Raw genomic sequence first — 56,213 nt, 5'->3', positions numbered from 1 at the left:
GCAGTTGCCGCTGGCGCGATCCGCCGAAGCGATTGCACAGCTGGCGCCGGGCGTGGTCAACAACAGCGGCGGCTACACCGGTCGCACCGGACAGTCGCTGGTCAGTTTCGGTGGCAGCGCGGCGAGCGAGAACGCGTATTACATCAACGGATTCAACACCACCGATCCGCAGCGCGGGCTGGGTGGCATCACGCTTCCGTATGGCGCCATCGATCAGCAGGAAATTTACACCGGCGGCTACAGCGCGCAGTACGGTCGCTCCGACGGTGGCGTGATCAACATGGTCGGCAAGCGTGGCGACAACGAATGGCATTTCGGCGCGCAGGCGCTGTGGGAGCCTGCGTTCGCGCGCTCCAACGGCACCGACACGTATTACACCAACGGCCTGCCAGCCATCCTCACGGCCGGCAGTCTTTACGATCCGAAAAGCAGAAATCGCGGATGGACCACCACCTACGATGCCTACGTCGGCGGCCCGCTGATCAAGGATCGGCTCTTCATTTTCCTCGCTGCGGAAGCGTCCAAAAGCGTCGGCAACACGGTCAACAACGTGACCAGCGCGACGCCGTACCAGACCTATGACGACAATCTGCCGAAGTGGTACGGCAAGATCGACTGGAACATCACCGACAGCAATATCCTCGAACTCACCGGCGCGTCGAGCAAGGACGAAACGTCGGGCAAGATTTACAGCTACGACTACAACACGCTGCAGCGTGGCGGCTTCATCAACAACGCCGACGACATCAAGACCGGCGGCGATCTCTACACCGCCAAGTTCACCAGCTACATCACCGACACGCTGACCCTCACCGCGACCTACGGCAAGATGACCAACGTCAACTACGACGTGCCGGACGGCTACGACAGCAGCCTCACTTTCCTCGCCGATACGCAGTCCCAAAACCCGGCATTGAACGGCGGCAGGGCCATCACCAATAACCAGATCACCTCATCGCTGTTTGATCCGAACCGGCACGACACCAGCAACAACCTGCGCATCGACCTGAGTTACCAACTCGGACAACACACGATTTCGGCAGGCGTGGACAACCAGAACTCGCGCGCGATCTCGCAGGGCAGCCAGGCTTCAGGGCCGGGTTATACGTGGCAATACGCCAACACCAACACGCCCGATGTGCCGTTGATTCCGAATCTTGGTGTGGGCGCACCCGGCGATTATCCGAACGGGCAATCGGGTTATTACGCGATCCAGAACGTCAATAATTCGGTCGCCAGCGTGCGCTCGGCGCAGCGCGCGCAATATGTCGAGGACAAGTGGCAAGTCAGCGATCGCTGGCTGCTGTCGCTGGGATTGCGCAACGACCAGTTCACCAACTTCAACGCCGATGCGCAGCCGTATATCCGGCAGCGCCAACCGCAATGGGCGCCGAGGCTTGGTTTCAGCTGGGACGTCAACGGCGACTCCAGTTTCAAGGTGTATGGCAACGCGGGCCGCTATTACCTTGGCCTGCCGTTGAACCCGTCGTTGAATGCCGCGGGCGCCTATGTGTCGACCCAGCAATACTTCACGTACAGCGGCATCGCCGCGGACGGCACGCCTACCGGGCTCACGCCATTCTCCAACGCCGTGTCGCCCAACAACACTTACGGCGTGCTGCCGGATCCGAAAACGGTGACGGCGCAGAATCTTCGATCCGAATTCCAGGACGAGTTCATCCTCGGCTTCGTCAAGTCGATCGGCAACGAATGGACGTATGGCGCCAAGCTGACCCGGCGCATCCTGCGCAGTGACATCGACGACTACTGCGATGTGCCGGCGATCGAGAACAAGGCCGCCACGCTCGGCTACGACGTCAGCGCCACCAACAGCTGCTATCTGATCAACCCCGGTCGTGCGAACACGTTCACCGTGCTGGATACGGGCGGCGCCTATCGTAGCGTCACGCTGAGCAATGACGAGATGGGTTTCCCCCAGTTGAAGCGGAAATACTACGGACTCGAAACATTCCTCGAGCATCCGTTCGACGGCAGCTGGTACGGCAAGATCGACTACGTTTTCTCGCGCAGCTACGGCGACACCGAAGGGCAGTTGCGTTCGGACATCCAGCAGACTGCCGCGTCGACAAGCATCGACTGGGATTTTCCGGCCTTGATGTCCGCCAGCAACGGCGCGCAAAGCAATGACCACACGCATCAGATCAAGTTGTTCGGCTACTACCAGATCACGCCGCAATGGCAAGTGTCCGGCAACGTGCAGCTGGTCTCGGGCAACCCGCGCAACTGCCTCGGCTACTACGGGCCATTGCCCGTGTCCGATCCGGACGGCTATGGCAGTTATTACCACTGGTGCGGCGGCCAGCCTTCACCGCCGGGAACGCATCGGTTGCCATGGAACCGGCAGGTCGATATCGGCGCAACCTATCGGCCGTCGATCGCCACCGGCAAGCTGGCGTTTTCGCTCAACGTCTTCAACGTGTTCAACTCGCAAACCATCCTCAACGCCTATCCGTATTTCGAGGCATCCCGTGGCACGCCCGATCCGTTGTACGGCTCGGCCGTGGTGCGCCAGCAGCCACGATACGTACGGGTAAGCGCGACCTACGACTATTGAAATGGAGATGGGCGACGAGCGATCAGGCGGCGTTGCGCAATGCGGTGGCTTGTCGTTCGCGCCAATGCGGAATGGCGAGCCAGTCGATGCTCGATCCATCCGCGGCAAGTGCATGCACGACATCGTTGCGATCGAGGTGTGGCGCAAACAGGTTGATGAATTCCAGCGCGTAATCACGCAACACGCTTTCCTGGCGCAACACGATCCAGGTCGTGCACGGCGCAAACAGATGATCCGCCGGCAACACCTGCAGGTCGGTATCGCCCGGCAGTATCGCCATCTCCGCCAGTACGCCGACGCCGAGGCCGGCGCGCACGTATGTCTTGATCAGGTCGGCATCGCCGGCCGTCATCGCGATCTGCGGTCGCAAGCCGGCCCTATCGAACGCGCGACGCAGCGAGGACTCCGGCAGCATCGAGGATTCGTAGCTGATCAACGGCAGGGTGGCGAGTTGTTCCAGCGTCAGCGGCTTTCTGCGCGACGCGAGTGGATGGTTGCGCGGAACGAGGATGACGCGTTGCCATCGATAAGCCGGCAGCGCCACGCCAAACGCGGGTGGCGCGCCCGTGCTGCTGACCACGGCGAGATCCGCGCGGCCGGTTTCCAGTTCTTCCAGTACATCGGCGTCGCGCCCCGGTTGCAGATGCACGCTGACTTCGGGATAGCGCCGCGACAACGCGCCGATCGCCTGCGGCAAGGCGAAGCGCGCCTGCGTATGCGTGGTGGCAATGCGCAATTCGCCGCAGGCGTCGTTGCGCAGATTGGCAGCGATCGAGCGAATGTTCGCGGCCTCGGCGAGTATCGTGCGTGCGCGCTCAAGCACATGCTGGCCGGCGTGCGTGACCGCGTCGAGGCTCTTGCCCTTGCGGAGAAACAGCTGGAAGCCAAGTTCCTCTTCCAGTTGCCGAAGCTGCTTGCTCAGCCCGGACTGTGTAGCATGCACGCGTTCGGCAGCCAGCGTGATGTTAAGGCCCGAATCGGCGATGGCGATGAGGTAGCGCAGTTGCGTAAGCGTCATGACGGAAGACTCGTGAACGATCGTGGTCGTGGGTTCGAAGCGCGAATGAAACCCTGCGACATCGCGTGGAACGACTCGTCCTGAGGCACGACGACGTGGCACGCAAAAGCCGCAAGCGGTTGCGGATACGTCGTTCGTGATGGCATGTGCTCGTCATGTTTGGACGTTTATACGGCCGATTCATTTCTTTATCAAGCATCCACGGCTTCCTTCACGCCAAGTCCGCGCGTTCATTCTCCATATGGAGCAACCGGCCGGGCATGAGTGAATCGAGGCTGGCGATGCCGTAGAAATGCAAGCGCGGCCATCGACATACAACGTCCGGCTGGTTGCGGTCCATCATGCGTGACCGGATCATGGATGCAGGCTGCTAGTCGCCGCCGCACCCATTCCTCCTCCTTCGCGGACTACGACATGATCTACGAAAGCATTCTCGACACCATCGGCAACACGCCCATCGTCAAGCTGCACCGGCTGGCGCCGAAGCACGTCGACATCTACGTCAAGGTGGAGGCATTCAATCCTGCCGGTTCGGTCAAGGATCGACTCGCGCTGGCAATCATTCTGGATGCGGAACAACGCGGCACGCTCAAGCCCGGGCAGACGGTGGTCGAGGCGACTTCCGGCAACACCGGCGTGGCGCTAGCAGCGGTGTGCGCTGCGCGCGGTTATCCGTTCGTGGCGGTGATGGCCGAGACGTTCTCGATCGAGCGGCGCAAGTTGATCCGTGCGTATGGCGGCAGGGTGCTGCTGACGCCGGCCGCTGCGCGCGGAACCGGCATGGTGATCAAGGCGAAGGAGCTGGCGCAGAAGCACGGATGGTTCCTGGCCAATCAGTTCGACAACCCCGCCAACCCGGCGTACCACCGCAACACCACGGCACCGGAAATCCTGCGCGACTTTGCTGGTCGCCGGCTCGATTATTTCGTCAGCGGCTGGGGTACCGGCGGCACGATCACCGGCGTGGGCGAAGTGCTGAAGGTGGCGCGACCCGAAGTGAAGATCGTTGCGGCCGAGCCGGCCGGCGCTGCGCTGCTGTCGGGCAAGGAATGGCAGCCACACAAGATCCAGGGCTGGACGCCGGACTTCGTGCCGACGGTGCTCAAGCGCGACGTCGTTGACACGATCCTGCATATCGACGATGTGCTCGCTCGCGATACCTCACGCGAGCTGGCGCGGCAGGAGGGAATCTTCACTGGCATATCTTCAGGTGCGACGCTGGCTGCGGCTCTGCAGCTCGCATCGAACGCGCCCGAAGGCACGGTGCTGCTGGCGATGCTGCCGGACACGGGTGAGCGTTATCTGTCGACGTTCCTGTTCGAGGGCGTCAACGAAGGCTCCGACGAGGTCGAATGAGCCTCGCGAATGGCCGCATGAAAAGGCGCCCTCAGGCGCCTTTTTCGTTTGCCGATTGCCGTTGCATCAGCGTTTCTTGATCTCGAAGTTCTGTTCGCTCACGGACTTGCCGTCCAGCGAGATTTCCACCTTGTACTTGCCTTCGGGCCACAGGTCCGGGTTCTGCACCTTGAAGGTGGTGACGGCCGGGCCTTCGGTAGCAATCGCCTGGCTGACGCTGCTGATCATCTGGCCATTGCCCTCGAGGTAGCTCCACTTGGCATTCAGCGTGGCGCCGGCGCTGCGGCCTTCGGTGGCGACGCTGGCGTAGATGGTTTTCTCGTTGGTCGGGAAACTCGTGCCGGCGCGTGTGACCTGATGATCGGCATTGACCACATCGCCCACGGTCACTTTCGCCACCGTCAGCGCGTTGTCGGCAGGCGCTGCCGCCGCAGCGGTCGCCGGTGTTGCTGGCGCTATCGCGGAAGCCGTCGTGCCTGCGGCCGCCGGGGTCGGCTTGATCGCCGCAGTGGTTGCTGGAGCAGGAGCCGGGGCCGTGGTGGCAGCCGGCGTGGGAGCCGGAGCCGGTGTCGTGGCTGCCGTGCCGGCTACGGCCGGCGGATTAGCCGCGGGTTCCTTCTTGCCGCAGGCGCCAAGCAGCAAGGCAGCAGCAACCGTGGCGCTGCAAAGGATGGCGGAGCGAGGAGAGATTTTCATGGTGACTCCCTGAGCGGTGGCAACGGCTTGCGCCGAACATGATGGCTTGGCGACATCATCCGTGATGCGCTGGGCCGAACCCGAAGGCTAACGCGCCGGATATGAAGCGCCGATTACCGGCATGCACGGTCGTGCCTTGGCTTTTACCGAGTGGGGGCAAGCACATCGTTTTGCTCGGGACAGGTTGCCGCACCCATCTACTGTCGAACCGTGCGCGGATTGCCCGGCGTGGCAGGCACGCTGCTGCGGAACGGGTTGATGTCCAGTCCGCCGCGGCGCGTGTAACGACCGTACACGCTGAGCTGTTGGGGCGCGCACTGGCGCATCAGGTCCACAAAGATGCGCTCCACGCACTGCTCGTGAAATTCGTTGTGCGTGCGGAACGAAACCAGATAACGCAGCAGGCCGGCATGGTCGATCGGCGCGCCGCGATAGGCGATCTGCACGCTGCCCCAATCGGGCTGTCCGGTCACCGGGCAGTTCGAACGCAGCAGATGCGATACCAGCGTTTCCTCGATGGGCGTGGTGCCCATGTCGGCACTCAGGAAAGCTGCGTCGGGCGGCCCGTAGTGATCGACGTCGATGTCGAGTGCATCGATCAAATGGCCGTCCATATCGACAACGGGCAACGAGCTGCTGCGGCATTCGCTCAGTTCCACACTCACGACTGCACCGGCCACTGCGGAAAGGTCGTGCATCAGCGTGGTGCTCAACGTGGAAGCGTCGGCGATGCGTTCCTGCGCGAAGCTGTTGAGATACAACTTGAACGATTTGGATTCGATGATGTTCGGCGACGACACCGGCACGCGGAATTCGGCGAGGCCGACGACGGGCTTGCCGCGCGGATCCAGCCACGACAATTCGTACGCGTTCCATATATCCGCGCCATGGAACGGCAGGTCTTCGGCCACACCGATTTCCGCGCGCTTTTCGGCACGCGGAATCGGAAAAAGAAGGGAAGGGTTGTAGCGATCGGCGTAGACGACGTCCTTGCCGAGCGGAGATTGTTCGGGCGTGTTCATGCCGCGCAGTCTAGCCGCACCGCATCGGTTCTCTGCTGAAAAGCCGATGCGGCGATAGATCAGAGATTGACGCCCTGCATGCCGGCTTCGGCATAGCGCGGGCCGGCCGCCGCATCGGGTGGGAACAGTGCGTCGATCGCCTTCAGATCAGCTGCGCTCAGCTTGACGTCGAGCGCGCCGATGTTTTCGTCCAGCCGCGAACGCTTGCGGGTGCCGGGAATGGCCAGCACGTCTTCGCCCTGCGCGAGCACCCACGCCAGCGCGAGCTGCGCGGGTGAGCAGCTCTTGTCGGCGGCGATTTTCTTCACCTGTTCGACCAGCTGGAGATTGCGCGTGAAGTTGTCGCCCTGGAAACGTGGATTGCCGCGACGGAAATCATCGGCATCGAAGTCGTCAGGCGAACGGATCGCGCCCGTGAGAAAACCACGTCCGAGCGGCGAGTAGGCGACCAGGCTCACGCCGTTCTTGCGGCACGCGGCGAGCATGCCGTTCTCTTCCGGATCGCGCGTCCACAGCGAAAATTCCGTCTGCAATGCGGCGATCGGATGCACCTTGCACGCGCGTTCGATGGTGGTGCCTGCCGCTTCGGAGAGGCCCAGAAAACGTACTTTGCCTGCGCGCACCAGTTCGGCCATCGCGCCGACGGTTTCTTCGATCGGCACGTTCGGATCGACGCGGTGCTGGTAGTAAAGGTCGATGGTGTCCACGCCGAGGCGCTTGAGGCTGCCCTCGCACGACGCGCGAACGTACTCCGGCCGGCCGTTCACGCCGCGCGCCTTCGGATCGTTCGGGTCGCGCACGATGCCGAACTTCGTGGCGATGAAGGCATCCTTGCGACGGCCCTTGATCGCTTTGCCGACCAGCTCTTCGTTGAGATGCGGGCCGTACATGTCGGCGGTGTCGAGAAAATCGAAACCGCGGTCGAGCGCATGCTGGATGGTGGCGATCGATTCGACGTCGTCGCGCGCGCCGTAGAAATCGCTCATGCCCATGCAGCCGAGGCCAAGGGCTGAAACCGCCGGGCCGTTTTTGCCGAGAGTGCGTGTCTGCATCGTGGTTCTCTCAATCGGGGTTGAAGGGACGGACATCGTGCGCCGATGCGCAGGCCGGATAAACAGTCAATAATGACGATCACCATTCCACGAGAGACAACAATCGCCATGGACCGTCTGCTTGCCATGCGGCTGTTCACGCGCATCGTCGAACTGGGCAGCTTTACCGCCGCCGCCGATGATCTGAGTCTGCCGCGCGCCACCGTGACGCATGCGATCAAGCGGCTCGAATCGCGGCTCGGCACGCAGTTGCTGCAACGGACCACGCGCCGCGTGAGCACCACGCGCGATGGCGAAACCTACTACGGCCATTGCGTGCGATTGCTGGCCGACATGGACGAGGTCGAAACGGATTTCCGCGAGGCCGCGGTGCAGCCGAAAGGTCGACTGCGCATCCACGTTTCCGCGTCGCTCGCGCGCTTGCTGGTGATCCCTTCGCTGCCTGCGTTCTATGCGCGTTTTCCGCAAATCGAACTGGACATCGGTACCGGTGACCGCTTCGTCGATCTGGTGCGCGAAGGCGTGGATTGCGTGGTGCGTGTAGGCGAGCTTGGTGATACGGGAATGGTGGGCCGGCGGCTCGCGGTGCTGCAACAGGCGACCGTGGCGAGCGCCGATTACTTGCGCCGGCACGGCCGTCCGCAGTCCATCGCGGATCTGCACAACGGACATTTCGCGGTGAACTGGGCATCGCCCACCACACGCCGCGCCGAACCCATGGAGTTCATGGTGGGTCGTCGGCGGCGCGAGGTGAGCTTGCCTGGAAAGGTGACCGTGAGCGGGGCAGATGCGTACCTTGCCTCCTGCGCGGCCGGGCTGGGATTGGCGCAGTTCTCCCGCTATCGCGTGGCGGAGGAACTCGCGAGCGGCGCGATGTGCGAGGTGCTCTCAAGCACACCGCCGCCATCCTTGCCGATGACCGTGCTGTATCCGCCGCAACGGCAGATGCCTGCGCGGCTACGCGTTTTCATCGACTGGCTGGTGGAGCTCACAGCGGACCAGCGCTGAGCCGATGCTCGCCGGGTCGATGGCGGCGAGATTCGGGAGTTGTCGGTCGGCGAGCGCGGCGAGGAAACGCCGAATCGACCGCGTTTCGACGCTTGCAAGCCAAATCCCTCATCAGATGTAGGCATCGGCCTATCGTTTTCGGCTCACCGGTCAATCTAGCATCGGCTTGGTTTTGCCTGGCCCGCATGGGCGACAGGCGAAATCGCTTTGATGCCAGGGGGAAAGTTCGGTGACAGCTACGCGGGCCGCGTGTCCGGCACGCGCGGCGCTGATGCTTTGCCGTGGCGTCATACCGCTCGTCATTCAAACAGGAGAAACCATCAGTGAAGATCAAAGCGATCGCCCTCGTTGCCACACTCGCCGTGTTCGCCGGCCACGCCCAACCGGCCTTCAGCACGGGAAGCGACCCTGCAAGCAGCGCTTCCGTGGTCGGTACGCCGGCTGCAGGCAGCAAGTTTTCGAAGATCAGGGTCGGCATGTATTCCAAGGAGGTCATGGACCTCATCGGGCCGCCAACCGACCAGAAGTCGTACGCGACCGGCAAGGCGTGGATCCCGTTCCACTTCGGCGGCGACAACTACCGCATGGAGTTTCTCTACAAGGGTGAAGGTTCGTTGACCTTCTCCGGCGGCGGCATCGGCAGCAGTGCGTCCAAGCTGATCCGTATCACCGTCAACACGCAGGAAAGCGGTTACATCCACTGATCCTGCGCGGGCCCGCTGACCGGATCGATGAATCCGTCAGCGGCCCCGACCGGCGTTGCTGGTGGACGGCCGCAGCGCGCGGTCCGAGCTCAGTCCACCGATCCCGGCATCGCCGGCACATGGGTCGGCGATCCGTTGGAATCCAGCGCGATCATCACGAAGCGGCCGGTGGTGCAGACACGTCGATCGCCGCTGAGCGGATCCTCGGCGGTCATCTCCACTTCGACCTGCATTGAACTGCGCCCCACGCTCACCACGCGAGCCACCAGTTCCACCAGCTGGCCCGTACGCACGGGCACGCGAAAATTCACTTCCTCCGACCGCGCGGTGACTACCGTGCGGCGCGCATAGCGCGAGGCCACGATGAATGCGGCCTTGTCCATCCACGCCAGCGCCTGCCCGCCGAACAGCGTGCCGAGGTGGTTGGTGTGATCGGGGAAAACCATTTCCATCAGGCGGGCTTCGCTCGGGGCAGTCGGCATAAGGTCTCTGGGCTCGGAAGCGTGGCCGGCGAATTGCCGACGTTGCACGCGGTCGTGCAGTGTATTCGCTGCCGACAAATGGGTCGTGGTCCGGGCCAGACCTTTGGCACAGGAGTGGCGGTGTCGATCGCGATAGGATCGGGCGGTTAGGCACCTGCGTGGTCAGCCGGCCACGCCATCCGTTCACGGGGAGAAACACCATGCATTCGATAATCGGCAAATCGCGTCTGGTTGGCGCGATCATGTTGGGGCTGTTGTCGGCCGGCGTCGCCGCGCAGGGACGCGTGCTGACCAACGACGATTACGCGCGCGCGGAACGCCTGGACATCTTCCATACGATGCCGCTGGTCGATCACGCGGTGTCGAAGGTGGACTGGCTCGACAACCAGCACTTCTGGTTCCGCGACCACGACGCGAGCGGCGATCATTTCACGCAGATGGATGCGTCGAGCGGCAAGGCCTCGCCGCTGTTCGATCAGGTGGCGCTTGCCGCCGCGCTGCACGAGGCGACCGGGAAGCCGGTGGATGCGACGAAGCCCGGCATCGTCGATTACGAAGCACTGCCCGACGATCGCATCGATGTCATGCTGCGCGACGCGCGTTTCCGCTGCGACATGAAAGGCAAGGTTAGCTGCGTCGATGCAGAGAAATCCGCATCGAAAAAATCCGGCAGCGAGCCGGGCGTGCTGTCGCCAGACAAGAAATCCGAAGCGTTCATCCGTCACTGGAACCTGTGGCTGCGCGATGTGGCCAGCGGCAGCGAAACCCAGCTCACCACCGATGGCGTGGAGAACTTCGGTTACGCCACTGACAACGCCGGGTGGAAGCACACCGACAACGCGATCCTGGTGTGGTCGCCGGATTCCAAACAGATCGCCACGTTCCAGCAGGATCAGCGCAAGACCGGCGACATGTACATGATCAGCACCAACGTCGGCCATCCGAAACTGGAGGCGTGGAAATATCCGCTGGTCGGCGACAAGGACGTGACGATGATCGAGCGCGTCATCATCGACGTGCCGAATCGTTCGGTGTTGCGGCTGAAAATGCCGCCGGATCAGCATCGTTCCACCTTGTGCGACGACGTGAGCTGCGGCCCCGATGGCGGCTGGGATGATGTGAAGTGGGCGCCGGACGGAAAGACGCTGGCGTTCGTCTCCACCTCGCGGGATCACAAGCGCGAATGGTTCCGCATCGCCGATGCGAAAACCGGCGCGATCCGCACGGTGTTCGACGAAAGCGTCAAGACCTATTACGAAAGCGGCAACGACCAGGTCAATTGGTTCTACCTGCCTGAAACGCATGAAGCGGTATGGTTCTCCGAACGCAACAACTGGGGCAACCTGTACCTGTACGACCTCGACAGCGGCAAGCTCAAGCACGCGATCACCACCGGCGAAGGCAACGTCACGCAGGTGCTGAAGGTGGATGCGAAGACACGCACGCTGTGGTTCCGCGGCGTCGGCCGCGAGTCGGGCGTGAATCCGTATTACCAGCAGTTCTACAAGGTCGGCCTCGATGGCGGAAAGCCGGCATTGCTGACGCCGGAAGCTTCGGACCACACCGTGGAGCTCTCGCCGGATGGACGTCTATTCGTCGACGCCTATTCCACGACCACCGTTCCACCAGTCACCGTGGTTCGCAGCGCAGATGACGGCCACACCGTGTCGCAAGTCGCCAAGGCCGATATCCGCCGGTTGGTAGCTGCCGGCTGGGTACCGCCAACGCCGATCACAGTGAAGGCACGCGACGGCAAGACGGATCTCTATGGGCTGCTGTTCAAGCCGACGCATTTCGATACGTCGAAAAAATATCCGATTGTCGACTACATCTATCCGGGCCCGCAGACCGGCTCGGTACGCGGGCGCAGTTTTTTCCCGGCGCATGGCGACAACCAATCGTTGGCGGAACTCGGCTTCATCGTCGTTGCCATCGACGGCATGGGAACGCCGTGGCGCTCGAAGGCATTCCATGACGCGTATTTCCAGAACATCGGCGACAACACGTTGCCCGATCAGGTCGCGGCGCTGAAGGAACTCGGCAAGCGCTATGCGTGGGTCGATCTCGATCGCGTTGGCATCTGGGGACATTCCGGCGGCGGCAATGCCACGGCCGATGCCCTGTTCCGCTATCCGGATTTCTTCAAGGTCGGCTGGTCGGAAAGCGGCAACCATGAAAACCGCAACTATGAAGACGACTGGGCCGAGAAATGGCAGGGCCTGCTGGTCACCAACAAGGACGGCACCACCAACTACGACGACCAGGCCAACGAGAGCATGGCGAAGAATCTCAAGGGACACCTGATGCTCACGCACGGCACCATGGACGACAACGTGCCGACATCGAACACGCTGCTGGTGGTCGATGCATTGATCAAGGCGAACCGTGATTTCGACATGATCCTGATTCCGAACGCGCATCACGGTTATGGCATGGCGTCGTCGTATATCGCGCGCCGTCGCTGGGATTACTTCGTGCGAAATCTTGCCGGCGATACGCCGCCGAAGGATTACCCGATGTCGCCGCCGAAGATGTAGTGCCTGTCATGCGACCCACGAAAATCGGTGGGTCGCATCATGCAATCGTCGGATAAAAAGATGGCCCGGTCCGGCGTCACGCGCCGGCCGGGCCATTCGTCGGTCAACGGGAATGGATGGTTTGCGCGGCACCTTTTGCCAGCGCTTCGTCGATCAGTTTTCCGATCTGCTGGTTGGCCTGGGTGGAGGCCTCTTCCTGGCGTTTGCCGAGCGCATCCTGTTTCGCGCCCAGCGCGTCCTGCTGCTTGCCCAGGACATCCTGTTCACGACCCAGTTCGTCCTGTTTCCGTGCAAGCTCGTTTTCGCGCTCGGTGATTTTCGCCTGCTGTGCGTCGATTTTCGCTTGGCGTCCTTCGTTCGGCTGAGTTGTCGACGCGGCCTGCACGCTGGCGAGCCGTGCCTGCTCGGAAGCCAGTTGACCTTGCAGCGAGCCGAGTTCGCTTTGGCGTGCGCCCAGGCCGCTCTGCAAGCCGCCCAGGTGACCCTGTTCGCCACCGAGCTGACCTTGCTGCGTGGCCAGTTCGCTCACTGGCGCATAGATCGCCTTCGCCCGCTGGATGTAACCGCTGTCGCGGACCACGTATGACTGGCTGCCGCGGCGGAACCACAGGATCGGCTCGTTGCCCTTGCGCAACTGCTTCACGGAATCGACGTCGGCGTCGGAGCCATTGATGGTGACCGAGTCACCATCCATCAGTGCGAAACCATCTTCCGTGCGCGACGACGTCGTATCGATGTGGACGTGACGTGCGGTGAACCCACCCTTCGGCGGCGGAGGCGGTGGTGGCGGAGGAGGAGGAGGTAACGGCGCATGCGGCGGTGGCGGCGGTGGTGGTTGCGGCGCGACCGGTGGTGCAGGCGGTGCAACGTCCTGCGCAATGGCTGCGTGATCGAGACCGGTCGACGCCACAGTGGCGTCATTGGTGCTGCTCGCCGTGACGCGATACGGCAGAACGCCTGCCACCGCGACCAGCGCGATCAGCAGCCAGCCGCGCATGCGCTGCCGGGGTGGGTTGTCGGTTTGCTGCAACATGGTCAGTCGCCTCTTCAGATTCTGGAACGACGGGGAAGCTCCGGCGAGGCCGGAGTACATGGGGTGCGCCACGCCAAGGCGCAGCAGCAGACGACCGTAGGCTTGCGGCACGGCGCCGGTCTGCTGCAGCACCTGCGCATCGCAGGCCGCCTCGCGGCTGAGTGCGTACTCGCGTACGGCCCACGCCACCAGCGGATGGAAGAAAAACAGTCGCTGCGCGATGGCCGGAACCCAGCTCAGCCAGAGATCGCCGCGGCGAAGATGGGTCAACTCGTGCGCGAGCGCGAGCGACGATTCCTGCGCGCTGAGTTCGTGATTGGCAGGAAGCAGAATGGTCGCGTGCCACAACCCTGTGACCTGTGGCGAGACGATCGCATGCGACACGCGCAATGCCGGCGTGCGACGAAGTTTCAGCGCGCGTACCTGTTCCGCGCATAGCGCCTGCAATGTCGGATCATCCAGCGGCTGGGCAACACGCAACACCGCGCGCGCCTTGCGCCAGTCGCGTGTGATCAACACGAGTTGCATCAGCACGCCAGCGAGCCACAGGCACATCAGTGCAAGCGGACCCTGCGTGCGCGCGAACCGCATTGATGTCGCGACAACGTCCGGCGCGCGCGACGTCGATGAACTCGTCGAGACCACGCGATGCGACACGATGTTCGGCGTGATCCGCAACACCTCAGCGTGGGCAGCAACGACCGCGACCTGCGGCGGTGCCGACAGCAGCGGCAGCTTCACCGGCGATGCCATGGTGAGGCCAAGGATCAACTGCACGCCGATCAGCCACCACAACATGCTGCGCGCGGCGGCCGGAAGTTGCGGGAGCAGGCGACCGACAAGCCACAGCACGCCGATCAGCACGATCGCCTGCGCGGACGTCCAGGCCAAACGGGAAAGCAATGCGTCAGCGAACGAATGGAGAGCGTCCATCTCACGACTCCTTGCGGCGGGATTGCAGCCGGTTCACCAGCGCCTTGAGCTCGGCGAGTTCGTCGTCGCTGACTTCGCCGCGTTCGGACATCCACGCCACGAACGGCGATACCGATCCGCTGAGCGTCTTCTCCACGAAGCTGCCCACCGCCGTGCGCATCGCTTCGGCCGGACCGGTGGCCGTGCTGTAGCGAAACATGCCCTGCGACTGCTTGCGGCGAACGAAACCCTTGCTGCGCAGCCGCTCCATCATCGTGAGCACGGTGGATCGGGCCAACCCGCGCGGCTCGCCGAAACCGGCGGCGACTTCGCCGACCGATGCGCTCCTGTTGTCGTCGAGATAGTGCAGGAGCGCGAGCTCCTGATCACCGATGGAAGGTTTGGCCATGTCCGGTCACCGCTTGACTACAGGTGTAGTCAAGCTACGCCATGGCGACACGTGTAGTCAAGTGCTGCAAGCGTGCCCGCTAAATCATCCGCGCAGATACTGTCCAAGATGATCGCTGCGATATTTGCAAACATTGAAATTCTTCTGGACGAGTGTGCGGCCGCCGACGAACACCGTGCGCAGGTCGTGCAGGCATTCATTGGCCTGTTGGCGGATCGCGACGGTCGTGGAATCGCCGCCACCATGAAGTGTGCCGACTGGAATCGCGTGGAAGTCGTTGCTGCCGGCCGACGCCACCGCAAACGAGGCGACGCTGTCCGGCGATGTGTTGATCACATCGACGTAATGCACGTTGCCTGCGCATGCCGTGCCGGACATGCCAATGAATCCTGCGAAAACGAGATGTTTGAACATGTCGAAGCTCCTTGTGGTGGCTGGCGTTTACCGTCGCGTCGAAGGTCGGATGCGCGCAGCGGTTGAATCGACACTGCGCTGCGCACGTTCGCAGCGATAGCGAATCGGGACGAATCGTCGACACGACGGGACCAGTCGTAGCCGTTGCCGAACGAGCTATCCGAAGCTGCTGAAGGGTGCGTAGGATGAAGCTCTGGTTTTTTGACGAGCTGTCTTCTTATGAAGTCCAACCGCATAAACACGCAGGACTTCGCACTCATCTGTGCGGGGTACGTTCTCGCCTGGATGGGCGTGTGCGTTTTGTTCGCCGGACTCTGGTTCGGGTTCGACGCCGTGCGCGGGCACGTGTGGCGTATCGAGGATTACGCGCGCTGGGCGTTGGTCGAGTGGTCGACGATTTTCATCATCGGTCCGTTCGCATTCTGGGCCGCGGCCCGCAAGCCGATCGATTCGCCGCATCGCGTCGCGCACTTTTTTCTGCATCTGCTGGCGAGCATCGGTTTTGCCGTGTTCGCGGTAATCGTCGGCACGGTGCTGTCGATCTTCGTCGAGCCCGGCAGCCCGAACATGGGCGAGCAGCTCGAGCAGTTCGCGACCAAGCATGGCGAAGCAGGATTTCTCTCCTACTGGTTGCTGGTGATGGTTCGACAAACGGCTTATCTGCAACGCGAGAAAACCCGCCGCGAACTGGAAGCCAATCGCCTGCAGGCGCAGCTTGCACACTCGCGGTTGCAGGTGCTGAAGATGCAACTGCACCCACATTTTCTGTTCAACACCTTGCACGCCGCGGCGACACTCGCACGCGAGGACGCCAGCGCCACCGAAGACATGCTCCTGCGCCTGGCCGAACTGCTGCGCGCTTATCTCGACGACGACCGGCAGGAGATCCTGCTGTCGCAGGAGTTGCAGCTGATCGATCTCTATCTCGGCATCCAGCGCGTGCGCTTCAAGGATCGTCTGACCTCGCGCGTGGACATCCATGCCGACGTGCTCGGATGCGAAGTGCCCAGCCTGATCCTGCAGCCGCTGGTGGAGAACGCGATCGGACACGGTATCGGCAAGCATGTCGGCGAGGACTGCATCGAGATCGAAGGCTATCGCGAAGGCGACCAACTTTGCCTCGACGTGAGCAATCGCAACAGCACGCTCGATATGGCGGCGGGCACGCTGGGCGCGCGCGGCATCGGCTTGTCCAATACGCGTCTGCGCCTGCAGGAGTTGTATGGCGATAGCGCGCAGCTCAGCATCCGCGCACTGGTTCCGCGCGGCGTGGTTTGCCGCATCCGCCTTCCATGCCGAATGCCCGATATGTCGGAAGCGCGAACCGCAGGCGCGACGCGATGAAGATCCGCGCGCTGGTTATCGACGACGAGCCGATCGCACGACTGAGCATCGTGCGCATGCTGCGCGAAGACGATGGCATCGAACTGATTGGCGAATACGGCGACGGCGCGAGTGCTCTTGAAGCGATTCGCCGGCAGGCACCGGATCTTATCTTCGTGGACATCCAGATGCCCGAGATGAGCGGCATCGATCTGGTCGCCGCCATCGATCCGGGTCGATTGCCCGCCACGGTCTTTGTCACCGCGTACGAGCAATACGCGGTGAAGGCATTCGAGGCGAATGCGGTGGATTATCTGGTCAAGCCCTTCAGTCGCGCACGTTTCCTGGTGACGCTGGCGCGCGTCAAGCATAGGCTTGCCGTCAACGATGCCGCGCTGGAAAAATCATCTTCCACGCAGGTGCTGCGCGCGCTCGAAGCCTTGCGTAAGGAGCAGGATTATCTGGCGCGCATTCCGGTGCGTGTCGACGAACACATCATTTTGGTTGACGTCGACGAGATCGACTGGCTCGAAGCCAATCGCAACACGGTGCGCGTGCATGCCGACAAGCACATCTACGAATTGCGCGAGACCATGACGAACCTGGAAGCGCGACTGCATCCGCGGCAATTCATTCGCGTACATCGATCGGCGATCGTCAACATCAAGCGGATCAAGGCGATCCATCCCTGGTTCAACGGCTATCACGTGCTGGTGCTGACGACGGGCCAGCAACTGCGCATGAGCCGGTATCAGCACGAGAGTTTTCTCAAGCTGATGGGCCGCCAGCACGACTGAGCGCGGCCATGCGCAAACCACGTATGCCTGCGATGCTCAAAACGCCATGTCGAATGCGACTTCGCCTTGCACGCCGACCTGATACGCGGAGACGCGGCGCTCGAAGAAGTTGGTGACTTCCTGCACGTCCTGCAGATCCATGAAGTCGAATGGATTGGTTGCGCCATATTGTTTCGGCAGGTCGAGCTGGGCGAGTCGTTGGTCGGCGCAGTACTCGAGGTACTGGCGCATGTCTTTCACTGACAACCCGGCGACGCCACCGGACAGCACGTCTTCGGCAAACAGGGTTTCGCAGGCGATCGCGTCTTCCATCATCGCGGCGATCTGCGCGCGCATGTCTGTATCGAACAGCTCCGGTTCCTGCGCGCGCACCGTGCGAACCACTTCAAATGCGAACGCCATGTGACCGCTTTCGTCGCGGAACACCCAGTTGGTGCCCGATGCGAGTCCATGCAGTAGCCCGCGCGAGCGCAGGAAATACACGTAGGCAAATGCGGCGAAGAAAAACAGTCCCTCGATGCACGCGGCAAAGCAGATCAGGTTGAGCAGGAACTGCCGACGCTGTTCGCGTGTTTCGAGCCGATGGAGATTCTGGATCGAGTCGATCCACTTGAAGCAGAAATCGCCTTTGGCGCGAATCGACGGAATATTCTCGATGGCTGCGAAAGCCTTGCTGCGTTCGGCGGGATCGGGAATGTAGGTGTCGAGCAGGGTGAGGTAGAACTGCACGTGCAGCGATTCTTCGTACAGCTGCCGCGAGAGATACATGCGCGCTTCGGGCGAGTTGATGTGCTGATAGAGATTCAACACCAGGTTGTTCGACACGATGGTGTCGCCGGTAGCGAAGAACGCGACGAGGCGATGAATCAGATGGCGATCCGCATCGGACATCTTGCTGCGCAGGTCGGTGGTATCGAGCGAAAAATCCACTTCCTCCACCGTCCAGGTGTTCTTGATCGCGTTGCGATACATCTCGTAGAACTCGGGGTAGCGCATCGGGCGCAGGGTGAGTTCGAAACCCGGTTCAAGCAGGTGGCTGGCGGGTGTCGCGATGATGTCGATGGGCTGGGTGGACATGGTGTTCCTTGATACGGGATCGTGAGCGATCTTCTTGTGGATTCAGTCGAGCTTGCGCGCGTAGTCGTCGTGCACGAAGCGGCTGATGTAGGTGGCGAGACCTTCGCCGGCCTGCGCAAGCAACTGCATGTTCTGCACGTGCTCATAGCCGGGCGAGGTCGCGTCGTATTCGTAGATGTCACCGTTGACGAAACGAATGCGAATGCTGGCGTCACCGATCTGGTAACCGGTGATGCCAGAGTTGCCGCTGAGGTTCGCGTAGCACTTCATCGTCGGTCGATCGTTATTGGCAGGACTCGCAGTACTCCGGATTCTCCAGCGAGCAAAACACTGCAGCGTTCGCCTGATCCTGATCGGGCACGCCCGGATCAGGCGCGCTGACTTTGCTTGGTGCCGAAACCGTGGTCTTGGTGATCTTGGTGGCCGGCCGCGAACGCAGGTAATACGTGGTCTTGATGCCGGCCTTCCACGCGTACATGTACATCGAACTGAGCTGGCCGATATTCGGGTTCTCCATGAACAGATTCAGCGACTGGCTCTGGTCGATAAACGCGCCGCGCGCGGCGGCCAGTTCGATCAGCGCCTTCTGCGGCAGCTCCCAGGTGGTGCGATAGATCAGCCGCAGCCGTTCGGGAATTGACGCGATGCCCTGGATCGAACCTTCCGCGAGCTTGATAGCGTCGCGCACTTCGGACGTCCAAAGTCCGAGTGCCTTCAGTTCGTCCGACAGGTAGCGATTCACCACGAGGAAATCGCCGGACAGCGTTTCGCGCTTGAACAGATTGCTGACCATCGGCTCGATGCATTCGTAGCAACCGGCAATCGAGGCGATGGTGGCGGTCGGTGCTATCGCGATCAGCAACGAGTTGCGCAGGCCGTGCGTCCTGATGCGCTCGCGCAATGCATCCCAGCGCTCCGAGTCACGCGGCGAGGACTTCGGCCAGTAGTCGAATTGCAGATCGCCATGGGCCGCGCGAGTTTCTGCGAAACCGGGGTGCGCGCCGACTTGCGCGGCCACTTCGTTCGACATCGACAGCGCATGAAAATAGATTTCTTCGGCGATGCGCGTGGAAAGCTCAAGCGCTTCGGCTGAGTCGAATGGGAGTCGCAGTTTGAAGAACACATCCTGCAAGCCCATCACGCCCAGACCGACCGGCCGCCATTTGCGGTTGGCCGAGGCGGCGGTATCGATCGGGTAGAAATTGAGATCGATCACGCGATCAAGTTGTCGCACGGCCGTGCGCGTGGTGGCGGCAAGCTGTTCGAAATCGAACGTACTGCTGCCGTCTTCGACGCGCACGACATGTCGCGCAAGATTGATCGAGCCGAGATTGCACACCGCGGTTTCGCCCGCGGACGTCACTTCCAGAATTTCCGTGCACAGGTTGGACAGATGAATCACGTTGTCCGGATGCGCGGTCTGGTTGCTGGTCGCGTTGCTGCGATCCTTGAAGGTGATCCAGCCGTTGCCGGTCTGCGCCAGCGTGCGCAACATGCGGGCGTAGAGTTCGCGTGCCTTGACTGTTTTGGTCGCCAATCCTTTCGCTTCGGCTTCGCGGTACGAGGCTTCGAATGTTTCGCCCCAGCTGTCGACAAAGTGCGGCACGAGTTTCGGATCGAACAGCGACCAGTCGCCGTCGCTCTCGACGCGACGCATGAATTCGTCCGGAATCCAGTTGGCCAGATTGAGGTTGTGCGTGCGACGGGCGTCATCGCCGGTGTTATCGCGCAGTTCGAGGAATTCCTCGATGTCCGCGTGCCACGGCTCCAGATAAACGCAGGCCGCGCCTTTGCGCTTGCCGCCCTGGTTCACCGCGGCGACCGACGCATCCAGCGTTTTCAGCCACGGCACCAATCCGTTGGAATGTCCGTTGGTGCCCTTGATCAGCGAGCCGCGCGAACGTACGCGCGAATAAGCCAGGCCGATGCCGCCGGCGAACTTGCTCAGCTTGGCGACGTCCGCGTACTTGTCGTAGATCGATTCCAGCGAATCGGTCGGCGAATCGAGAAGGAAACACGACGACAACTGTTCGTGCGTGGTACCGGCGTTGAACAACGTGGGCGAGCTGGCGATATATTCGAGCGACGAAAGCAGGCGATAGAGTTCCAGCGTTTCGCCGATCTCGTTGCCACCGAGCGCGCAGGCGATGCGCATGAAGAAATGCTGCGGCGTTTCGATCACCAGACGCTTCTGCGGATGGCGCAGCAGGTAGCGGTCGTACACCGTGCGCAGGCCAAAATACTCGAACCGGCGCGACGCGAACGGATCGATCGCGTCATTGAGCTTGCGTGCGTTGACGGATACGAAATCGCGCAGGCGTGCGTTGAGAATGCCGAGTTCCGCGCCACGCGCGATCGACTGCGAGAAGCTCTGGATTTCCTGGCCGCTCACTTCCTTGTCGATGAACGCACTGAGCAGGCGTGCGGCGAGCTGGCCGTACTCGGGTTCTTCGGCGGTGAGCGCGGCGGCCGTGCGGATCGAAAGCTGGTCGAGTTCCTGCGTGGTGGCGCCGTCATAGAGGCCGCCGATTGTCTTGAGCGCCACACGCAGCGGATCGACTGCGTGCAGACCTTCGCTGCTGCGCGTCACCGCGCGCATGATCTTGTTGACGTCGACGACTTCCTGCCCACCGTTGCGTTTGGTGACGCGCATCTGGCCGGGGTTGTGCGACGGCGTCAGCGTGAAGGCGCTGCCATCGGTGGAGCCGGTGGTGAGTGGCCCTGCGGCGGCGAGGTCGAGGTGTGAATCATCCGTGCGCGCGCTGGTGCGCTCGCGGCTGGCGGTATCGAGGGGTTGCATGGCAATGGCTCCGGCATGGATATCAAACACCTGCTCCCGCGCGCAGGGCCTGAAGTGTCTTGTTCCATGGACGGTCGTGGAGCGTGCACACCCTGAAAGTGGCCGACCCGCGACGCGCTTCCCCACGGAAGTCGTCACTACGCATCGGGCGCATGCCCGATGTGTCGGCAGGTCTTCGGACTTGCGGACATGGATCTCGCGATCCGCCTACTTGTCGCCGCTTCCCAGCCGCGATGGCCAGTGCATGTGGTGACGTTCGTTTCCGCTCTACCGCTGCGGGGCAGTTCCGGATTTACACCGGATTCCCTTTTAAGTCCGACTGACGATCGCGTCTGGCCGGACACCGACCAACACAACATATCGGGTGGTTACGGTGAGGTCAACCCAATAACTTGTGGATAAGTCGTGGCAGGGAAGTTGGCGTGGCCGTCAAAGCGCGTCGTGGTCGAGTTCACCAGTACGGATGCGTATGACCTGCTCGAGCGTGGTGACGAAAATCTTGCCGTCACCGATTTTTCCAGTGCGTGCCGAATGCTGGATCGCTTCGAGCACGCGCTCGAGCTGGTCGTCCGCGACTGCGGCTTCCAGTTTGATCTTGGGCAGAAAGTCGACCACGTATTCCGCGCCGCGATAGAGTTCGGTGTGACCTTTCTGGCGACCAAATCCCTTGACCTCGGTCACCGTGACGCCCTGCACGCCGACTTCAGCGAGCGCTTCACGCACGTCATCCAGCTTGAACGGCTTGATGATGGCTACGACCAACTTCATGGGCTTTCCTCGGCTGATTTGGCAACGGCGTGTATCACGACGTATCGTGCATTCTGCCCCCGCCGGTGCGCGCTGTCGCCTGTGAGCAGCGTGTAAGGCAATTCCTACAACGTTTGGTGGAGCATCCCTATGGCGCCTTTGTTTTTCATTCACCTAGACTTCACGTCGACGAGCTCGAGGCGCTATCCATGATGGATAGGCAGGACATCGATCAGATTGCCCTGCGACTTGCGTCGTTGGTTCCGCCAGGGTTGGCAAAGGCGCAGAAGGATTTGCAAGCCAACTTCCATGACGTTCTGGCGCAGGGATTGCGCCGTCTCGACCTGGTCACCCGCGAGGAGTTCGAAGTCCAAAGTCAGGTACTGGCGCGTACTCGCGCCAAGGTCGACGAACTGGAACGCCGCGTAGCCGATCTCGAGGCCAGCGTAACGACCCGCGGAAGTTGATGCCACCGGCTCCCGGGAGCCGCCCCCGATCCGTCACCTCACCCCGAGAGCGATCGGGGGCGGTTAGTTATCCAGCCCTGAATGGAGTCGCTCGATGTCCGCGCATGTCAGCGACCCGCATTTGCGTGAGCAGCGCGCTGCCGCATGAGCCTTGCCGTCTCGCTCAGTCGAGCCCAGGAAGGGATTTCCGCACCGCAGGTCGTGGTCGAAGTTCATCTTTCGGGGGGTCTGCCGTCTACCAACATCGTCGGCTTGCCCGAAGCGGCGGTTCGCGAAGCGCGTGATCGCGTGCGCGTGGCCATCCAGAACACCGCCTTCGAATATCCCAATCGGCGTGTCACCGTGAATCTGGCGCCGGCGGAACTGCCAAAGGATGGCGGGCGTTTCGACCTTGCGATTGCTTTGGGCATTCTTGCTGCCAGCGGTCAGGTGCCACGCGACAAGCTCGACGACTGCGAATTCCTGGGTGAGCTCGCGCTTACCGGCGCGTTGCGCAGTGTTTCCGGCGTGCTGCCCGCGTTGCTGCGTGCAAGGGCGCTGGGGCGAAAAATGGTGGTGCCGCGCGAGAACTCGGCCGAAGCTGCACTGGTTCCCGATGTGGACGTCCGTGTCGCGGACACACTGGCCGAAGTCTGCGGCTGGTTGCACGGCGCCAATGAATTGTCGGCGCCCGTGGGCATACCCAGCGATGGCGGCGCGATGGATGGCCCCGATCTGCATGACGTTCGCGGACAGCTGCAGGCGCGGCGCGCGCTGGAAATCACGGCAGTGGGTGGTCATCACCTGCTGCTGATGGGGCCGCCAGGCACCGGCAAAACGATGCTTGCCGAACGATTGCCGGGCATCCTGCCGCCGCTCTCGGAATCCGAGGCGCTGGAAACCTGCGCCGTGCTTTCCGTCTCGGGGCAGGCGACCGATCTCGCCAGTTGGCGCCGCCGTCCTTTCAGAGCCCCGCATCACACCGCATCGGCGGTCGCCCTGGTCGGCGGCGGTTCGCATCCGCGACCAGGTGAAATTTCGCTGGCGCACAACGGTGTGCTGTTTCTGGACGAACTGCCGGAATTCAGTCGACACGTGCTGGAAGTTCTTCGTGAGCCGATGGAATCGGGACACATCGTGATTTCGCGCGCGGCACGGCAATCGACCTTTCCCGCGCAGTTCCAGCTGGTCGGCGCCATGAATCCATGCCCATGCGGCTACGCCGGCGATCCACGCCAGCGTTGCCAATGCACGCCGGATCAGATCAAGCGTTACCGGTCGCGCATTTCCGGTCCGTTGCTCGATCGCATCGATCTGTGCGTGGACGTTCCGCAAGTGCCGTTGAGTGAGCTCGGCGCGCCGCGAGGCGAACGTGACGAGAACTCCGCAACCGTTCGCGCGCGCGTGTTGAACGCACGTCGTCAGGCGCTGATGCGGGCAGGTCGGCCCAACGCTGAAATCAACACGCGGGAGCTGGAACGCGACTGCGCGCTAGGCACCGCGGAGCGACGCTGGTTCGAGACAGCGCTCGAACGCCTCGGCATCTCCGCACGTGGTTATCACCGCATACTGCGCGTCGCACGCACCATTGCCGACATCGATGGTGGCGCAGCGCTGCTGGAGCGCGAGCATCTCGCCGAAGCGCTGCAATACCGACGGCTCTGATGATTCGTGCGTACTGACAGGCGGCGAACCGCGCGGCCTCGCCGGCAGCCGTGAATCATGTGCCATCGAGGCAATCACACGTTGCGATGCTTGCCCTGGAACGGCGCGTAAAAAGCGCGCAAGCGCAGCAAGTCGGTTTCCATGTCGTCACTGGTGTCGAAGAGCGGACCAACGCCGATGACCTTGTCCGGATAATGAAAGTACACCGGTAGAACAGGCACGCCGGCGTCGTGGGCGATGTGCCAGAAACCGCTCTTCCATCGCGTGACCTTCTTGCGCGTGCCCTCTGGCGCGATGCCGAGCCACAACGTATCGCGATGCGCGTACTGATCGATCATTTGTTCCACCACGCCCTTGGTGGCACTGCGGTCGATCGCCATGCCGCCGAGTCGCCGCAGCAGGCCGCCGAGTGGCCCGTGAAACAGCTCCTGCTTGGCCATGAAGTTCACGTCGGCGCCCATGGCTACTTTCATCAACAGGCCCCACACACCGTCCCACCAGGACGAATGCGGTGCCGCGATGAGTACCAGTCGCGGCACGTCGGGAAACTCGCCGACCAATCTCCAGCCGAACATGCGCAGCACCATCCGGCAAAGGCGTCGCTGCCAGCCATCGCGCAGCTGCGGCATGCGCGGCGGCAATTGCGATGGCGAAGGCACGCCTCCCTTCATTCGATATCCGGTTTGCGCGAACGATTCTGCTTGATCTTGCCGCGCTGCAGCTTGCCGACCAGTCGGCGTTCCTTCGACGCACGCGTGGGTTTGGTGGCGACGCGCTTTTTCGGCGGCAGCAATGCACTCCGGATAACCTCGACCAGCCGTTCGCGTACATCATCGCGATTGCGCACCTGATCGCGAAAGCGTCGCCCCTGAATCACCAGCACGCCGTCGCCGGTGAGCCGACGATCGCGGCGCGCCAGTAACCGCGCGCGAATTTGTTCCGAAAGCGAAGGAGAGTTCACGACGTCGAAGCGCAATTCCACCGCACTCTCCGTGCGATTCACGTGCTGGCCGCCAGGACCATCGGCACGCAAAAAACGTTCGACGAGTTCGGACTCGGGCAACGAAATGGAATGACTGACGATCAACATGCGCGAAGTGTAGGGGCAAGCGCGGAGACGGAGCGAGTGGCAGAAGCGAGAAGAATGGCCGAGACGAATAATTAGGACGTCGGAGCGTGGCCATCGCATTCGCCATCATCGACTGGGCGACAGGCTGTTATCTGCTTTCCATTTCTTCCGGGACTCTCCATCCGAAGCGCGCAAGCAGACTTTCGTATGCATTATCCAGCGGCGCCTCAATCGACATCGGCTTGCCGCTGACCGGATGTGCAAAGCGCAATTGCCACGCATGCAGCAGCATGCGGTGACAACCGAAGTGCTGCTTGTAGAGGCGATTGTGATCGCCGCGGCCGTGCTGGCAGTCACCGATCACCGGATGATGGATATGTGCCAGATGTTTGCGTATCTGCCGGAACCGCCCGCTTTCCGGCTCCGCCTGCACCAATGCATAGCGTTGCTGCGGATAGCGACCGAGTTCGATCGGCACTTCGATCGTTGCCAGTCGCTGATAATGCGTGCGCGCCTCGCGGCGTGGCCCGGTCTCGCGCGAACCAGGCAGCGCGTAGTCGATCAGTCCTTGCACGGGATCGGGCCAGCCACGTACCACGGCAAGGTATTTCTTGCACACGTGGCGTCCCATGAACTGCTCGCCCAGTGCAGCGGACATCTCGCTGCTACGCGCAATCAACAGCACGCCGCTGGTGGCACGATCGAGCCGATGCGCGAGCTGCACGGTTCCACCGATCTGGTCGCGCAACAAATCGATCAGGAATTCCTCCGCGTTGCCGACCATCTTCGATCGATGCACGGCGAGGCCTGCAGGCTTGTTCACCGCGATCAGCGCGTCGTCCTGGTAGAGGATGTCGAGCATGTTGCCGCTCAGCGCGAACGCGGCCAGCCGATGGCGAATGCCAGCAACCCTGCGATGGTGGCAAGCGATGCCGGCCAGAGATGGTGCGATGTGGACAATGTCCAGAGCAGTGCGGCACTGATCAGCAACGAGCTTCCAAGCAGGCTGCACGCAAGCAGGCGCTGCTGGCGTCGGGCGTTATCGCGCAGCGATTGAAGTGCTGCCGGATCGCTCACACTGCGTTGTTCGCCGCGGCTGATCTGACGCAATGCGTCGCGCACCAATTCGGGTAATTGCGGTGCACTGTGCAGCCACTCAGGCAATCGCTTGCGCACATCGCGCAATGCGCGCAGCGGGCTATAGCGTTCGCGCAGGATGCGTTTCAGAACGGGATGCGCCACCGCCCAGATGTCGATCTCCGGATCGAGCATGCGGCCGACGCCTTCAATGTTCAGCAGCGTCTTCTGCAACAGGATCAATTGCGGTTGCAGCGTGAGTTCAAACCGGCGCGCAGTCTGGAAAAGTTTCACTACCAACTCGGCCAGGGAAATCTGAGCCAGCGGACGCGTGAAATAGGGTTCGCACACCGTGCGCACGGCGGCTTCGAGTTCGTCCAGCCGCACGTCGGCTGGCATCCAGCCGGCGGCGACGTGCAGTTGCGCGATCCGTGCGTAGTCGCGCTCGAACAGCGCGACAAAATTCTGCGCGAGCCAGTATTGGTCGGCCTCGGGCAGTGAGCCCATGATGCCGAAATCCAGCGCGATGAAACGTGGCTCGTCGAGGCGGCTGGAGTCGACCCAGATATTTCCCGGATGCGCATCGGCGTGGAAGAAATTGTCACGGAAAACCTGTTCGTAGAACACCCGCACGCCTTTGGCGGCGAGTGCTTTTCGATCGAGGCCGGCCTTTTCGATCGCGACAATGTCGTCACTGCTGATGCCGTGGACGCGTTCCAGCGTCAGCACGCGCGTGGACGTCAGCTCCCAGTGAACCTCGGGGACATACAAATCCACGCCGCTGGCGAAATTGCGCTTGAGCAGGCTGGCGCTGGCACCTTCGCGCTGCAGGTCCAACTCGTTTTCCAGCATCTTCTCGACTTCGGCCACGACATCGAGTGGGCGAATCTTGTCCGCGTTCGGATGCCAGCGCTGGGCCAGTTCGCCGAGCGAGTGAAGCAGTCGCACATCGCGATCGATGCGTGCATCGATGCCGGGGCGAAGCACCTTCACCACCACTTCGCGACCATCGTGCAGCGTGGCGGCGTGCACCTGGGCGATCGATGCCGAGGCCAGCGGCACTTCATCGAAATGGGCGTATAGACGTCCAATCGGGCTTTTTAGTTCGCGCTCGACGATCGCGCGCGCCTCGGCGCCATCGAACGGCTCGACCTGATCCTGCAGTAGCGAGAGCTCGTCGGCGATGTCGGCCGGGATCAGATCGCGGCGTGTGGAAAGCACTTGCCCGGCCTTGACGAAAATCGGCCCCAGGTCGGTCAGCGCCAGCCGCAGACGTTCGCCGCGCGGAAGGTCGCGCACATCGACTCGCGGGCGCGCCATGAACGGTCGCAACAGCTTGAGCGGACGGAAAAGATGGGCGGCATCGATCAATTCGTCGAGCCGATACGCGAGCAGTACGGAAGCCACCCGCAACAACCGTGGCACCACTTTCAACGGCGTCACGCGGTGCTGCCTTTCAGGCGTTGCGCGAGCCGTTGCACACGCGACTCCAATCGTTCGCTGCGATCGCGCAAGGTATCCACGCCGTCCAGAAACCCTTCGACTTCACCGGGCGCCATGGCAACGCGTACTTCGTCACGCAGCCAGTCGGCGCCGTCGTCGGTGAGATGGCTGGCGGTTTCGCGTGCGTGCGCGAGACCTTTGCGCACGGCCTTGGCGAGCGGTACACCGAGCACGTCGCCGAAGGTGCGTGCGAACGCTTCCTCGAAATCCGGAGCGAACTTGCTGGCGAGTTTCTCCAGCCGGCGCGCGAGTTCGGCATCGCCGGCAATGTCGACCTTGCCGGGCGCGATGCCGTCGTCGTCGCGACGGAACATCATCGACAACAGGCTGCCCGGCGTGGCCGCGACGCGCAGATGCGAATCGTCCTGCGGCGGTCCGACCTTGAGCCGATCGTTTTCGACCGTCACCGCCAACGCGATGTCAGGACCACGCAGATGCAGTTGCACGCTGCGACCATCCAGCGCGATCAATCGCTGGCGCGTATCGGGATCGAGCGACAGTGTGTGGTTGAGCGCGGTTTCGAGCGCGCGGCCAGCAAGTTTGCGCAGCGGCTGTGGCAACCAGGCGTTGGGAGTGGCGGCATTCATCCGCTGATTGTAGCTGGCGTCAGACGCTCGCGGCGCCGACGAATCCGAGCTGCCGCCAGGCTTCGTACACGGCAATGGCGACGGTGTTCGAAAGGTTCAGGCTGCGGCTGTGCGCGGCCATCGGCAGGCGCAGGCGTTGCACAGGTGGAATCGCATCCAGCACATCTGCTGGCAAGCCCGCGGTTTCGCAACCGAACAACAGGGCGTCGCCAGCTTTGAATGTGGCGTCCACGTGCGCGACCGCGCCGCGCGTGGTGAAGGCAAAGACGCGTGGTGTTCCGATGGCAGCGAGGCAAGTGGGCAGATCGTCGTGTACCACGACGCTTGCGTACTCGTGATAGTCCAGGCCCGCGCGGCGCAATCGCGCGTCGTCGAGTTCGAAGCCGAGTGGCCGAACGAGATGCAGCGCCGAACCGGTATTCGCGCAGAGGCGAATCACATTGCCGGTATTGGGCGGTATCTCGGGGCGAAACAGGATGACGTTGAGCATGGCGGCATTATCGCGTGGACCGCGCTGCCATGCGCAAAGCGTCGGCCATCTTCAGATGGGTCTTCAGCCAGCGTCGCGCGCGCAACGGGCATCGGCTGTCGCGCAATGAGACGTTGCGGAATGGGTTGCACCCGATAGCTGCACGGATGCCGGCGTGATCCTCAACATGGCGCTCATGACCAGAACGCACAGCGCGATGCACGCTGCAAAAAGGCCGTTCAACATGATGGTTTCGAATTTCATGATGCTTTTCCTGCCGGCCGTGGCCGACGATTCAATGACGGGAAAAATCAGCTGGCGATACGCGGGCAGATCACGCCATCCGCCGGCAGCGCGCAGCTCGTGGGTGCCGCGAGCAGTACTGAAGCAACCTTGCTGCTACCGGCCAGTTGCACGGATGCCGGTGTGGTTTTCAGCATGGCGCCCATGATCAGCGCGCAAACGGTGATGCAGGCAATGAACAGGCCGCGCAACATGATGGTTTCAATTTTCATGACGTTTCTCTCCGAGGGCGAATGCCTTGTGCAGTGGTTAGAGCAAACCGCGTGCCAGTCCTGGCAGCGACTCTAAATCGCTGAAACAAAAAGAATTCGTCTGGATGTTTCGGCTATGCATCGCTGTCCGCGGACACTTACTCACGCACGCCGGACAGATGTGCAGCGGACGCGTCGTGGCCGCGCGTCAAAACATTGCCGCGCGTTCGGGGCGTCGGTTAGCCTTCGTGGACACAACCGTGAAACAGGAGAGTTCACCGTGGCAAAGAAACCGCTCGCACTGCTGATCGCCGGCCTTCTCACATTGGCGGGTGGCGTCCCGTTGATTGTCTCCGCAGCCGTGGACGGCCACGCCAAGGCCACATTGCCGGACATCCCTTTCACGCGTTTCACCTTGCCCAACGGGCTCACCGTCGTCGTCAGCGAAGATCACAAGGCGCCGGTGGTGGCAGTGGCGATGTGGTACCACGTCGGCTCGGCGCGCGAGCCGATCGGCAAGAGCGGTTATGCGCATCTGTTCGAGCACCTGATGTTCGAGCGTTCCGGTCATCACGATGGCAACTATTTTCAGCCGTTCGAAAAAGTCGGCGCCACCGGCATGAACGGCACCACGGCCAACGATCGCACCAACTATTTCGAAACCGTGCCGACCACCGCGCTCGACATGGCGCTGTGGATGGAATCCGATCGCATGGCCTACCTGCCGCAGGCGCTGGATTTGCAGGAAGTGAACCAGCAGCGCGGCGTGGTGCAGAACGAAAAGCGCCAGGACGAAAACGAGCCCTACGGCCTGCGTGTGCAGGAAAACATCGAGGCCAACGCGTATCCGCTGAACCATCCGTATCACCACGACACGATCGGTTCGATGAAGGATCTGAACGCCGCGTCGCTGGACGACGTCAAGGCTTGGTTCGGCACGTACTACGGCCCGACCAACGCGACACTCGTGCTGGTCGGCGACATCACGCCGGCGGAAGCAAAGGCGAAAGCGCTTAAATATTTTGGCGACATTCCGGCCGGGCCGCCGGTTGCGCGGTTGCAGCCGTGGGCTTTTCCGCGCGATGACTCGACCCGCGGCACGATGAGCATGGATGTCCCGCAAGTGCACATTTATAGCGAGTGGAATACGCCGCAGAACGGTACCGACGCCGACAACCTGCTCAGCCTGGCAGCCACCGTTCTCGGCGACGGAAAAACCTCGCGTCTGTATCAGCGGCTCGTTTATCAGGACAAGCTCGCCGACGACGTGTCGGTCGGCCAGAACTCGGGCGAGCTTGCGTCGCAGTTCGAGCTCGAGGTGGACGTCAAGAAAGGCATCGACCCGGCCAAGGCCGAAGCGGCCGTCGCCGATGTATGGAAAACCTTTCTCAAGGAAGGACCCACCGCGGATGAACTCGAACGCGCCAAGACGCGCTTCCGTGCCAACTACGTGCGCCGGCTGGAAGACGTCGGCGGCTTCGGCGGCAAGGCCACCGTGCTCGCGGCGTCGCAGGTGTATCAAGGCGATCCCGGCGCATGGCGCAAGGACCTCGCAACGATGATGGCGGCCACGCCCGCACAGGTGCGCGACGCCGCGCGCCAGTGGGTGGGCAAGGGCGACTACAGCTTGATCGTTTCGCCATTGGCCAAGGGCGTTACCGCGTCCACCGAGGACGTGGCCGAAACCGGCGGACTCGGCAACGCTCCGGGCGCACCGCAGCCGGTGCTGCCCGCGCCGCGCACATGGCACACCGTGAAGAGCGACGTCGATCGCAGCAAGGGCGTGCCGGCTGTTACTACATTCCCCGATCTCAAATTCCCGACCCTGCAGCACGCGAAACTCGACAACGGCATCGAGGTGGTGCTGGCCGAACGCCATGGCGTACCGCTGGTGCAGATGGAGTTGCTGTTCGATGCTGGATACGCGGCCGATCACGACGGAAAGCTCGGCACGTCGAGCTTCACCATGGCGATGCTCAACGAAGGCACCGCAGATCTCGATTCCATCCAGCTCACCAACAGCACGCAGCGACTGGGTTCGCAGATCGACACCGGCTGTGGCCTGGACTACTGCAACGCCACGTTGAACGCACTCGATGATCAGGTCGTTCCCACGCTGAAACTGGTGGCCGACATCGTGCGCCATCCGGCATTCCGCGAAAACGACATCGCGCGTCGTCGCGGCCAGTGGCTGTCCGGCATCGCACAGGAAAAATCGCAGCCGATCGGCATGGCGTTGCGCAACCTGCCGCCACTGCTTTACGGAAAGGATCACGCCTACGGTATGCCGTTCACCGGCTCGGGTACCGAGGCGTCGATCAAGTCGATCGATGCCACTGACATGCGCAGTTTCATGACGCATTACATCCGCCCGGACAACGTGAAAATTCTGGTTGCCGGCGACACCACGCTGGCCACGCTGGTGCCGCAACTCAACGCGGCATTCGGCGACTGGAAAGCACCCGCCGAATCGATACCGGCAAAGAACATCGCCAAGGTGGAATATCCGGCGAAGGCCCGTGTATTCCTGATGGATCGCCCCGGTTCGCTGCAGTCGGTGATTCTCGCCGGTGAAGTGGCACCGCCAACCGGCGTGGCCAACAACCTGCAGATCAACACGATGAATGGCGCGTTCGGCGGCAGCTTCACCTCGCGTCTCAACATGAATCTGCGCGAGGGCAAGCACTGGGCATACGGCGCCTTCAGCTTCCTGCAGAACGCGGTCGGGCAACGGCCTTTCATGATCTATGCGCCGGTGCAGACCGACAAGACCGCCCCGTCAGTCAGCGAAGCGTTAATGGAAGCAAAGGCCGTCATCGGACCCAAGCCGCTCGAACGCGAAGAGATCCAGAAGATCAAGGACGGCGACGTGCGCGCCATGCCGGGCCAATACCAGGCGGTGGATTCCATCGTCGATGCGATGCGTTCCATTTCGCTGTATCACCGCCCCGACGATTACGTGCAGACGCTGAAATCGCGCATCGAGGCTCAGAAAGACAAGGACGTGCAGGCCGCCGCTGCGGAGGTCATTCAGCCGGACCATCTCACCTGGGTGATCGTCGGCGACCTCAAGAGCATCGAGGCGCCGGTGCGGGCGTTGAACCTGGGCGACGTGCAGATTCTCGATGCCGATGGTCAACCGGTGGGCGCGACGGCCACTGCCACGAAGAAATAGTTTGGCCGTTGGGCATCCATTCGGATGTCGCGATGTCCTCGCGTTAGGATGGAGGCCGCGCCGGGATGGCGCGGCCTTTCCACCTCAAGTCACTGCTGCGGAGCTACCCATGCGCAAGACCCTGTTGATCGTCGTTCCCGTTCTGTTGCTCGGCGCCTGCAGCTGGGGCATCACTCCGGACGACGCCGCGAGAAATGTGCGCACGGCATGGAGCGGCGATGTATCCGGATGCCGCGATCTGGGCAAGGTGACGGTGTCGGTGATGGATCACGTGGGCCCGGTCGATCGCAACACCATCACCGTGCGCGACGAACTCGAAGTCATGGCGCGCAACGAAGCGGCGAAAATGCGCGGCGATACCGTCAAGCCACTCGCTGATGCGGCGGATGGCTCGCAGCCGTGGGGTGTCTACCAGTGCGGATCGCGCAGCATCGAACCGGCGCGCACGCCGCACCCGTCGAACCACTCCGATTCCTCGTCGCCCGGCGACGCACAGACTTTTCCGGTACATGGGTAAGGCGTCGACATGCCGCGGCATGGCCGCGACGCATGCGATCACCTTCAGTCGGCCTCGACGTCCGGCCGACAGGCCATCGCGTAGCCTGGCGCCATGAATCGATTGACCAACGTTCCGCGGCGCATCGCGCGTCGTATCGCTTCACCGCTGGGACGAAGCAAGGCCAGGTTGCACGATGCGCTGCCTTCGTTTGCCATCGCATACACGGCCATCGAAGCGCTGGCCGATCCGTCGGCATTTCGGCAAACCTTGTTGCAGCAGATCGCCCAGGCCACGAAGCGCATCGTGATCGTCACGCTGTATTTGCAGGACGATGTCGGCGGCCGCGAAATTCTCGACGCGCTGTATGCAGCACAAGCGCGTCATCCGAAGTTGCAGATTTCGGTGTTCGTCGATTGGCATCGCGCGCAGCGCGGCTTGATCGGCAAGCAGAAAAGCGAAGGCAACGCAGGCATGTACCGCGAATACGCGAAGCGGCTCGGTTCCGGCGTGGCGATTTACGGCGTGCCCGCGCAGAGCCGCGAGATCCTCGGCGTCATGCACCTGAAAGGCTTCGTGATTGACGACGCCGTGCTCTACAGCGGCGCCAGCCTCAACGACGTTTACCTGCAGACGCAAGGGCGCTATCGGCTCGATCGCTACCATCTTCTGCGCGATCGCGGACTCGCCGACGCCATGGTGAGTTTCGTGCAGGAACACTTGTTGAAGAGCGACGCGGTTTGCCGCCTGAATGTTCCGGATGTGCCGACCACGCGCAGCCTGCAACCGGCGATCCGCGAATTCCGCCAGCAGATGCAGCGTGCCAGCTACGACGTGCCGGTCGATATTTCTTCGACGACCGAGGTCGCGGTGACGCCGCTGATCGGCTTCGGCCGCAATGACAATCAACTCAACGACACGTTGCTTGCGCTTCTGCGCAATGCGCGCAAGCGGGTGATCCTGCTGACGCCGTATTTCAACCTGCCGCGGCCTCTGCGCGTCGTGCTGGGCCAGTTGCTGCGTCGTGGCTGCACCATCGACATCATGGTCGGCGACAAGACGGCCAACGATTTTTTCATTCCGCCGGGCCAGCCGTTCAAGACCATCGGATTGCTGCCGTATTTGTATGAAAACAACTTGCGCCGTTTCGCCAAATCACATCGCCGACAGATCGCGGACGGCCAACTCAACCTGCATCTTTGGCGCGACGGCGACAACAGCTATCACCTGAAAGGCTTGTTCGTCGACGACGACGTGGCCGTGCTCACTGGCAACAATCTCAACCCGCGCGCATGGTCGCTGGACATGGAAAACGGCCTGCTGTTGCGCGATCCGTCGAAGCAGTTGCAAGCAATGCATCAGGCCGAGTGGACGGCGCTGAAACGACATGCCACGCGATTGCGCGATTACCTTGCGCTGGAAAGTCCGCGGCACTATCCCGATGAGGTGCGCAAGCAACTGAAGCGCCTCAATCGCACACGGCTCGACCGACTGGTCAATCGCCTGCTTTGACCGCAGCGTGCGTGGACGTCGCAAGACGTTCCAGCCGCATGCCGAGCCAGCGATCCACGTCCGGCCATTCGGTCGCCAGCACGCTGTAGCAGACGGTGTCGCGCAACGTGCCATCGGGTCGGCGCTTGTGAGCGCGCAACACGCCTTCGCGTCGCGCGCCGAGGCGCTCGATCGCACGTTGTGAATCGAGGTTGCGGCTGTCGGTATGCAGTTCCACCGCCACGCAACCCAGCGACTCGAATGCATGCCGGAAAAGCAGGCGCTTGCAGGCCGTGTTGAGGTGGCTTTTCTGCCAGCGCTTCGCGTACCAGGTGTAACCGATTGCCAGGCGCGGCAGTTCTGCGACGACGTCGTAATAACGCGTGCTGCCGGCGATGTCGCCGCTGGATTTTTCGCGGATGACGAACGGCAACATCGTTCCCGCAGCCAACCCTTCCAAAGCTTTTTCGATATAGCTGTGCGCCTGCCCCGGCGGTGGCACGCTGGTGAACCAGAGATTCCACAGTGCACCGTCCGCGGCCGCCGCCTCGAGCGCTGCGGCGTGTTCGAGTTGCAGCGGTTCCAGCGCGACGTGTTCGTCCTGCAACAGGACTTCCTGCAATCGAAGCGGGGCGGACGGACTCATCGGCATTCCGGCAAAGGCGTGGGTATTCAGGCGTCGAGATCGGGGATCAGCTTGCTCTCGAGCCGTGCGATGTTGTCCTTCAGCAGCAGCTTGCGTTTTTTCAGTCGGGTCAACTGCAACTCGTCGCGGCCGATCGCGGTGGCCAGCTGCTCGATCGCTGCGTCGAGATCACGGTGTTCCATTCGCAATTCGGCGAGCAGATGGACGATCTGGGCGTGATCCTGAACCTGCATGGCAATGGCAACGGCTGAAGGAAGTCACCTAGTTTAACGCCGTTTCGGCTGTCGGAAGAGAAGCCTCGGCCAGTTACAATGCGCATTCCCCTTGTTGCACGATCATCATGTCCGCCCATCCCGAACCCTCCCGCGAGCCAGCCGCCGACGTCGACAAACGGGCGCGACGCCTGCGCCATCAGGTGGGCCAGGCGATCGCCGACTTCGGCATGATCGAAGAGGGCGACAAAGTCATGGTGTGCCTGTCCGGCGGCAAGGACTCGTACACGCTGCTGGATATTCTTCTGCACCTGCAGGCGAAGGCGCCGGTGCGCTTCGAGCTGATCGCGGTGAACCTGGATCAGAAGCAGCCGGATTTTCCCGAACATGTGCTGCCGAATTATCTGCGCGCACACGGCGTGCCGTTTCACATCATCGAGCGGGATACGTACAGCACGGTGACTCGGGTGATCCCGGCAGGCAAGACCATGTGCAGCCTGTGCTCGCGATTGCGTCGCGGCGTGCTGTACAGCTGGGCGGCGGCCAACGGCATCAGCAAGATCGCGCTGGGTCATCATCGCGACGACATCCTCGGCACCTTTTTCCTCAACCTGTTTTATCAGGCGCAGTTGAAGGCGATGCCGCCGAAACTTCGCTCCGACGATGGCGCGCATGTGGTGATCCGGCCGCTGGCGTATTGCAACGAGGCAGACATCGCCGAGTACGCTGCGCATCGGCAATTCCCGATCATTCCGTGCAACCTGTGCGGCTCGCAGGACAACCTGCAACGCAAGGCGGTACAGCGCATGCTGGCCGAGTGGGAACGCGTGCAGCCCGGCCGCAGCGAAAACATCTTCCGCGCCCTGGGCCATGTGTCACCCTCGCATCTGGCCGATCGCCAGCTGTTCGACTTCGGCGCCCTTGCCGCGTGGCCCGTGGACGCAGCGGATGAGATCGTCGCAGCGCAGGCTTGAACATCCTTTCTCCTTTCTCCTTTCTCCTTTCTCCTTTCTTCTTCAACCCGAGTAGCAGCCGTGTCCTTCTTTGCATCCGTTGAAATGGCCCCTGGCGATCCGATCCTGGGTCTCACCGAAACCTTCGTTGCCGATCCGAGCGCGAACAAGATCAACCTCGGCGTGGGCATCTATGTCGACGAGCAGGGCCGCGTACCGATGCTCGCCAGCGTGCGCGAAGTGGAGCAGGCGCTGGCAACGGCAGTGAGGCCGCGCGGCTATCTGCCGATCGACGGCCTGGCCGCTTACAACCGCCTCACTCGCGAGTTGCTGTTCGGCGCGGAGTCTCCGTTGCTCGCCGCCGGTCGCGTGGCGACCGCGCAGACCATCGGCGGCAGCGCCGCGTTGCGCGTGGCCGCGGATGTGCTCAAGCAGGTCGCCGGTGCTGGCGCGAAGATCGCGATCAGCGATCCGAGCTGGGGCAATCACCATGTGATCTTCCGCACCGCCGGCTTCGAGCTGCTGCAATACCGCTACTACGATGCGGCCAGCCACGGTCTCGACATCGCCGGCATGCTGGAAGATCTCAGCCGCATGGAACCCGGTACCGTGGTGTTGCTGCATGCGTGCTGCCACAACCCGACGGGCGTCGATCCCGATGCGGCGCAGTGGCAGCAGATCATCGATGTGCTGAAGGAGCGCCAGCTGCTGCCGTTCGTCGACATGGCGTATCAGGGTTTCGATCAGGGTCTCGATGCCGATGCCACGGCGATTCGCCTGCTCGCGGCCTCTGGCATCGAAGCGTTCGTGGTGGTCAATTCGTATTCCAAATCGTTCTCGCTCTACGGCGAGCGCGTGGGCGCGCTGTCGATGATCGGCAGCAATCGCGATGAAGCCGCGCGGCTGTTGTCGAAGATCAAGCAGACTATCCGCACCATCTATTCGAGCCCGTCCACGCATGGCGCGGCGCTGGTGGCCGGCGTGCTCGGCAGTGCGGAATTGCGCGACCGCTGGGAACTTGAGCTCGGCGGCATGCGCACACGCATCCACGAGATGCGGGCGGGGCTGGTAGAACGACTGGCCGCGCACGGCGCGCCGGATTTCGGTTTCATCCAGAGTCAGGCCGGCATGTTTTCGTATTCCGGCCTGAGCAAGGCGCAGGTGCATCGCTTGCGCGACGAGTTCGCCATCTATGCGCTCGACAGTGGCCGCATCTGTGTGGCGGCGCTCAATCGCGACAACCTCGACACGGTGGCGTCTGCGATCGCGGCGGTTTGTCGCTGATTTCGTTGCGCTGATCTTTTGGACGTCCATTCGCGCGCGCCGGTGACGGCGCACGCAAAACTTTTTCCCTTATTCGGATGATCATGTTCTTTCGCAATCTCACGTTGTTCCGTTTTTCCCCAGCCGTCGCCGCCGATCTGAAGCGCCTCGACGAAGCACTCGGCGAGCACCGCCTGCGCCCGTGCGGCCCGCTGGAAATGTTCACCAAGGGTTTCGTGCCGCCGGTCGGGCGCGGCGAAGGCGAACCGCTCACGCACACGGTCAAGCACTGCACGTTGCTCACCGTCGGTGGCGAGGACAAGCTGTTGCCGGCGCAGGTCATCAACGAGGAACTGCAGCGCAAGGTGCAGAAAATCGCCGAGGAAGAAAGCCGCAAGGTCGGTGGTCGCGAGCGCAAGCGGATCAAGGAAGACCTGCTGACCGAGCTGCTGCCGCGCGCTTTTGTGCGCAGCTCGCGCATGTCCGCCTATGTCGATACGAAGCAGGGCTGGCTGGTGCTGGATACCTCCAGCCGCAAGTCGGCCGAAAACGCGCTGACCCAGATACGCGAGGCGCTCGGCAGTTTTCCTGCCGTGCCGCTGGCGCCGGAAGAGGGCCCGCGCGTGCTGATGACCGACTGGCTCGCCAACGGCAATCTGCCGGCCGGGCTGGTCCTCGGTGATGAGTGCGAATTGCGCGATCCGGCCACCGCCACTGGTGCCATCGCCAAATGCCGCAGGCAGGACCTGGACGCGGAAGAGGTGAAGGAGCATCTGCGCAACGGCAAGCAGGTGTTCCTGCTGGGGCTGACTTTCGACGACCGCATCAGTTTCGTGCTGGGCGAGGACCTGATCATCCGCAAGCTGAAGTTCCTGGATGTGGTCATGGATGAACTCGGCGACAGCCAGCAGGATGCCCATGCCGAGCTCGACGCCAGTTTCGCCCTGCTGACGCTGGAACTGGAGCGTTTGCTGGGCAAACTGGAGGAATGGTTCGGTTTGCCGCGGCCTGCGGAAAACTGAACAAAAAATCCACACCACAAGTCGTCCGGGCGCGGCATACTGACTGTCCGCCCACTCTCCGGTGACGCGGACTCCCATCGTTCAAAGCACAGGCCGAGGTATCACAGGCAGGCTCATGGCGCAGCATCTGGAAGGCGATTGGCTGGAATTGGCGACAGTGGGCGGCAGCATCATCCGCGTACTGAAAACCGCTCATCCGCGTGCGCGCCGGCTGCGTCTTACGGTCACGCCCAAGGGTGCGCGCGTCACCTACCCCATGGGTACGCATCCCGGCCAGGTCAGCGCGTTCCTGCGCAGTCACGCCGACTGGCTCGAGCAGAAGCTCGACGAACTCAACCTCATCGTGAACCCGCTGCCGCCGCTGCGCGTGGGTTATCCGTGCACGTTCCCGCTACGCGGCGAACTGGCGGAACTCGACTGGGCCGAAGGCGCTTATCCGAAGATCGAAGCGCACGAAACCGGCATCACGCTGATCATTCCGCGACCGCATACACGCGCGCTGCCAATCGCCCGCGGCCTGATCGCGTCGCATCTCGAGTCGCTGATCCGTCGCGATGTGTCGCGCTGGCTCGCCAGTTACGTTCCACAACTCGGGCTGGCGCCGACATCGCTGCGAATCCGCCCGATGAAAAGCCTGTGGGGCAGCCTCGACACGCGAGATCGCATCAACCTTGATCTCGCACTCGCGCTCGCGCCGCCCGCGGCCTTGCGCTACGTGCTGGTGCACGAGCTGTGTCACCTCAAGGTGCGTAACCATTCACCGCGTTTCTGGGCGCAGGTGGAAAACCTCTATCTCGACTGGCGCGAGCAACGCGATTGGCTGCGACAACAAGGCGCGATCCTGAAATCCGAACTCGACCGCCTCGTCGACGACGTCGCCGACTGACGCGTGCTCTGCGACAAGTTCGTCGTTGCCATCTCAACGTCGTACAGTCGAACGGCGCATACCGGAAAATCGTTTGCGACGGCGTTATCACGCAGGGCACGGACTCCCGGAACGGTTAAGTTCGCGCGCATGCGCGTGCGTCTTTTGACTGGAAGTTTTTTAGTAAAAAGCTTTTAACGTGACTTAGCGATCTAACGTTGAGTCTCGATCAATTTGCCGGCAATCGTGACCTGACGGATTTGATGACCGATAAGACGGTGACGAGCGTATTCAATACAACGCGACCGTGGAAGTAAACGCTACCTGTAGCGGCTTGGCCAGATGACGTCTTCAATCACGAAAACGTCGAGCTTTATGACGTGGCCTTGGTTAGATACTTACTGCCAGTAACTAGCTTTGCGTTTCAGATGGATGATTTCTTTGCTTCCGGAGAATGATCCAGTCAGTTCTTTCGATCCGATCGTTCCGACAAAATTGCCGCGAGGATCGGATGTTTTTGGAACTGCGAATTTGATCGACGTACCCGATATTGTCGCTGGCATGACCGCCGGCGTTGTTGGTTCACCTTCACTTGACTGATAGACGACGAAATAGCCATCACGGGCGTAGGTGACAAAGATCTCTGTGCCCAGCAGATCGCCTCCTTCGTCGTTGTATGCCATGTCCGAAAACATGCCTGTCGGCTTCGGTTGCTTTGCGACGGCACCGACGGCGTCTACCGCTGTTGAAACGATTCCTAACGCAAGCATTATCAAGAATACGTGGATCAACCGTTTCATCATCTTGCTCCTGAATATTTTTAGTTATCGCCCTGCTGCCTTGCCCTAAACCACGCGTGGGCCGTTCTGCATGACCGGCGTCTGCTGATTTCATCGCAGATAAGTGGCTAGACGTGTCATTTCATACACACGCTGACCCCTGCAAACCCAGCGTTACGTTTCTGCCCGGTAATGAAAGTCTCGGAACCGCGCTTCGCCTCGACCCGAGCAATAGATGGCTGGACGCAGGCTGAGAAAATCACCTGCCACGTTCTGGTGGTAGCCGGAAGTCTCCATCTCCAGATCGTATTTGCTCCACGTCAGGCCGTCGGGACTCGTGGAAAGCACCACGGCATTGCGGTCGTTTCGCAAACGGATAAAGCCACGTCGCGCGATGTTCGGCAACGTATTACCGGACTGGCTTTGCCCGAATCGGTGCATGACGCTACCACTCGCATTGATACCCAACCCTGCGTAAAGACGGCGGTTGTAGAAAACCAGCAACCCCGCTTCCGCACCTTCATCGACTTCAATTTCTACGACCATTTCGTAGCGTTGGTCGCCCGCGATGAACGTGAGCGGCGAGGCATCAGCCGGAGAGTGCCCTTTCGCGCGCAAGTGCAACGTTCGGTTGGCGAAGCGTGCACGTGCCTGCTCGTTTTGGCCTGGGTCGTAGAAACTCCATTGCGTTCCCCAACGTGGCGAACGGAAGTCATCGGATAGCGCTTGTCCATGCGGACCAGCCGGTGCGCCACGCGGCTTCCGCAACGGTTTGGACAAGTCGCCACCTTTGGGCCGGAACCATCCATCGGAGTTCCAGACAATCGGTTCGAGCAGCGTCTGGCGGCCCAGCGTCCAGTAGCCGTTTTCATAGCCGTGGTAGATCATCCACCAGTCGCCATCCGGCCCTTCAAAAGGCGTGGCGTGGCCGCGCGACCACCATTTCTCCGCAGCCGACCACGTCTTCACGACTGGATTGCCGGGGTCTTGTTCCCATGGGCCTGCAAGGGAACGCGCCCTCGCGACGACGACCATGTGCCCCGTCGGTGGACCCGCCGTGCCACCGACCGCGGATACGAGATAGAACCAGTCGTTTCGACGAAAGACCTTGGGACCTTCCGCCGCGAAAGTTTCCACGCTCCAGTTAGCCGGATAGCGCCAGGGATCATAGACGTGCTCAACCTTCCCCACGGTCGACAGGCCATCGGGCGCGAGCGGCACACGGTCGCCGCCAGACAGGAACAGCCAGCGTCTGCCTGCTTCATCGATTGTGTGACAGGGATCAATGTGATCGGTGATCTTCAGATCCACCGGTTCGCTCCACGGCCCATCGATGCGATCGGCATGGATGACGAAAATGGATCGATATGCGCCGGCGTTCGAGATGTAGATGCAATAGCGACCCTCGTGCCTGCACAGGTTCGATGCCCACACCGATCCGATCGGCGTCGTGAGCGGTGCAATCACAGGACGCCAGTTCACCAGATCCAGGCTGTGGTGGATGGTCAACCCGGGATAGGCGTCGAAGGTCGAGAAGATCATGTAGTAATCCCGACCATCTTTGAGGATGGACGGGTCGGGATGATCACCGGCAAAAATGGGATTGAGGTAAGTGCCGTCTCCTCGATCCGCTTTTCGCTGTCCCTCCACGCCCTGTGGCCAGCGCATCCAGTCCCATTGAACCCCCATGACGGGAACGGGTCGCTCGGGCGCTGGATCGGCGCGCGATCCTTGGTCCGGTAACGCCGATGCCGAAGGGCGCGAGGACAACGGCGCGCCCAGACTGGAGCCGACTGCCGAGCCGATGAGTAGCGTTGCGGAGGTCTTGAGAGCAGTGCGACGGTCCACCGGAACTACCTGATGTCGTTGGGTTGGACTTTCACCGTAGCACCGATCGTTCGTCCGCGATGATCCTCCTGCAGACACGTAGCGGCGATGCGTGGAGAGCTCAGTACACCAAGTCGATAACGCGGATCGGCGCGCTTTTCGCGCTCGTGTTGTCGGGCCACCAAGGTGCCGGTTCGGCGACGATCACGTCGCGAAAGATCTCGCCGGTTGTCGGCCATTGCGAGGGGATGGCAGTGGGCAAGTCTGCTACGGTGGTGTTGATGTGGGCGCCTGCGCGCTCGTCTCTCGCGCACCGCAAGGGCGAGCCTGACTTGTTCTGATTGATTCGGGGAAAACCAAATGGCCTTGCCGATCGACACGCTGATCAAGTCGTTCTGGATCTTTTTCGCGCTGTTCTGGATCGTCAGTGCGTTCAAGGTCAAGCAGGCTGTACGCACCGAGCCGATGTGGTTGCGTTTCCTCAAGCACTGGTTGCCAGTGCTCATCGGTGGCGTGTTGCTTGGTGGTCCGGGCGAGATGTACGCAGGCACAGCGCTTGGCTGGCGTCTCTATCCGAGCATCGAAGCCGTCGCTGTTCTAGGCATGCTGATGACCTTGGCCGGCGTGCTGTTCGCCTGCTGGGCGCGCGTGGTGCTTGGCACCAACTGGAGCGGCGTCGTGCAGGTCAAGCGGGATCACGAATTGATCGAGCGCGGGCCGTATGGCTACGTGCGTCATCCGATCTACACCGGCCTGCTGATGGCGTTTCTCGGCACCGCGATGGCGATCGGCGAACTGCGCGGCTTTCTGGCCGTGGCCATTGTCGCCGTATCGTTCTGGCGCAAGTTGCGGCTGGAGGAACGCTGGATGGGCGAGCAGTTCGGCGATGCGTATGCGGACTATATGCGCCGGGTGAAAGCACTCGTGCCCGGCGTCCTGTAGAAGGCGAATCGTCAGGTGACAGCTCATCTTGATCCACGTTTCGCTAGAGCCTGCACGCTTATTCAGAATGAACGTGTCTGCGCCGACGGCAAGATCGATCCATCCAGGAAAATTGTGAAGTCACCTCAAGGCTTGTTCATCGCCACAATTGCCCTGCTGTTATTCCTGCCTTCCACTGTGTGCGCGGTTCCAATGGCGTTGGGACAGGTGGATGAAGTTTGCCCGCGCAAGCCAATCGGAGCCGTTGACAAAATCCCTCCACTGAAGGATGTATCGCGAAGTTATTTAACAGTCCGCAATGCGCCCGGCTTTCATGCCGAGCCTCTCATCTTGAAACATACCGTTGGCGACAAGCGGCTTACGGTCATTGGTACGCGCCATATCAGTAACGCAAAGTCGCCGATGTATCGCTTAATCACTGTGGCGCTCGATGCAGCGCGTCCGGAGTTGATTCTCCACGAAGGTGATGCGCCGCCAGGGCTAGGGTTGGAAACGGCATCTCAGGCGATTCGGCGCGCCGCCGACCTGGGTTTCATTGCCCACTATGCGAGCCAGCATGGCATCGTTTTTCGCTCGGCCGATGTGCCGATAAACACAGAAATCGCAGCACTCCTTGCCGATCACGCAACACGCGACGTGTTCGTCTTCCTGACTGCCCAGCGCCTCGTCGGCAGTGCATCGCACCCGGATCTTTCTGCAACAGCCGCGGCCTATCCCACCTTTCTAGGCGATTATCTCCAACGCAACGGACTGCCCATCGATCCCTCTTGGAGAAAGTGGAAAGGATTTGTAAGTGCATATGAGGCGCTGACTGGCAGACCTCTAGCATCGTCAACCTGGTCGGGTCGCCAGTTTGACCCGACCGTGAATGGCGGTCCGCTCAATGAACTCGCCAGGGCATCCGATCGTATTCGGGACCAATCGCTGCTCACGGCCATCCGTCACGGATGGCACGAATACAGCCGGGTCGCGGTGCAGTTTGGCGTTTACCACGTCCTCGCCATCGAGCCTATCCTTGACAATATGGTGTCCCGCTTCGCGGTAACTCAGGACTGCGCACAGTAACGAATCAGCAGGCGTCGGATGGCAGGCGCGACTGAATGGAGCGATGCCAGGCCTTCCTCGGAAGGCGGAGATGCGCCGATCAGCGGCTGCGCGACTGCCGCACGTAGCGCGTGCCGAGCAACACATCCCACAGCGGCGTGGTGACGCCAAAATTGCTGTTGGGGTGGTAGTGGTGCACGTGATGCGCCCCCGCCCAGCGACGCAGCACCGGATGCTTGAAGCGCACGTGGTGGATCGTGAAATGGCTCAGTCCGTAAGCGATGTAGCCGAACGTCACCGCGCCGGTCATCAGCAGCGCAAAGCCGGTCGGCATGATCAGCACACAGACGCCTGCAATGGCCAGCAGTACCGCGGCCGGCAGAAAAAACGGCAGTGAGTCGTAGCCGAGCGGACGCTCGTGGTGCAGCCGGTGGCCCTGTTCGAACAGCGGAATCCGCGTGTGGAACATCCAGCGGTGGAAAAAATACTCGATGAAACTGAAAGCCAGCAGGCCCAGCACGATCGCCGCCGTGGCGCTGAGCGGCCCGCCGGTGTGGTGGCGCCAGCCTTCGGCCAGCAGCGTCGTGCCCAGCGCGAAATCCACCGCGACCTCGACCCAGTAATTGGTACGCGTGCCGGACATGCGAACAATCGCGTCCACACCTGAGCGCACCAGGCTTGGCTTCATCGCTTGCTGCATGGTTGGGGTTTCTTGCACGAGAGCATGCCGGGGTCCAGGCTGAGAACCGCATTGTCCCATGTTGTCATCATCAATTCACAACCGTGTGCTGAGGGCCGGCCATTCGCCCGGGTTTTGTACAGGTTGCGCACCACAGATATTGCCTGGCTCATGTTCAGTGCGACAGCGTGAAGCCGGTCAGGATCTGTGCCGTGTCCTCCGGCTTTTCGAGCATCGGCATGTGATTGCAGCCATTGATCGTGCTCATGCTGATCGCGGCAGCGTGGGCCAGGCCGTTGCGCAGGCTGTCTTGCGCGGAGACGTCGATGATCTTGTCGTCGTGGCACCACAGGCCCATCACCGGCATGGTCAGATGATCCAGCCGGCTCTGCACGGCGAGGTACTGCGACGGATCACGCAGCTCCTCGAACGTGTGCTGGATGAAGGCGTGATCCTGCCGGTTGCGATCGACCAGCACGTCGATGAAGCGGCCGGGCAGATTGAGCGGCTTTTCGAACGCGAGCGATGTCGCGGTGGCGAAACCGGCGCGATCGTCGAACACGAACGGATTCTTGCCAGCCATCGCTGCTTTCGCGAACGCGTTCTCGTTGTACTTGAGGCCGAACGAATCGACCAGCGCCAGCTCGGCGACATGCTCGGGGTGCTGGGCGGCGTAGACACCCGCGACCGCGCCGCCCATCGAATGGCCGACCAGCACGAACCGTTGCTGCCCCAGTGTCTGCACGAAGCCATCAAGTCGTATCGCCTGCGCATCGATGTTGTAGCTCGCGCCGGCGTCGCGAGTGGATTCACCCCAGCCGGGCAGATCCGGAATGATCACGTGGAAATGCGCCGAGAGAATCTTCGCCGTCGGCAACCACACCTCCTTGCTGGAAGCGAAGCCGTGCAACAGCATGATGTTCGGGCCTTCACCGCCTTCGTAGTACACCCAGCGCGTATCGCCAACCAGCACCGAATGCTTGTCCAGATGGGCTTCCATTGCCTGCCGCGCGAAATTAGCGCGCATCAGCCATTGCGGCGCAAGCAGGTAGGCGCCGCCACCGAGCACGACGATGATCGCAAGCAGCCACGCCATGAATTTCAGCCGGCGAAACAGCATGCGTTTCCAGAGTGGCGTGGTGGACGTGTTCGTCGATGGAGGCATGGGACTCATTTGATTTTTTGATGCGGTGTTTGCGTTCTACTTTGCCGACAAGCAAAGAGCGAAGTTGCCTATTGCGCAGTTTTTGCCGAGGCAAAAACTGCTTCCACTGCCTGCTGCGTCAACGGGTGATAGCCGGCCTTCGCCTTGGCGTAAACCTGTTTCGCATACACAAGTCCGTCCGACGTTTTGGCGAATGCCTGATACAACGGCAGCGTGAGATACATCCGACCGATCCGGGTCATGTGTTCCGCCGCAGCCGTCCATGCGGCCTTATCGCCAGCGGCAATCGCGTGGCTGTACCAGCGCATGCCGATCTCGGCGTTTGGCGTACCGGTGAGGTGCCAGGCGGCATCGAGCTGCTGCATTTTCTGCAGCGGCGACACGTCGGGCAGGCGATCGAGAAAGTACATCCACTCCTGCGTATTCCAGCCTTTTGCGTCGAGCTTGTCGGCAGCCAGCGTGCCGGCGAGGAAGTCCGCACGCTCCTTGTCGATCGCGTTGAAGCGTGGCGAATCAGGCAGCGGTGCATTTTTCGGCACGCCGGTTCCGTAGACCCAACTCTGCACTTCGGCCCAGCGCATCTTGCCGGGATATTTCTCGATCAGGTTTGGCTTCAGGTACGCGAGCATCTGCTCGGTGGTAATGCTGCGAAACGCGAAATGGTCGAAGTAGCCTTTCAGATAATGATCGAAAGTGTCGCGGCCGTAGCGCTGCTCCAGCGTGCGCAGAAGCCACGAGCCCTTGTCGTAGGCGACATCGGAAAGCGAATCGTCCGCGCCGATGCCGCGCGGGTCCGGCGCGAGCTTCTGCGAGTTGGCCGGCATCGTGGCAAGTTCCTTCTCGAGGCCGCGCGCCGAAAGCAGCGATTCCTCATCGGCCAGCGTCTTGCCGTACAGCGCTTCGGTGATTCGGCCCTGCACATACGTGGTCACGCCCTCATTGAGCCAGATGTCGCGCCAGCTCGCAGCCGTCACCAGGTTGCCCGACCACGAATGCGCCAGCTCGTGCGACACCAGCGACACCAGGCTCTTGTCGCCCACCAGCACGGTCGGCGTGGCGAACGTCATGTTCGGGTTTTCCATGCCGCCGTACGGAAACGACGGCGGCAATACCAGAATGTCGTAACGGCCCCAGCGATACGGCCCGTAAAGGTGCTCCGCCGTGGCGATCATTTTTTCGGTGTCTTCAAACTCGTGAGCGGCCTTGCCGACCACCGACGGTTCCGCATAGACGGCCGAACGCGGGCCGGTTTCCTTCACCGCGATATCGCCGGCACCGATCGCCAGCAGATACGACGGAATCGGATGCGGCTGGTCGAAACTGAAATCGCCGTTCAACGGATGCCTTGCGTCGTTGATCGCGCTCATCACCACGCGTACGTCTTTTGGCGCATGCACTTGCGCGTCGTACGTGAAGCGGATTGCCGGCGAATCCTGCAGCGGCACCCACGAGCGCGCGTGGATCGATTCCGATTGCGAAAACATGAAAGGTTGCGTCTTGTCGGCGGTCTGCGCCGGCGTCAGCCATTGCAGGCCCGATGCCTGCGGCGAGGTCGTGTACACGATGCGTACCTGCGCCGGATGTGCCGGTGCGGCGATGGTGAGCTTGCTGCCGAGCTGCTTCTCCGCAGCCGCCATTGCGTACTTCAGCGCCGTGGCTTTGCCGCTCGCATCGACGGCTTCGACCGACTCGATGTGCAGATCGCGCGTGTCGAGTACCAGCGACGATGCTTTCGGATTCGTCCAGTCCAGTTTCAGCGTGGCACGGCCATCGAGCTGCCGATGCGGAAAATCAATCGTCAGGTCGAGATCCAGATGCGTCACGCGCACCTGGTCGGGCTGCGCGTACGAATGCGGATCGGCGGCGAACACTACCATCGGCAGCGACAGCATGCCGATGGCCAGGGCGGGCAAAAGTCGCATGGAAGCAGGCATCCCGAACCGGAAAACGCCGAGTATGCCATTGCCTCCGCCAGCCTCGCCCGTGACAGAAGGCCGGGGTCAGGGCAATTCGTTGGCGGAATGCGGATCGATCGAGTACGGATGCATGGTCGCAAGAAAGCCCGGCTGCGCCTCGACACGCGCGATCCACGCACGAACATGCGGATAACTCTGCAGAGACAAGCCTCCCTCTTCTGCGCGGCTTCCGTATGCGAACAACGCCATGTCGGCGATGGTGTATTCATCGCCGGCGATGAAGGCGCGCGTCGACAGTTCGCGTTCCAGGATGTCCAGTGCCTTCAACGCAGCCTTGCGTTTGCCCTCGATCACATCCGGCGAACGGCGCGCAAGTTTGCCGGTCATGGTCCAATAACGCAGCGAACCGATCACCGACTCGATTCGCTCCTGCTCGAAATGCAACCACTGCTGCACCTTCGCGCGATCGAACGGATCGGCAGGCAGATACGGCGTTTCTTCGGCGAGAAACGCGAGAATCGCATTCGACTCCGACAACACGCGTCCATCCTCAAGCTGGATCGCCGGCACCGTGCCGGTCGGGCTGATGCGCCGAAACGAATCGGACTTTCCCTCGCCTTCGAAAATACTCAGCATCACCGATCGATACGGACGGCCGAGATGGTTCAACAGCAAGCGAATTTTCCAGGCGTTCTGCGAGGGCAGATAATCGAAGAGGGTGAGCATGGCTGTGTTCCCGAGTGAGATACGACATGCTGCCGCACCGTCACGGTCGGAACCATCCGCTTCTTGCGACAAGTGACGCGAAAGACGCCGTGGCCACGTTCCACTGCGCCATCACGAAAATCCCGTCATGCTGCGTTATCGCCACCGGTCAACGGAACTGATGCGCAAACTGCCTCCCATTCTGCGTTGGATCCTGTGGCCACTGGGCGTGCTGTATGCGCTTTACCTGATTGTCGCCAACATCTTCATCAATACGTCGCTGGCCAGCGCGCAGGTCAATCGCGTGCCCGAAACGATTCAGGCGAAGTGGTCGTGGGCGTGGACGTTGTGGCCGGGGCAGATCTGCTTGCACGACCTGACCTTGCATGGGCACGCACGCCTGCTGCTTTGGAGTGCGCATGGGGACTCGGCAAACGGCCGCGTGATGTTGTGGCCATTGTTCCGGCGCGAATTGCGCTTCGGCACGGTGTTCACCACGGCGGTGACGATCGACGTGCAGCCGACCGCGATCGATCACAAGCCGCCGCCGATGCGCGCCGATGCCTGGCGCATCACGGTCGACCGCGTCTCTACATCGTCGCTGCAGCAGTTGCGTTGGGGCGATTTCGTGGTCGATGGCATGGGTTCGGCTGATACGGGTTTTACGCATCAGCTGCGCGGCGGCCCGACGCAGGTGTTTCCGTCGCGCATCGCGATGCCCGATGCGCGCGTGACATTTCGACAGTGGCCGTTGCTGCACGCGGCAAAGTTCGAATTCAAATTTGCGTTCGATCCGTTTACCCACGAGCAGCCGCCCGGCTGGCTGAAAGCCGAAAAGGCCGTGGGAAGTTTGACGATCGAGGCCGCCACCATGCCGCTGGCGCTCGGTGCGAATCGAAGCGGCACGCGCAAGGTGATGACGGCGCCGCTCGATGGTCACTTGAGTGCGGACGTGTCATTCGATCGTGGCGAACTGGCGCCCGGTGGTCGCCTGCAGTGGAACGCGCCCGTGGCGATCACCGATGCGGATGGCAGCCAGCAAAGTCGTCGCGGCCAGCTCGATCTCGCGGTGCAACCCGATGGCGTGATGCTCAACGCACGCATTCTGCCGCCGCCCGGCGCCGATGCCGTGAAGGCCATGAATCAGCTCGAGGCGAACCTGCATTTCGCCAGCCGCCGCGTGTTGCCGCTGCGCGCAGCTGGTGACGATCTGCGATTGCTTTCCGGCACCGCTGATGCGCGCTGGCATTTCGAATCGCTGCAATGGCTGACGCCGCTGACGGCATCGAAGCCGTGGCTGCACCTGGATGGCGAAGGCGATATCGACGCCGCGTTGCGCATCGACGCGGGTCAGCTTGCGTCGGGCAGTCGCGTCGATCTGCCGACCGTGCAGCTGCGCGCCAGCGTGCTCGACAACGTGTTCGCCGGCGATGCCAGTGCGCATGCACTCGTCGAAGGCGCGAAGATCGCGACCCAACTCGCCGTCGACCGTTTCACGCTCGCGCCGGAAGGCTCATCGATGCCGCCGTATCTGCGCGGTCGCGCGCTGACGATGAATGTGCAGTCATCGGCCAACCTCGCACACCTGCGCGACGCGCTCGTCGCGCATCTGCAATTCGCCAACGCCGACGTACCCGACCTGCGCACGTACAACCGATATCTCCCGGGGAAGAGTCTGTACTTTCTCGCCGGCAGCGGACACATGAGCGGCGACCTCACCGTCGATGGAAAAGGCGACGTGAGTGCTGGCCGCCTGCAGATGAACAGCGACGCATCACGCATCGCGCTCGGCGTGTCACGACTCGTCGGCAACCTGCGCATGGACACGCAAATCAGGCTTGCGCAGCGCGCGGCCGGCCACACGTTCGACCTGCGCGACTTCAGCCTCAACATGGATGGCGTGCGCGTGGAAGGTTCGCGCGATCCGCCGTGGTGGGCGCGCTTCACCATCGACCACGGACGGCTCGACTGGGATCGTCCGATGCGGCTTCGCGGCAGCGCCACCATGGTGATGAAAGACGTGAGCCTGCTGCTTTCGCTGTACGCGGATCGCAGTGCGTTCCCGAAATGGATCGCGCGGATCATCAACGATGGGCAAGCCACCGCACACGCGCAGGTCGAGGCACAACACGGTGATTTCGTGCTCGATCATCTGGTGGCGAGCAACAAGCGCATCGACCTGTTCGCCCACCTGCGCATCCGCGACGGTAAACCGAGCGGCGATCTTTACGCACGCTGGGGCATCCTCGGATTGGGCGTGGCGATGGACGACGGCAAGCGCACGTTTCATCTGCTCAACGCGCATCGCTGGTACGAATCGCAACCGGATCTGCTGCCGCCCGCGGCCACGTCAGCGCATTGACGGCGTTCAGACGTCCATATCGGCGAGCCGGTCGGTCGCCTCGACCAGCCAGTCGACGATGGCCGGGTCGAGCGCGCTGTGGCCGGCGAGCACGATGTGCAGTTCTGCTTCCGGCCACGCCTGGCTCAGATCCCAGGCGCTTATCGCCGGGCAGATGATGTCGTAACGACCGTGCACGATGGTGGCTGGAATGTGCCGGATGCGGTCGATGTCGCGCAGCAGCTGATCAGGTTCGAGAAAGATCGCGTGGCGGAAATAATGTGCCTCCATCAACGCGAGGCTGACCGCCCTGTGCGGATCGTCGAAATCACCGCTGCCGCGTGGATCGTGCAGCAAGGTGGTGCTGCCGCCTTCCCATGCGCTCCATGCGCGCGCGGCGGCGAGTCGCACGCTTTCGTCGTTGCTGGTCAGTCGAGCCCAGTACGCATCCAGCATCGAATGGCGTTCGTTTGGCGGGATGTGCTGCAGGAATCGCGCCCATCGCTCGGGGAAGATCTGTGAAGCACCGCCGTCGGCTTCGTTGAACCAGCGCAACTCCTGTGGCCGGCCGAGAAAGATGCCGCGCAGTACCAGCGCGACCACGCGCTCGACGTGTCGCTGCGCGTACGCGAGCGCAAGCGTGGATCCCCACGAGCCGCCAAACACGATCCAGCTTTCGATGCCGAGCTGCTCGCGAATCGTTTCGATGTCGGCGACGAGATGCCAGGTCGTGTTGTCGGTGAGCTCCGCGAACGGCGTCGATTGTCCGGCGCCGCGCTGGTCGAACAACACGATGCGATAGCGCGCCGGATCGAAGAAGCGCCGATGGTAAGGCGCGATGCCGGCACCGGGTCCGCCATGCAGAAACACCACCGGAATGCCGGCCGGATTTCCGCATTCCTCGACATGCAGCGTGTGCAATGCATCGACGCGCATGCGATGCGTGTGATAAGGCTCGATGGCGGGATACAGCGTGCGCATGGCGATGGTCTCGAAAAGAAAAACACCTCACTACAGGCAGGGAGGTCGAATCAGTATTGCGTCAATCGAATTGCAGCGCAGCGGTGAGATCGCCGGGCGGCGGCCCACCCGCGGCGATCATCGCGTCCTCGCGCATCTGCAGGCCCGGCAGTTTTCGCAGGCCGAATCGCCGCGTGATGAAGCGCAGGATCGAGCCGGTGTCGTAGATGCTGTGATCGACAAAACCTTTCTTCGCATGTGGCGACACGATGATCGCCGGCACGCGCGTACCCGGCCCCCAGCGATCGCCCTTCGGTGGCGCCACGTGATCCCACCATCCTCCGTTTTCGTCGACGGTCACCACGACCAGCGTGGTCGCCCAGTGCGGACTTTTCTGCAGCGCATCCACGATCTGCGCGAGGTGACGATCGCCGGCCTGCACATCGGAGTAACCCGCGTGCATGTTGAGATCGCCCTGCGGCTTGTAGAACGACACCGGCGGCAGCGTGCCGTTTTCGATCGCGGCGATGAAATGGTTGGTCGCCGCGGTTTCGCCGATGCCGGCATCGCGCAAATGTTGTTGTCGCGCAGCGGTACCGGGCGCGAACTGGCGGAAAAAATTGAATGGCTGATGATGAATCTGAAAGTTCGGCGTTTCCGGAAACACGCGTTCGTCGCCGTCGCCTTTTCCATCCAGCGCGAGTTGCCAGCCGCCCGCATACCACGCCCAGTCGATACCGCGTTCGCTCAGCATGTCGCCGATGGTGAGGTGCACTTGCGGCGGCAGCGTGTTGGGGGTGGTGGCATCGGCGAGGCGCGGATCGTTCTTGTCCTGCGTGGACGACGGCGCGTACGGCGGGCTCATCGTGTTCACCGCCCAGAAGTCCGGCGTCAACCCGTCGGGCGCATAGAATTTCGAACGTCCCTGCATCGCACTCGGCGGAGAATCGTCGGCGAGCTTAGGGTGAATGCCGGTCGGGTCGTCGCCATCGAGCACGGTGAGCTGGAACTTGCCCGGTCTTTGATCTGCGTTCGGATAGAACGGTGGTTGCGCGGCCGCGAGGTATTGATGGTTGAGGAACGAGCCGCCAAACGCGCCCATGAAGAAGTTGTCGCACAACGTGTATTGCCGCGCGATCTGCCACAGCCGCAGGTTGACGCTGGTGTCGGCATAGTGGCCCATCACCATCGCGCCGGTGTTGCCCCAGGCGACGAAGCCATTATTTTTTCCGCCGTTGATCTGCAGCTGGTGTTCGTAGAAACGGTGGACAAGATCGCGCGTCACCACGCCGTGCGGCAACGGCGAACCATCCGGCGTGCGCAGCGCGAACGGGCGATTCGGCAAGCCGGTGATCGCGTGCTGATCGATATGGTAAGTGCGGTGGTCGACCACCTGCGCATGCGGCGCGAGCCCGCCCCAGATCGGTGGCAGCGTGGTGAGCGGCGTGCCGTCGCGATCGAGCTGCCGCGAGGCTTCCACGGATACGTCTTTCAACGGCTGCTGCAGGCCGGGGAAATCGGAAAACAGATTGTTGAAGCTGCGGTTTTCCGCATACAGCACCACCACATGCTGGATGTGTTTGCGCAACAACGCGTCGAGTGCGTCGGTGGACAACGCCGATGGGCCGGCGGTGGATACGCGATTGCCGATCGGCTGGCAACCGCCCACCGTCATCGCCGCGCCGGCAAACGCGAGGCCGCCAAGCAGGCGACGACGTTCGGGATTCAGTGGTGTGTCATCCGGCAACGAGGCCGGCGTGTCGGGAGATTTCGTGGTCATCGATTCAACCGTTGCAGGTGGCGTGTCATTCGCCGCGGATATTTTGAAAGGCCATCATTGTCGACGTTCGCCCATGCTTCGTGAGCTGTATTGACATGCACGTGACAGCATCGTTCGCGCACCGGAGTGTTGAAGCGTTCGATCTTACTCATCGCGCGACAACGCGCGGGCGGCATTCCACATCGCTCGCGTCAGCGGACGGTTTTCGTGCGGAGCCTGCAACACGATCAGCGTGGTCGTGCTGTTGCTGGCACCGGTCTTGAGCAGGCGATCGAGCACGGATTCGAGATGGCTGATGGACATCGCCACCACGTGCAGCAACGCCGAATCCTCGCCGGCCAGGCGGCGGCATTCGAGCACTTCGGGGATGTCCTCGACCAAGGCACCGATGCGCGCGCAGGTGGCGCCGTCGCAGCGCAATCGCACCATCGCGTTGATGCCGTAACCCAGCCGTTTCGGATTGACGCTGGCGCGATAGCCGGTGATCACGCCGGTTTCTTCCAGCCGCTTCACCCGTTCGGCGACTGCCGGCGCGGACAATCGCACCTTGCGGCCGAGCTCGGCGTAGCCGGTGCGCGCATCGGCCTGCAGCGCTTCGAGCAATTGCCAGTCTTTGCTGTCCAGATCAGGCCTTGTGTCCATGACTTTCGATTCCAAGGTGGCAACGTTCGCTGATTGATTCGATCGTCGGCGAAACGCCGGGCGGATCTTTCGATGCATTATTCAACGGCATCGTCGCCAAGACTAGGATGCGCACTTCCTCCTTCCGGACATATTCCATGGATACCGCGGAGCGGCTCGACAGCCGCGCACTCGTTCTTATCGCCATCGCCTTGCTGACATGGTCGTCGGCATACGCGGCGATCGCGTATGCACTCGCGTCTTTTACCCCGGGCGAGGTGGCGCTGGCGCGACTGGCGATCGGCTCGCTGTGTTTCGGCGTGCTGATGCTGGTGCGTCGCACGCCACTGCCGCAGCGTCGCGACTGGCCGCAACTGGCGTTGCTCGGCGTGCTTGGGCTCACGGTGTATCACCTCGCGCTGAATCACGCGGAGACACGCATCGCCAGCGGCACCGCGGCCATCCTGATTTCACTGGTGCCTGCCGCCACCGCTGCGGTATCGGCAATATGGCTGCGCGAGCGATTGTCGACGCGCACGCTCGCCGGTCTGGGTATCGCGCTGATCGGCGTGGTGATGGTGGTGCTGGCCAGCGGCAAGCAGGTGAAGTTCGAACCGATGGCGGCGCTGGTGCTGATCAGCGTGGTGGTGTCGGCGATCTACTTCGTCGGACAAAAACCGCTGTTCGTGCGCAACAACATGATCGGCGTGACCTCGTTCACTTTTTTCGCCGGCACACTGGGCGCGTTGCCGTTCGGTTTGCATTTGCCGCAGGCGCTGGTGGCTGCGCCGTGGTCGCACATCGCGGCGCTGGTGTGGCTGGGGCTGGCGCCTACCTTCGTGGGATATCTCGCGTGGAACGCCGCGTTGCGTCGCGCGTCCGCATCGCAGGTATCGAGCTTCATCTATTTCTCGCCGCCGATCGCGGTGCTGATCGGCTGGCTCTGGCTGGATGAAAAGCCCGGCTGGCTGACCCTGGTCGGCGGCGCGATCACGGTGAGCGGCGTGGTGCTGGCCAACGCGCGTCGTCGTGCGATATTGCCGGCAGCGCCGATGCTGGAAGCCGAAACCTGCGAACAACATTGACCGATCGATCATCAGGAAAGCAAACGCATGTACACGCTGCACATCGCCAACAAGAATTATTCGTCGTGGTCGCTGCGCCCGTGGGTGCTGCTGAGCGAGCTGGGCATTCCTTTCGAGGAACGCCTGGCACCGTTCCTGCCCGGATCGGGTTCCAGCTGGACGGCGTTCCGCGCGTTTTCGCCGACGGGCCGCGTGCCGTGTCTGCACGCCGACGGCGAAGTGGTGTGGGATTCACTGGCGATCGCCGAATACCTCGCTGAAAATCACGCTGGCGTTTGGCCGTCCAATGCACATGCCCGCGCGTGGGCGCGCAGTGCCTCGGCGGAAATGCATTCGGGCTTCGGCGCGCTGCGCAACGAGTGTCCGATGAACTGCGGATTGCGCGTGCGGCTGCACCAGGTCTCCGCATCGCTGAAGAAGGACATCGAGCGACTCGCCGAACTGTGGAACGAAGGGCTGCGTCGTTTCGGCGGTCCGTTCCTTGCTGGAAAAACATTCGGCGCAGTCGATGCGTTCTATGCGCCGGTTGCGTTTCGCGTGCGCACCTTCGGTCTTCAGCTCGATGGCGACGCTGCTGGTTATGCACGGCGACTGTGCGATTTGCCGTCGATGCAACGGTGGCTTGCCGACGCGCTGGCGGAACGCTGGCGCGATCCGGAACATGAGGACGAGATAAGAAGCCTGGGCGAGATCGTCGAGGATTTGCGCGCGACTTGAAGTGATGCCGAGATCGACCACTCAACGCGCGATGGAAGGCCGCTTCGATCCGCGTCGTTGCAAATGCGCAAGCCCGAGCAACAACAGCGCCATGACGATGAACACGAGCGCCACGCCGGCGGCATTGAGCCATACGCTCGGATAACCAAGCGTGTTCACGTCGAGAAACGGATACGGATACCAGCGCGTGACGGCGCCGCGGATCAACGCGTAGAGCAGGTAGCCGAGTGGATACAGCAGCCAGCCGCCAAGCTGGC

General features: G+C 62.1%; 53 protein-coding genes and 1 riboswitch (2 of these 54 cut by a window edge). Of the genes, 22 read left to right on the top strand and 31 right to left on the bottom strand.

What is annotated here, in order from left to right:
• Positions 1-2,575: the 3' portion of a TonB-dependent receptor gene (locus GSQ73_RS02695; protein ID WP_158881677.1), read on the top strand. It extends 353 nt beyond the left edge of the window; the window shows 2,575 of its 2,928 coding nt (coding positions 354-2,928); its start codon lies beyond the left edge, outside the window; it ends in the stop codon at positions 2,573-2,575.
• 22 nt (positions 2,576-2,597) lie between these two features.
• Here GSQ73_RS02695 and GSQ73_RS02690 read toward each other — a convergent pair whose 3' ends face one another.
• Positions 2,598-3,593 carry a LysR substrate-binding domain-containing protein gene (locus tag GSQ73_RS02690; protein WP_158880746.1) on the bottom strand — a complete coding sequence of 332 codons (996 nt, stop codon included), beginning with the start codon at positions 3,591-3,593 and terminating at the stop codon, positions 2,598-2,600.
• Positions 3,594-4,007: 414 nt separating this feature from the next.
• On the opposite strand from GSQ73_RS02690, the gene cysK reads away from it, so the two are divergent.
• Positions 4,008-4,949, top strand: coding sequence for a cysteine synthase A (gene cysK, locus GSQ73_RS02685; protein WP_158880744.1), 942 nt, complete (start codon positions 4,008-4,010; stop codon positions 4,947-4,949).
• Positions 4,950-5,015: 66 nt separating this feature from the next.
• On the opposite strand, the gene GSQ73_RS02680 is transcribed toward cysK, so the two are convergent.
• The 3 genes from GSQ73_RS02680 to GSQ73_RS02670 all read right to left on the bottom strand — a co-directional run bounded on the left by GSQ73_RS02680 (position 5,016) and on the right by GSQ73_RS02670 (position 7,719).
• Positions 5,016-5,645 (bottom strand): hypothetical protein, encoded by a 630-nt coding sequence (locus GSQ73_RS02680; protein WP_158880742.1) that lies wholly within the window; start codon positions 5,643-5,645, stop codon positions 5,016-5,018.
• A 197-nt stretch (positions 5,646-5,842) separates the two neighbouring features.
• Positions 5,843-6,667, bottom strand: a complete 825-nt coding sequence (gene queF, locus GSQ73_RS02675; protein ID WP_158880740.1) for an NADPH-dependent 7-cyano-7-deazaguanine reductase QueF — start codon at positions 6,665-6,667, stop codon at positions 5,843-5,845.
• Between the two features lie 59 nt (positions 6,668-6,726).
• Positions 6,727-7,719, bottom strand: a complete 993-nt coding sequence (locus GSQ73_RS02670) for an aldo/keto reductase (protein ID WP_158880738.1) — start codon at positions 7,717-7,719, stop codon at positions 6,727-6,729.
• Between the two features lie 108 nt (positions 7,720-7,827).
• On the opposite strand from GSQ73_RS02670, the gene GSQ73_RS02665 reads away from it, so the two are divergent.
• Together GSQ73_RS02665 and GSQ73_RS02660 are read left to right on the top strand one after the other, a co-directional pair.
• Positions 7,828-8,727 carry a LysR family transcriptional regulator gene (locus GSQ73_RS02665; RefSeq protein WP_158880736.1) on the top strand — a complete coding sequence of 300 codons (900 nt, stop codon included), beginning with the start codon at positions 7,828-7,830 and terminating at the stop codon, positions 8,725-8,727.
• A 323-nt stretch (positions 8,728-9,050) separates the two neighbouring features.
• Positions 9,051-9,431 carry a hypothetical protein gene (locus GSQ73_RS02660; RefSeq protein ID WP_158880734.1) on the top strand — a complete coding sequence of 127 codons (381 nt, stop codon included), beginning with the start codon at positions 9,051-9,053 and terminating at the stop codon, positions 9,429-9,431.
• 89 nt (positions 9,432-9,520) lie between these two features.
• On the opposite strand, the gene GSQ73_RS02655 is transcribed toward GSQ73_RS02660, so the two are convergent.
• On the bottom strand, positions 9,521-9,913 hold the full coding sequence (locus tag GSQ73_RS02655; protein WP_158880732.1) for an acyl-CoA thioesterase: 393 nt from the start codon (positions 9,911-9,913) through the stop codon (positions 9,521-9,523).
• A 200-nt stretch (positions 9,914-10,113) separates the two neighbouring features.
• On the opposite strand from GSQ73_RS02655, the gene GSQ73_RS02650 reads away from it, so the two are divergent.
• Positions 10,114-12,450 (top strand): S9 family peptidase, encoded by a 2,337-nt coding sequence (locus tag GSQ73_RS02650; protein ID WP_158880730.1) that lies wholly within the window; start codon positions 10,114-10,116, stop codon positions 12,448-12,450.
• A gap of 103 nt (positions 12,451-12,553) precedes the next feature.
• On the opposite strand, the gene GSQ73_RS02645 is transcribed toward GSQ73_RS02650, so the two are convergent.
• The 3 genes from GSQ73_RS02645 to GSQ73_RS02635 all read right to left on the bottom strand — a co-directional run bounded on the left by GSQ73_RS02645 (position 12,554) and on the right by GSQ73_RS02635 (position 15,218).
• Positions 12,554-14,416 (bottom strand): M56 family metallopeptidase, encoded by a 1,863-nt coding sequence (locus GSQ73_RS02645; protein ID WP_158880728.1) that lies wholly within the window; start codon positions 14,414-14,416, stop codon positions 12,554-12,556.
• 1 nt (position 14,417) lies between these two features.
• Entirely contained in the window at positions 14,418-14,804 is a 387-nt protein-coding gene (locus GSQ73_RS02640) for a BlaI/MecI/CopY family transcriptional regulator (protein WP_158880726.1), read from the bottom strand.
• 84 nt (positions 14,805-14,888) lie between these two features.
• Positions 14,889-15,218, bottom strand: a complete 330-nt coding sequence (locus GSQ73_RS02635; RefSeq protein ID WP_158880724.1) for a hypothetical protein — start codon at positions 15,216-15,218, stop codon at positions 14,889-14,891.
• A gap of 219 nt (positions 15,219-15,437) precedes the next feature.
• On the opposite strand from GSQ73_RS02635, the gene GSQ73_RS02630 reads away from it, so the two are divergent.
• On the top strand, positions 15,438-16,562 hold the full coding sequence (locus GSQ73_RS02630) for a histidine kinase (RefSeq protein ID WP_158880722.1): 1,125 nt from the start codon (positions 15,438-15,440) through the stop codon (positions 16,560-16,562).
• On the top strand, positions 16,559-17,338 hold the full coding sequence (locus GSQ73_RS02625) for a LytTR family DNA-binding domain-containing protein (protein ID WP_158880720.1): 780 nt from the start codon (positions 16,559-16,561) through the stop codon (positions 17,336-17,338). The genes GSQ73_RS02630 and GSQ73_RS02625 overlap by 4 nt, the downstream gene beginning before the upstream one ends.
• Before the next feature lie 36 nt (positions 17,339-17,374).
• Here GSQ73_RS02625 and GSQ73_RS02620 read toward each other — a convergent pair whose 3' ends face one another.
• The 4 genes from GSQ73_RS02620 to glnK all read right to left on the bottom strand — a co-directional run bounded on the left by GSQ73_RS02620 (position 17,375) and on the right by glnK (position 21,983).
• Entirely contained in the window at positions 17,375-18,415 is a 1,041-nt protein-coding gene (locus GSQ73_RS02620) for a ribonucleotide-diphosphate reductase subunit beta (RefSeq protein WP_158880718.1), read from the bottom strand.
• Positions 18,416-18,457: 42 nt separating this feature from the next.
• The gene (locus GSQ73_RS02615; RefSeq protein ID WP_158880716.1) at positions 18,458-18,685 is read right to left on the bottom strand and encodes a hypothetical protein; all 228 of its coding nucleotides are present in this window, start codon (positions 18,683-18,685) and stop codon (positions 18,458-18,460) included.
• 13 nt (positions 18,686-18,698) lie between these two features.
• Positions 18,699-21,068, bottom strand: coding sequence for a ribonucleoside-diphosphate reductase subunit alpha (locus GSQ73_RS02610; RefSeq protein ID WP_254063278.1), 2,370 nt, complete (start codon positions 21,066-21,068; stop codon positions 18,699-18,701).
• A 295-nt stretch (positions 21,069-21,363) separates the two neighbouring features.
• A riboswitch (cobalamin riboswitch) is annotated at positions 21,364-21,578 on the bottom strand.
• Positions 21,579-21,644: 66 nt separating this feature from the next.
• Positions 21,645-21,983 carry a P-II family nitrogen regulator gene (gene glnK / locus GSQ73_RS02605; protein WP_158880712.1) on the bottom strand — a complete coding sequence of 113 codons (339 nt, stop codon included), beginning with the start codon at positions 21,981-21,983 and terminating at the stop codon, positions 21,645-21,647.
• A gap of 188 nt (positions 21,984-22,171) precedes the next feature.
• Between glnK and GSQ73_RS02600 the strand changes: the two genes are divergently transcribed.
• Both GSQ73_RS02600 and GSQ73_RS02595 read left to right on the top strand, forming a co-directional pair.
• Entirely contained in the window at positions 22,172-22,429 is a 258-nt protein-coding gene (locus tag GSQ73_RS02600; RefSeq protein ID WP_158881675.1) for an accessory factor UbiK family protein, read from the top strand.
• A 144-nt stretch (positions 22,430-22,573) separates the two neighbouring features.
• Positions 22,574-24,073, top strand: coding sequence for a YifB family Mg chelatase-like AAA ATPase (locus tag GSQ73_RS02595; protein WP_158880710.1), 1,500 nt, complete (start codon positions 22,574-22,576; stop codon positions 24,071-24,073).
• A 74-nt stretch (positions 24,074-24,147) separates the two neighbouring features.
• Here the strand turns inward: GSQ73_RS02595 and GSQ73_RS02590 are convergent, their stop codons facing one another.
• The 7 genes from GSQ73_RS02590 to GSQ73_RS02560 all read right to left on the bottom strand — a co-directional run bounded on the left by GSQ73_RS02590 (position 24,148) and on the right by GSQ73_RS02560 (position 29,293).
• The gene (locus GSQ73_RS02590; protein WP_158880708.1) at positions 24,148-24,744 is read right to left on the bottom strand and encodes a 1-acyl-sn-glycerol-3-phosphate acyltransferase; all 597 of its coding nucleotides are present in this window, start codon (positions 24,742-24,744) and stop codon (positions 24,148-24,150) included.
• The gene (arfB, locus tag GSQ73_RS02585; RefSeq protein WP_158880706.1) at positions 24,741-25,163 is read right to left on the bottom strand and encodes an alternative ribosome rescue aminoacyl-tRNA hydrolase ArfB; all 423 of its coding nucleotides are present in this window, start codon (positions 25,161-25,163) and stop codon (positions 24,741-24,743) included. The genes GSQ73_RS02590 and arfB overlap by 4 nt, the downstream gene beginning before the upstream one ends.
• Before the next feature lie 127 nt (positions 25,164-25,290).
• Positions 25,291-26,004, bottom strand: a complete 714-nt coding sequence (locus tag GSQ73_RS02580) for a pseudouridine synthase (RefSeq protein ID WP_158880704.1) — start codon at positions 26,002-26,004, stop codon at positions 25,291-25,293.
• Between the two features lie 8 nt (positions 26,005-26,012).
• Positions 26,013-27,662, bottom strand: coding sequence for a ubiquinone biosynthesis regulatory protein kinase UbiB (gene ubiB / locus GSQ73_RS02575; RefSeq protein ID WP_158880702.1), 1,650 nt, complete (start codon positions 27,660-27,662; stop codon positions 26,013-26,015).
• Positions 27,659-28,309: an SCP2 sterol-binding domain-containing protein gene (locus GSQ73_RS02570; RefSeq protein WP_158880700.1), complete on the bottom strand. Its 651-nt coding sequence runs from the start codon at positions 28,307-28,309 to the stop codon at positions 27,659-27,661. The genes ubiB and GSQ73_RS02570 overlap by 4 nt, the downstream gene beginning before the upstream one ends.
• A 19-nt stretch (positions 28,310-28,328) precedes the next feature.
• Entirely contained in the window at positions 28,329-28,799 is a 471-nt protein-coding gene (gene trmL / locus GSQ73_RS02565; protein WP_158880698.1) for a tRNA (uridine(34)/cytosine(34)/5-carboxymethylaminomethyluridine(34)-2'-O)-methyltransferase TrmL, read from the bottom strand.
• A 290-nt stretch (positions 28,800-29,089) separates the two neighbouring features.
• Complete coding sequence (locus GSQ73_RS02560) at positions 29,090-29,293, bottom strand: hypothetical protein (RefSeq protein ID WP_158880696.1); 204 nt, start codon at positions 29,291-29,293, stop codon at positions 29,090-29,092.
• 259 nt (positions 29,294-29,552) lie between these two features.
• Between GSQ73_RS02560 and GSQ73_RS02555 the strand changes: the two genes are divergently transcribed.
• The 3 genes from GSQ73_RS02555 to pssA all read left to right on the top strand — a co-directional run bounded on the left by GSQ73_RS02555 (position 29,553) and on the right by pssA (position 34,455).
• Complete coding sequence (locus GSQ73_RS02555; protein ID WP_158880694.1) at positions 29,553-32,447, top strand: pitrilysin family protein; 2,895 nt, start codon at positions 29,553-29,555, stop codon at positions 32,445-32,447.
• Positions 32,448-32,556: 109 nt separating this feature from the next.
• Positions 32,557-32,964, top strand: coding sequence for a DUF4156 domain-containing protein (locus GSQ73_RS02550; RefSeq protein ID WP_158880692.1), 408 nt, complete (start codon positions 32,557-32,559; stop codon positions 32,962-32,964).
• A 93-nt stretch (positions 32,965-33,057) separates the two neighbouring features.
• Positions 33,058-34,455, top strand: coding sequence for a CDP-diacylglycerol--serine O-phosphatidyltransferase (gene pssA / locus GSQ73_RS02545; protein WP_158880690.1), 1,398 nt, complete (start codon positions 33,058-33,060; stop codon positions 34,453-34,455).
• Here the strand turns inward: pssA and GSQ73_RS02540 are convergent.
• Together GSQ73_RS02540 and GSQ73_RS02535 are read right to left on the bottom strand one after the other, a co-directional pair.
• Complete coding sequence (locus GSQ73_RS02540; protein WP_158880688.1) at positions 34,439-35,080, bottom strand: GNAT family protein; 642 nt, start codon at positions 35,078-35,080, stop codon at positions 34,439-34,441. The two genes, pssA and GSQ73_RS02540, sit on opposite strands and share 17 nt — an antisense overlap.
• 26 nt (positions 35,081-35,106) lie before the next feature.
• Positions 35,107-35,313: a DUF465 domain-containing protein gene (locus GSQ73_RS02535; protein ID WP_158880686.1), complete on the bottom strand. Its 207-nt coding sequence runs from the start codon at positions 35,311-35,313 to the stop codon at positions 35,107-35,109.
• Between the two features lie 107 nt (positions 35,314-35,420).
• On the opposite strand from GSQ73_RS02535, the gene ttcA reads away from it, so the two are divergent.
• From ttcA to GSQ73_RS02515, 4 genes are all read left to right on the top strand, one after another.
• On the top strand, positions 35,421-36,266 hold the full coding sequence (gene ttcA, locus GSQ73_RS02530; RefSeq protein WP_158880684.1) for a tRNA 2-thiocytidine(32) synthetase TtcA: 846 nt from the start codon (positions 35,421-35,423) through the stop codon (positions 36,264-36,266).
• 60 nt (positions 36,267-36,326) lie between these two features.
• Positions 36,327-37,529: an amino acid aminotransferase gene (locus GSQ73_RS02525; RefSeq protein ID WP_158880682.1), complete on the top strand. Its 1,203-nt coding sequence runs from the start codon at positions 36,327-36,329 to the stop codon at positions 37,527-37,529.
• Between the two features lie 83 nt (positions 37,530-37,612).
• Positions 37,613-38,530 carry a recombination-associated protein RdgC gene (locus tag GSQ73_RS02520; RefSeq protein ID WP_158880680.1) on the top strand — a complete coding sequence of 306 codons (918 nt, stop codon included), beginning with the start codon at positions 37,613-37,615 and terminating at the stop codon, positions 38,528-38,530.
• A 115-nt stretch (positions 38,531-38,645) separates the two neighbouring features.
• The gene (locus GSQ73_RS02515; RefSeq protein WP_158880678.1) at positions 38,646-39,416 is read left to right on the top strand and encodes a YgjP-like metallopeptidase domain-containing protein; all 771 of its coding nucleotides are present in this window, start codon (positions 38,646-38,648) and stop codon (positions 39,414-39,416) included.
• A 377-nt stretch (positions 39,417-39,793) separates the two neighbouring features.
• Here GSQ73_RS02515 and GSQ73_RS02510 read toward each other — a convergent pair whose 3' ends face one another.
• Positions 39,794-40,195: a hypothetical protein gene (locus tag GSQ73_RS02510; RefSeq protein WP_158880676.1), complete on the bottom strand. Its 402-nt coding sequence runs from the start codon at positions 40,193-40,195 to the stop codon at positions 39,794-39,796.
• 153 nt (positions 40,196-40,348) lie between these two features.
• A complete protein-coding gene (locus GSQ73_RS02505; protein ID WP_254063276.1) occupies positions 40,349-41,842 on the bottom strand; it encodes a family 43 glycosylhydrolase in 1,494 nt (497 codons plus the stop codon).
• Between the two features lie 239 nt (positions 41,843-42,081).
• Here GSQ73_RS02505 and GSQ73_RS02500 point away from each other — a divergent pair, with 239 nt between their 5' ends.
• Genes GSQ73_RS02500 through GSQ73_RS02490 form a run of 3 tightly spaced genes read left to right on the top strand, consistent with a single transcriptional unit; the run spans position 42,082 to position 44,008 of the window.
• Positions 42,082-42,342, top strand: coding sequence for a hypothetical protein (locus GSQ73_RS02500; RefSeq protein ID WP_158880674.1), 261 nt, complete (start codon positions 42,082-42,084; stop codon positions 42,340-42,342).
• A gap of 19 nt (positions 42,343-42,361) precedes the next feature.
• Positions 42,362-42,943: an isoprenylcysteine carboxylmethyltransferase family protein gene (locus GSQ73_RS02495; RefSeq protein ID WP_158880672.1), complete on the top strand. Its 582-nt coding sequence runs from the start codon at positions 42,362-42,364 to the stop codon at positions 42,941-42,943.
• A gap of 15 nt (positions 42,944-42,958) precedes the next feature.
• The gene (locus GSQ73_RS02490; protein ID WP_158880670.1) at positions 42,959-44,008 is read left to right on the top strand and encodes a hypothetical protein; all 1,050 of its coding nucleotides are present in this window, start codon (positions 42,959-42,961) and stop codon (positions 44,006-44,008) included.
• Positions 44,009-44,087: 79 nt separating this feature from the next.
• Here the strand turns inward: GSQ73_RS02490 and GSQ73_RS02485 are convergent, their stop codons facing one another.
• From GSQ73_RS02485 to GSQ73_RS02470, 4 genes are all read right to left on the bottom strand, one after another.
• Complete coding sequence (locus GSQ73_RS02485; protein WP_158880668.1) at positions 44,088-44,675, bottom strand: sterol desaturase family protein; 588 nt, start codon at positions 44,673-44,675, stop codon at positions 44,088-44,090.
• Positions 44,676-44,841: 166 nt separating this feature from the next.
• Complete coding sequence (locus GSQ73_RS02480; protein WP_254063241.1) at positions 44,842-45,831, bottom strand: alpha/beta fold hydrolase; 990 nt, start codon at positions 45,829-45,831, stop codon at positions 44,842-44,844.
• Between the two features lie 68 nt (positions 45,832-45,899).
• A complete protein-coding gene (locus GSQ73_RS02475; protein ID WP_158880666.1) occupies positions 45,900-47,753 on the bottom strand; it encodes a M1 family metallopeptidase in 1,854 nt (617 codons plus the stop codon).
• A 78-nt stretch (positions 47,754-47,831) separates the two neighbouring features.
• A complete protein-coding gene (locus GSQ73_RS02470) occupies positions 47,832-48,473 on the bottom strand; it encodes a glutathione S-transferase family protein (protein WP_158880664.1) in 642 nt (213 codons plus the stop codon).
• Between the two features lie 160 nt (positions 48,474-48,633).
• Here GSQ73_RS02470 and GSQ73_RS02465 point away from each other — a divergent pair, with 160 nt between their 5' ends.
• Positions 48,634-50,814 (top strand): hypothetical protein, encoded by a 2,181-nt coding sequence (locus tag GSQ73_RS02465; protein ID WP_158880662.1) that lies wholly within the window; start codon positions 48,634-48,636, stop codon positions 50,812-50,814.
• A gap of 6 nt (positions 50,815-50,820) precedes the next feature.
• Here GSQ73_RS02465 and pip read toward each other — a convergent pair whose 3' ends face one another.
• The 3 genes from pip to GSQ73_RS02450 form a co-directional block, all read right to left on the bottom strand.
• Positions 50,821-51,774 (bottom strand): prolyl aminopeptidase, encoded by a 954-nt coding sequence (pip, locus tag GSQ73_RS02460; protein WP_158880660.1) that lies wholly within the window; start codon positions 51,772-51,774, stop codon positions 50,821-50,823.
• 61 nt (positions 51,775-51,835) lie between these two features.
• Positions 51,836-53,533 (bottom strand): acid phosphatase, encoded by a 1,698-nt coding sequence (gene acpA, locus GSQ73_RS02455; protein ID WP_158880658.1) that lies wholly within the window; start codon positions 53,531-53,533, stop codon positions 51,836-51,838.
• Between the two features lie 144 nt (positions 53,534-53,677).
• Entirely contained in the window at positions 53,678-54,175 is a 498-nt protein-coding gene (locus tag GSQ73_RS02450; protein WP_158880656.1) for an Lrp/AsnC family transcriptional regulator, read from the bottom strand.
• A gap of 137 nt (positions 54,176-54,312) precedes the next feature.
• On the opposite strand from GSQ73_RS02450, the gene GSQ73_RS02445 reads away from it, so the two are divergent.
• Both GSQ73_RS02445 and GSQ73_RS02440 read left to right on the top strand, forming a co-directional pair.
• A complete protein-coding gene (locus tag GSQ73_RS02445; protein WP_158880654.1) occupies positions 54,313-55,239 on the top strand; it encodes a DMT family transporter in 927 nt (308 codons plus the stop codon).
• Between the two features lie 27 nt (positions 55,240-55,266).
• Positions 55,267-55,956, top strand: coding sequence for a glutathione S-transferase family protein (locus GSQ73_RS02440; RefSeq protein WP_158880652.1), 690 nt, complete (start codon positions 55,267-55,269; stop codon positions 55,954-55,956).
• 21 nt (positions 55,957-55,977) lie between these two features.
• Here GSQ73_RS02440 and GSQ73_RS02435 read toward each other — a convergent pair whose 3' ends face one another.
• On the bottom strand, positions 55,978-56,213 hold the end of the coding sequence (locus GSQ73_RS02435) for a Pr6Pr family membrane protein (RefSeq protein ID WP_158880650.1). Its footprint extends 442 nt past the window's final position; only the last 236 of its 678 coding nucleotides appear in the window; the start codon falls outside the window, past its right edge — the gene reads right to left on this strand; it ends in the stop codon at positions 55,978-55,980.

The sequence above is a fragment of the Rhodanobacter sp. L36 genome, assembly GCF_009765755.1.
Lineage (GTDB): Bacteria > Pseudomonadota > Gammaproteobacteria > Xanthomonadales > Rhodanobacteraceae > Rhodanobacter.
This window is presented reverse-complemented; position numbering and strand designations above follow the sequence as displayed.

What these genes read in the sequence shown, in the direction of transcription:
- GSQ73_RS02690 (WP_158880746.1), bottom strand. Translation starts at nt 3,593, where the DNA reads ATGACGCTTACGCAACTGCGCTACCTCATCGCCATCGCCGATTCGGGC.
- cysK (WP_158880744.1), top strand. Translation starts at nt 4,008, where the DNA reads ATGATCTACGAAAGCATTCTCGACACCATCGGCAACACGCCCATCGTC.
- GSQ73_RS02680 (WP_158880742.1), bottom strand. Translation starts at nt 5,645, where the DNA reads ATGAAAATCTCTCCTCGCTCCGCCATCCTTTGCAGCGCCACGGTTGCT.
- queF (WP_158880740.1), bottom strand. Translation starts at nt 6,667, where the DNA reads ATGAACACGCCCGAACAATCTCCGCTCGGCAAGGACGTCGTCTACGCC.
- GSQ73_RS02670 (WP_158880738.1), bottom strand. Translation starts at nt 7,719, where the DNA reads ATGCAGACACGCACTCTCGGCAAAAACGGCCCGGCGGTTTCAGCCCTT.
- GSQ73_RS02665 (WP_158880736.1), top strand. Translation starts at nt 7,828, where the DNA reads ATGGACCGTCTGCTTGCCATGCGGCTGTTCACGCGCATCGTCGAACTG.
- GSQ73_RS02655 (WP_158880732.1), bottom strand. Translation starts at nt 9,913, where the DNA reads ATGCCGACTGCCCCGAGCGAAGCCCGCCTGATGGAAATGGTTTTCCCC.
- GSQ73_RS02650 (WP_158880730.1), top strand. Translation starts at nt 10,114, where the DNA reads ATGCATTCGATAATCGGCAAATCGCGTCTGGTTGGCGCGATCATGTTG.
- GSQ73_RS02645 (WP_158880728.1), bottom strand. Translation starts at nt 14,416, where the DNA reads ATGGACGCTCTCCATTCGTTCGCTGACGCATTGCTTTCCCGTTTGGCC.
- GSQ73_RS02640 (WP_158880726.1), bottom strand. Translation starts at nt 14,804, where the DNA reads ATGGCCAAACCTTCCATCGGTGATCAGGAGCTCGCGCTCCTGCACTAT.
- GSQ73_RS02635 (WP_158880724.1), bottom strand. Translation starts at nt 15,218, where the DNA reads ATGTTCAAACATCTCGTTTTCGCAGGATTCATTGGCATGTCCGGCACG.
- GSQ73_RS02630 (WP_158880722.1), top strand. Translation starts at nt 15,438, where the DNA reads ATGAAGTCCAACCGCATAAACACGCAGGACTTCGCACTCATCTGTGCG.
- GSQ73_RS02625 (WP_158880720.1), top strand. Translation starts at nt 16,559, where the DNA reads ATGAAGATCCGCGCGCTGGTTATCGACGACGAGCCGATCGCACGACTG.
- GSQ73_RS02620 (WP_158880718.1), bottom strand. Translation starts at nt 18,415, where the DNA reads ATGTCCACCCAGCCCATCGACATCATCGCGACACCCGCCAGCCACCTG.
- GSQ73_RS02615 (WP_158880716.1), bottom strand. Translation starts at nt 18,685, where the DNA reads ATGAAGTGCTACGCGAACCTCAGCGGCAACTCTGGCATCACCGGTTAC.
- GSQ73_RS02610 (WP_254063278.1), bottom strand. Translation starts at nt 21,068, where the DNA reads ATGCGCGTCACCAAACGCAACGGTGGGCAGGAAGTCGTCGACGTCAAC.
- glnK (WP_158880712.1), bottom strand. Translation starts at nt 21,983, where the DNA reads ATGAAGTTGGTCGTAGCCATCATCAAGCCGTTCAAGCTGGATGACGTG.
- GSQ73_RS02600 (WP_158881675.1), top strand. Translation starts at nt 22,172, where the DNA reads ATGATGGATAGGCAGGACATCGATCAGATTGCCCTGCGACTTGCGTCG.
- GSQ73_RS02595 (WP_158880710.1), top strand. Translation starts at nt 22,574, where the DNA reads ATGAGCCTTGCCGTCTCGCTCAGTCGAGCCCAGGAAGGGATTTCCGCA.
- GSQ73_RS02590 (WP_158880708.1), bottom strand. Translation starts at nt 24,744, where the DNA reads ATGAAGGGAGGCGTGCCTTCGCCATCGCAATTGCCGCCGCGCATGCCG.
- arfB (WP_158880706.1), bottom strand. Translation starts at nt 25,163, where the DNA reads ATGTTGATCGTCAGTCATTCCATTTCGTTGCCCGAGTCCGAACTCGTC.
- GSQ73_RS02580 (WP_158880704.1), bottom strand. Translation starts at nt 26,004, where the DNA reads ATGCTCGACATCCTCTACCAGGACGACGCGCTGATCGCGGTGAACAAG.
- GSQ73_RS02570 (WP_158880700.1), bottom strand. Translation starts at nt 28,309, where the DNA reads ATGAATGCCGCCACTCCCAACGCCTGGTTGCCACAGCCGCTGCGCAAA.
- trmL (WP_158880698.1), bottom strand. Translation starts at nt 28,799, where the DNA reads ATGCTCAACGTCATCCTGTTTCGCCCCGAGATACCGCCCAATACCGGC.
- GSQ73_RS02560 (WP_158880696.1), bottom strand. Translation starts at nt 29,293, where the DNA reads ATGAAAATTGAAACCATCATGTTGCGCGGCCTGTTCATTGCCTGCATC.
- GSQ73_RS02550 (WP_158880692.1), top strand. Translation starts at nt 32,557, where the DNA reads ATGCGCAAGACCCTGTTGATCGTCGTTCCCGTTCTGTTGCTCGGCGCC.
- pssA (WP_158880690.1), top strand. Translation starts at nt 33,058, where the DNA reads ATGAATCGATTGACCAACGTTCCGCGGCGCATCGCGCGTCGTATCGCT.
- GSQ73_RS02540 (WP_158880688.1), bottom strand. Translation starts at nt 35,080, where the DNA reads ATGAGTCCGTCCGCCCCGCTTCGATTGCAGGAAGTCCTGTTGCAGGAC.
- GSQ73_RS02535 (WP_158880686.1), bottom strand. Translation starts at nt 35,313, where the DNA reads ATGCAGGTTCAGGATCACGCCCAGATCGTCCATCTGCTCGCCGAATTG.
- ttcA (WP_158880684.1), top strand. Translation starts at nt 35,421, where the DNA reads ATGTCCGCCCATCCCGAACCCTCCCGCGAGCCAGCCGCCGACGTCGAC.
- GSQ73_RS02520 (WP_158880680.1), top strand. Translation starts at nt 37,613, where the DNA reads ATGTTCTTTCGCAATCTCACGTTGTTCCGTTTTTCCCCAGCCGTCGCC.
- GSQ73_RS02515 (WP_158880678.1), top strand. Translation starts at nt 38,646, where the DNA reads ATGGCGCAGCATCTGGAAGGCGATTGGCTGGAATTGGCGACAGTGGGC.
- GSQ73_RS02510 (WP_158880676.1), bottom strand. Translation starts at nt 40,195, where the DNA reads ATGAAACGGTTGATCCACGTATTCTTGATAATGCTTGCGTTAGGAATC.
- GSQ73_RS02505 (WP_254063276.1), bottom strand. Translation starts at nt 41,842, where the DNA reads ATGCGCTGGCCACAGGGCGTGGAGGGACAGCGAAAAGCGGATCGAGGA.
- GSQ73_RS02500 (WP_158880674.1), top strand. Translation starts at nt 42,082, where the DNA reads ATGATCCTCCTGCAGACACGTAGCGGCGATGCGTGGAGAGCTCAGTAC.
- GSQ73_RS02495 (WP_158880672.1), top strand. Translation starts at nt 42,362, where the DNA reads ATGGCCTTGCCGATCGACACGCTGATCAAGTCGTTCTGGATCTTTTTC.
- GSQ73_RS02485 (WP_158880668.1), bottom strand. Translation starts at nt 44,675, where the DNA reads ATGAAGCCAAGCCTGGTGCGCTCAGGTGTGGACGCGATTGTTCGCATG.
- GSQ73_RS02480 (WP_254063241.1), bottom strand. Translation starts at nt 45,831, where the DNA reads ATGCCTCCATCGACGAACACGTCCACCACGCCACTCTGGAAACGCATG.
- GSQ73_RS02475 (WP_158880666.1), bottom strand. Translation starts at nt 47,753, where the DNA reads ATGCGACTTTTGCCCGCCCTGGCCATCGGCATGCTGTCGCTGCCGATG.
- GSQ73_RS02470 (WP_158880664.1), bottom strand. Translation starts at nt 48,473, where the DNA reads ATGCTCACCCTCTTCGATTATCTGCCCTCGCAGAACGCCTGGAAAATT.
- GSQ73_RS02465 (WP_158880662.1), top strand. Translation starts at nt 48,634, where the DNA reads ATGCGCAAACTGCCTCCCATTCTGCGTTGGATCCTGTGGCCACTGGGC.
- pip (WP_158880660.1), bottom strand. Translation starts at nt 51,774, where the DNA reads ATGCGCACGCTGTATCCCGCCATCGAGCCTTATCACACGCATCGCATG.
- acpA (WP_158880658.1), bottom strand. Translation starts at nt 53,533, where the DNA reads ATGACCACGAAATCTCCCGACACGCCGGCCTCGTTGCCGGATGACACA.
- GSQ73_RS02450 (WP_158880656.1), bottom strand. Translation starts at nt 54,175, where the DNA reads ATGGACACAAGGCCTGATCTGGACAGCAAAGACTGGCAATTGCTCGAA.
- GSQ73_RS02445 (WP_158880654.1), top strand. Translation starts at nt 54,313, where the DNA reads ATGGATACCGCGGAGCGGCTCGACAGCCGCGCACTCGTTCTTATCGCC.
- GSQ73_RS02440 (WP_158880652.1), top strand. Translation starts at nt 55,267, where the DNA reads ATGTACACGCTGCACATCGCCAACAAGAATTATTCGTCGTGGTCGCTG.